Source organism: Pseudomonas sp. Fl5BN2 (assembly GCF_009908205.1).
Lineage (GTDB): Bacteria > Pseudomonadota > Gammaproteobacteria > Pseudomonadales > Pseudomonadaceae > Aquipseudomonas.
On record NZ_JAAARL010000018.1, the window covers coordinates 1 to 57671 of the forward strand.

Annotated in this window: 51 protein-coding genes, 1 tRNA gene and 1 pseudogene (1 of these 53 running past the window's edge); 27 read left to right on the forward strand and 26 right to left on the reverse strand. The window is 59.4% G+C overall.

Going from position 1 to position 57671, the window contains the following annotated elements:
* Positions 1-162: 162 nt before the first annotated feature.
* On the reverse strand, positions 163-1362 hold the full coding sequence (gene tyrS, locus GV819_RS23290) for a tyrosine--tRNA ligase (RefSeq protein ID WP_161758396.1): 1200 nt from the start codon (positions 1360-1362) through the stop codon (positions 163-165).
* Between the two features lie 209 nt (positions 1363-1571).
* Here tyrS and GV819_RS23300 point away from each other — a divergent pair, with 209 nt between their 5' ends.
* Complete coding sequence (locus tag GV819_RS23300; protein ID WP_161758397.1) at positions 1572-2993, forward strand: peptidoglycan DD-metalloendopeptidase family protein; 1422 nt, start codon at positions 1572-1574, stop codon at positions 2991-2993.
* Between the two features lie 3 nt (positions 2994-2996).
* Entirely contained in the window at positions 2997-4088 is a 1092-nt protein-coding gene (locus GV819_RS23305) for an anhydro-N-acetylmuramic acid kinase (protein WP_161758398.1), read from the forward strand.
* A gap of 69 nt (positions 4089-4157) precedes the next feature.
* Here GV819_RS23305 and erpA read toward each other — a convergent pair whose 3' ends face one another.
* On the reverse strand, positions 4158-4508 hold the full coding sequence (erpA, locus tag GV819_RS23310; RefSeq protein WP_161758399.1) for an iron-sulfur cluster insertion protein ErpA: 351 nt from the start codon (positions 4506-4508) through the stop codon (positions 4158-4160).
* Positions 4509-4676: 168 nt separating this feature from the next.
* Entirely contained in the window at positions 4677-5711 is a 1035-nt protein-coding gene (gene argC, locus GV819_RS23315; protein ID WP_161758400.1) for an N-acetyl-gamma-glutamyl-phosphate reductase, read from the reverse strand.
* Positions 5712-5846: 135 nt separating this feature from the next.
* On the opposite strand from argC, the gene hemJ reads away from it, so the two are divergent.
* From hemJ to coq7, 6 genes are all read left to right on the forward strand, one after another.
* A complete protein-coding gene (gene hemJ / locus GV819_RS23320) occupies positions 5847-6278 on the forward strand; it encodes a protoporphyrinogen oxidase HemJ (protein ID WP_161758401.1) in 432 nt (143 codons plus the stop codon).
* Between the two features lie 31 nt (positions 6279-6309).
* Positions 6310-7278 (forward strand): NAD(P)H-dependent flavin oxidoreductase, encoded by a 969-nt coding sequence (locus GV819_RS23325; RefSeq protein ID WP_161758402.1) that lies wholly within the window; start codon positions 6310-6312, stop codon positions 7276-7278.
* Positions 7279-7373: 95 nt separating this feature from the next.
* Entirely contained in the window at positions 7374-8288 is a 915-nt protein-coding gene (locus tag GV819_RS23330; protein ID WP_161758403.1) for a DUF805 domain-containing protein, read from the forward strand.
* A 61-nt stretch (positions 8289-8349) separates the two neighbouring features.
* Complete coding sequence (locus GV819_RS23335; RefSeq protein WP_161758404.1) at positions 8350-9138, forward strand: SDR family NAD(P)-dependent oxidoreductase; 789 nt, start codon at positions 8350-8352, stop codon at positions 9136-9138.
* 105 nt (positions 9139-9243) lie between these two features.
* A complete protein-coding gene (locus GV819_RS23340) occupies positions 9244-9582 on the forward strand; it encodes a histidine triad nucleotide-binding protein (protein ID WP_016963742.1) in 339 nt (112 codons plus the stop codon).
* Positions 9583-9707: 125 nt separating this feature from the next.
* Entirely contained in the window at positions 9708-10355 is a 648-nt protein-coding gene (coq7, locus tag GV819_RS23345) for a 2-polyprenyl-3-methyl-6-methoxy-1,4-benzoquinone monooxygenase (protein ID WP_011063796.1), read from the forward strand.
* A gap of 76 nt (positions 10356-10431) precedes the next feature.
* Here the strand turns inward: coq7 and GV819_RS23350 are convergent, their stop codons facing one another.
* Positions 10432-10854 carry an OsmC family protein gene (locus tag GV819_RS23350; RefSeq protein WP_009045862.1) on the reverse strand — a complete coding sequence of 141 codons (423 nt, stop codon included), beginning with the start codon at positions 10852-10854 and terminating at the stop codon, positions 10432-10434.
* 235 nt (positions 10855-11089) lie between these two features.
* Here GV819_RS23350 and crp point away from each other — a divergent pair, with 235 nt between their 5' ends.
* Positions 11090-11734, forward strand: a complete 645-nt coding sequence (crp, locus tag GV819_RS23355) for a cAMP-activated global transcriptional regulator CRP (RefSeq protein WP_161758405.1) — start codon at positions 11090-11092, stop codon at positions 11732-11734.
* On the opposite strand, the gene GV819_RS23360 is transcribed toward crp, so the two are convergent.
* The 14 genes from GV819_RS23360 to GV819_RS23425 all read right to left on the reverse strand — a co-directional run bounded on the left by GV819_RS23360 (position 11731) and on the right by GV819_RS23425 (position 27229).
* Positions 11731-12432 carry a lipoate--protein ligase family protein gene (locus GV819_RS23360; protein ID WP_161758406.1) on the reverse strand — a complete coding sequence of 234 codons (702 nt, stop codon included), beginning with the start codon at positions 12430-12432 and terminating at the stop codon, positions 11731-11733. The two genes, crp and GV819_RS23360, sit on opposite strands and share 4 nt — an antisense overlap.
* A gap of 69 nt (positions 12433-12501) precedes the next feature.
* Entirely contained in the window at positions 12502-13338 is an 837-nt protein-coding gene (gene trpC / locus GV819_RS23365; RefSeq protein ID WP_161758407.1) for an indole-3-glycerol phosphate synthase TrpC, read from the reverse strand.
* A complete protein-coding gene (gene trpD, locus GV819_RS23370; protein WP_161758408.1) occupies positions 13335-14384 on the reverse strand; it encodes an anthranilate phosphoribosyltransferase in 1050 nt (349 codons plus the stop codon). Before trpD ends, trpC begins: the two co-directional genes overlap by 4 nt.
* A gap of 9 nt (positions 14385-14393) precedes the next feature.
* A complete protein-coding gene (locus GV819_RS23375; protein WP_161758409.1) occupies positions 14394-14987 on the reverse strand; it encodes an aminodeoxychorismate/anthranilate synthase component II in 594 nt (197 codons plus the stop codon).
* Between the two features lie 12 nt (positions 14988-14999).
* Positions 15000-16487, reverse strand: coding sequence for an anthranilate synthase component I (gene trpE, locus GV819_RS23380; RefSeq protein ID WP_161758410.1), 1488 nt, complete (start codon positions 16485-16487; stop codon positions 15000-15002).
* Positions 16488-16558: 71 nt separating this feature from the next.
* Positions 16559-17377, reverse strand: a complete 819-nt coding sequence (locus tag GV819_RS23385) for a phosphoglycolate phosphatase (protein WP_161758411.1) — start codon at positions 17375-17377, stop codon at positions 16559-16561.
* A complete protein-coding gene (gene rpe, locus GV819_RS23390) occupies positions 17374-18048 on the reverse strand; it encodes a ribulose-phosphate 3-epimerase (protein WP_161758412.1) in 675 nt (224 codons plus the stop codon). Before rpe ends, GV819_RS23385 begins: the two co-directional genes overlap by 4 nt.
* Positions 18049-18128: 80 nt before the next feature.
* Positions 18129-19277, reverse strand: coding sequence for an iron-containing alcohol dehydrogenase (locus GV819_RS23395; protein WP_161758413.1), 1149 nt, complete (start codon positions 19275-19277; stop codon positions 18129-18131).
* A 148-nt stretch (positions 19278-19425) separates the two neighbouring features.
* Entirely contained in the window at positions 19426-20250 is an 825-nt protein-coding gene (locus tag GV819_RS23400) for an ABC transporter permease (protein WP_161758414.1), read from the reverse strand.
* A gap of 13 nt (positions 20251-20263) precedes the next feature.
* Positions 20264-21511 carry an ABC transporter permease gene (locus tag GV819_RS23405; protein WP_161758415.1) on the reverse strand — a complete coding sequence of 416 codons (1248 nt, stop codon included), beginning with the start codon at positions 21509-21511 and terminating at the stop codon, positions 20264-20266.
* Between the two features lie 143 nt (positions 21512-21654).
* Positions 21655-22716 carry an ABC transporter substrate-binding protein gene (locus GV819_RS23410; protein WP_161758416.1) on the reverse strand — a complete coding sequence of 354 codons (1062 nt, stop codon included), beginning with the start codon at positions 22714-22716 and terminating at the stop codon, positions 21655-21657.
* A gap of 44 nt (positions 22717-22760) precedes the next feature.
* Positions 22761-23885 carry an ABC transporter ATP-binding protein gene (locus GV819_RS23415; protein ID WP_161758417.1) on the reverse strand — a complete coding sequence of 375 codons (1125 nt, stop codon included), beginning with the start codon at positions 23883-23885 and terminating at the stop codon, positions 22761-22763.
* 301 nt (positions 23886-24186) lie between these two features.
* Positions 24187-24816: a response regulator gene (locus tag GV819_RS23420; RefSeq protein ID WP_161758418.1), complete on the reverse strand. Its 630-nt coding sequence runs from the start codon at positions 24814-24816 to the stop codon at positions 24187-24189.
* A 13-nt stretch (positions 24817-24829) separates the two neighbouring features.
* Positions 24830-27229: a PAS domain-containing sensor histidine kinase gene (locus tag GV819_RS23425; protein ID WP_161758419.1), complete on the reverse strand. Its 2400-nt coding sequence runs from the start codon at positions 27227-27229 to the stop codon at positions 24830-24832.
* A 74-nt stretch (positions 27230-27303) separates the two neighbouring features.
* Between GV819_RS23425 and GV819_RS23430 the strand changes: the two genes are divergently transcribed.
* On the forward strand, positions 27304-28293 hold the full coding sequence (locus GV819_RS23430; protein ID WP_161758420.1) for an alpha/beta hydrolase family protein: 990 nt from the start codon (positions 27304-27306) through the stop codon (positions 28291-28293).
* A 58-nt stretch (positions 28294-28351) separates the two neighbouring features.
* Here GV819_RS23430 and GV819_RS23435 read toward each other — a convergent pair whose 3' ends face one another.
* The 3 genes and pseudogenes from GV819_RS23435 to GV819_RS23445 form a co-directional block, all read right to left on the reverse strand.
* Complete coding sequence (locus GV819_RS23435) at positions 28352-29119, reverse strand: TerB family tellurite resistance protein (RefSeq protein ID WP_161758421.1); 768 nt, start codon at positions 29117-29119, stop codon at positions 28352-28354.
* Position 29120: 1 nt separating this feature from the next.
* On the reverse strand, positions 29121-29795 hold the full coding sequence (murU, locus tag GV819_RS23440; protein WP_161758422.1) for an N-acetylmuramate alpha-1-phosphate uridylyltransferase MurU: 675 nt from the start codon (positions 29793-29795) through the stop codon (positions 29121-29123).
* Positions 29796-30052: 257 nt separating this feature from the next.
* Positions 30053-30817, reverse strand: a pseudogene (locus GV819_RS23445) (aminoglycoside phosphotransferase family protein); the annotation flags it as partial.
* A 131-nt stretch (positions 30818-30948) separates the two neighbouring features.
* Here GV819_RS23445 and GV819_RS23450 point away from each other — a divergent pair.
* The 11 genes from GV819_RS23450 (at position 30949) to GV819_RS23500 (ending at position 45087) form a co-directional block, all read left to right on the forward strand.
* The gene (locus tag GV819_RS23450; RefSeq protein ID WP_161758424.1) at positions 30949-33789 is read left to right on the forward strand and encodes an LPS-assembly protein LptD; all 2841 of its coding nucleotides are present in this window, start codon (positions 30949-30951) and stop codon (positions 33787-33789) included.
* Positions 33770-35086 carry a peptidylprolyl isomerase SurA gene (surA, locus tag GV819_RS23455; RefSeq protein ID WP_161758425.1) on the forward strand — a complete coding sequence of 439 codons (1317 nt, stop codon included), beginning with the start codon at positions 33770-33772 and terminating at the stop codon, positions 35084-35086. Before GV819_RS23450 ends, surA begins: the two co-directional genes overlap by 20 nt.
* Positions 35083-36072 carry a 4-hydroxythreonine-4-phosphate dehydrogenase PdxA gene (pdxA, locus tag GV819_RS23460; protein WP_161758426.1) on the forward strand — a complete coding sequence of 330 codons (990 nt, stop codon included), beginning with the start codon at positions 35083-35085 and terminating at the stop codon, positions 36070-36072. Before surA ends, pdxA begins: the two co-directional genes overlap by 4 nt.
* Positions 36069-36881, forward strand: coding sequence for a 16S rRNA (adenine(1518)-N(6)/adenine(1519)-N(6))-dimethyltransferase RsmA (gene rsmA / locus GV819_RS23465; protein WP_161758427.1), 813 nt, complete (start codon positions 36069-36071; stop codon positions 36879-36881). The genes pdxA and rsmA overlap by 4 nt, the downstream gene beginning before the upstream one ends.
* Before the next feature lie 125 nt (positions 36882-37006).
* The gene (gene apaG, locus GV819_RS23470) at positions 37007-37387 is read left to right on the forward strand and encodes a Co2+/Mg2+ efflux protein ApaG (protein WP_161758428.1); all 381 of its coding nucleotides are present in this window, start codon (positions 37007-37009) and stop codon (positions 37385-37387) included.
* Positions 37387-38256, forward strand: coding sequence for a symmetrical bis(5'-nucleosyl)-tetraphosphatase (locus tag GV819_RS23475; RefSeq protein ID WP_161758429.1), 870 nt, complete (start codon positions 37387-37389; stop codon positions 38254-38256). The genes apaG and GV819_RS23475 overlap by 1 nt, the downstream gene beginning before the upstream one ends.
* A gap of 34 nt (positions 38257-38290) precedes the next feature.
* Complete coding sequence (gene glpE / locus GV819_RS23480) at positions 38291-38620, forward strand: thiosulfate sulfurtransferase GlpE (protein WP_161758430.1); 330 nt, start codon at positions 38291-38293, stop codon at positions 38618-38620.
* Positions 38621-38919: 299 nt separating this feature from the next.
* Positions 38920-40842 carry a PrkA family serine protein kinase gene (locus GV819_RS23485; RefSeq protein WP_161758431.1) on the forward strand — a complete coding sequence of 641 codons (1923 nt, stop codon included), beginning with the start codon at positions 38920-38922 and terminating at the stop codon, positions 40840-40842.
* 115 nt (positions 40843-40957) lie between these two features.
* Complete coding sequence (locus tag GV819_RS23490; RefSeq protein WP_161758432.1) at positions 40958-42232, forward strand: YeaH/YhbH family protein; 1275 nt, start codon at positions 40958-40960, stop codon at positions 42230-42232.
* Positions 42229-43791, forward strand: a complete 1563-nt coding sequence (locus GV819_RS23495) for a SpoVR family protein (protein ID WP_161758433.1) — start codon at positions 42229-42231, stop codon at positions 43789-43791. Before GV819_RS23490 ends, GV819_RS23495 begins: the two co-directional genes overlap by 4 nt.
* Positions 43792-43857: 66 nt before the next feature.
* Positions 43858-45087 carry a multifunctional CCA addition/repair protein gene (locus tag GV819_RS23500; RefSeq protein ID WP_161758434.1) on the forward strand — a complete coding sequence of 410 codons (1230 nt, stop codon included), beginning with the start codon at positions 43858-43860 and terminating at the stop codon, positions 45085-45087.
* 48 nt (positions 45088-45135) lie between these two features.
* Here the strand turns inward: GV819_RS23500 and folK are convergent, their stop codons facing one another.
* Both folK and folB read right to left on the reverse strand, forming a co-directional pair.
* On the reverse strand, positions 45136-45651 hold the full coding sequence (gene folK / locus GV819_RS23505; RefSeq protein ID WP_161758435.1) for a 2-amino-4-hydroxy-6-hydroxymethyldihydropteridine diphosphokinase: 516 nt from the start codon (positions 45649-45651) through the stop codon (positions 45136-45138).
* Positions 45642-45995, reverse strand: coding sequence for a dihydroneopterin aldolase (folB, locus tag GV819_RS23510; protein WP_161758436.1), 354 nt, complete (start codon positions 45993-45995; stop codon positions 45642-45644). Before folB ends, folK begins: the two co-directional genes overlap by 10 nt.
* Positions 45996-46069: 74 nt before the next feature.
* On the opposite strand from folB, the gene plsY reads away from it, so the two are divergent.
* Positions 46070-46639: a glycerol-3-phosphate 1-O-acyltransferase PlsY gene (plsY, locus tag GV819_RS23515; RefSeq protein ID WP_161758437.1), complete on the forward strand. Its 570-nt coding sequence runs from the start codon at positions 46070-46072 to the stop codon at positions 46637-46639.
* A 47-nt stretch (positions 46640-46686) separates the two neighbouring features.
* Here the strand turns inward: plsY and tsaD are convergent, their stop codons facing one another.
* Positions 46687-47712 carry a tRNA (adenosine(37)-N6)-threonylcarbamoyltransferase complex transferase subunit TsaD gene (gene tsaD / locus GV819_RS23520; RefSeq protein WP_161758438.1) on the reverse strand — a complete coding sequence of 342 codons (1026 nt, stop codon included), beginning with the start codon at positions 47710-47712 and terminating at the stop codon, positions 46687-46689.
* A 200-nt stretch (positions 47713-47912) separates the two neighbouring features.
* On the opposite strand from tsaD, the gene rpsU reads away from it, so the two are divergent.
* The 5 genes from rpsU to GV819_RS23545 all read left to right on the forward strand — a co-directional run bounded on the left by rpsU (position 47913) and on the right by GV819_RS23545 (position 56443).
* A complete protein-coding gene (gene rpsU, locus GV819_RS23525; RefSeq protein ID WP_002551877.1) occupies positions 47913-48128 on the forward strand; it encodes a 30S ribosomal protein S21 in 216 nt (71 codons plus the stop codon).
* A gap of 478 nt (positions 48129-48606) precedes the next feature.
* Positions 48607-50580: a DNA primase gene (gene dnaG, locus GV819_RS23530; RefSeq protein ID WP_161758439.1), complete on the forward strand. Its 1974-nt coding sequence runs from the start codon at positions 48607-48609 to the stop codon at positions 50578-50580.
* 67 nt (positions 50581-50647) lie between these two features.
* Positions 50648-52495 carry an RNA polymerase sigma factor RpoD gene (gene rpoD / locus GV819_RS23535; protein ID WP_161758440.1) on the forward strand — a complete coding sequence of 616 codons (1848 nt, stop codon included), beginning with the start codon at positions 50648-50650 and terminating at the stop codon, positions 52493-52495.
* Between the two features lie 112 nt (positions 52496-52607).
* Complete coding sequence (locus tag GV819_RS23540) at positions 52608-56351, forward strand: bifunctional diguanylate cyclase/phosphodiesterase (RefSeq protein ID WP_161758441.1); 3744 nt, start codon at positions 52608-52610, stop codon at positions 56349-56351.
* Positions 56352-56366: 15 nt separating this feature from the next.
* Positions 56367-56443, forward strand: a tRNA-Ile gene (locus GV819_RS23545).
* Between the two features lie 100 nt (positions 56444-56543).
* On the opposite strand, the gene GV819_RS23550 is transcribed toward GV819_RS23545, so the two are convergent.
* Entirely contained in the window at positions 56544-57428 is an 885-nt protein-coding gene (locus GV819_RS23550; protein WP_161758442.1) for an SH3 domain-containing protein, read from the reverse strand.
* Positions 57412-57671, reverse strand: partial view of a phage integrase gene (locus GV819_RS23555; protein ID WP_161758443.1) — the 3' end only. It continues 811 nt past the right edge of the window; the window shows 260 of its 1071 coding nt (coding positions 812-1071); its start codon lies beyond the right edge, outside the window; it ends in the stop codon at positions 57412-57414. Before GV819_RS23555 ends, GV819_RS23550 begins: the two co-directional genes overlap by 17 nt.

Genomic DNA, 57671 nt, shown 5'->3' on the forward strand with positions numbered 1-57671 from the left:
TCACTGCCTTACCAACTCCTTCTGGCTTCGATGAACTGAAGCGTAACCGCTGCCGAAAACTGCGTAACTCGTTGAATCTCAAGGAGTTTTCCGTTTCGACTGCGCCGGAAGTGGGGCGAATTATAGAGAGATATAATTCGCCGTCAATACCTATTTTCAGTTTTATTCGGATTTAAGCGTAATACGTGCAAATGCCTTCTTGCCAGCCTGGCACACATGGGTCGAACCCACTGCATATATATAGGCGCGATCGACAACCTCGCCATCTACCCGAACACCACCCGACCCCAGAAGGTCTCGTGCTACGGCAGCATTCTTCACCAGACCAGCCTTATTAAGGACAGCAGCAATCGGCATGTCTTCAGCAGCAGTCAACTCAATCTCCGGCAGATCATCCGGCAGCTCGCCATCCTTCATACGGTTACCTGATGCACGATGAGCATTTGCAGCAGCCTCGTCACCATGGAACCGCGCAACAATCTCTTCCGCCAGCTTGATCTTGACGTCACGCGGGTTGGCACCCGCCTCCACATCAGCCTTCAATGCATTGATCTCATCCATCGAGCGGAAGCTGAGCAGCTCAAAGTAACGCCACATTAGCGCATCAGGAATGGAGACCAGCTTGCCGTACATCACACCCGGAGCTTCCTGAATCCCTACATAGTTACCCAGGGACTTGGACATCTTCTTGACGCCATCCAACCCCTCAAGCAGCGGCATGGTTAGAATGCACTGCGCCTCCTGCCCATAACTGCGCTGCAGCTCACGCCCCATCAGAAGATTGAATTTTTGATCGGTGCCACCCAACTCGACATCGGCACGCAGAGCCACCGAGTCATACCCCTGCACCAGCGGATACAGAAACTCGTGAATGGCAATCGGCTGATTAGTCGAGTAGCGCTTGTCGAAGTCGTCCCGCTCGAGCATGCGCGCAACGGTGTACTGGGAAGTCAGGCGAATAAAGTCTGCCGGCCCCATCTTGTCCATCCAGGTGGAGTTGAAGGCCACCTCAGTCTTGGCGGGATCAAGAATCTTGAAAACCTGGCTTTTATAGGTCTCCGCATTCTCCAGGACCTGCTCGCGAGTCAATGGCGGACGAGTGACACTCTTGCCACTCGGATCACCGATCATCCCGGTGAAGTCACCAATCAGGAAGATCACCTGGTGACCCAGGTCCTGAAACTGACGCAGCTTATTAATAAGCACGGTATGCCCGAGATGCAGATCGGGGGCCGTCGGATCGAAGCCTGCCTTAATACGCAGCGGCTCGCCGCGCTTGAGCTTCTCGATCAATTCGGACTCGACCAACAACTCTTCCGCACCACGTTTGATCAGCGCTAGCTGCTCTTCAACCGACTTCATAACAGACCCGCAAGGCTCAGATTCAAAAGGGAACCAACCATACAAGATCACGGACTAATTACAAGTTTTGCCCGGCGTACGGGGACATTCATAAAGCAGAGCGCCCGCGCGCTTGCGTCACAGATGATTTGGTTATATTTTATACAGTTATTTCATCTTCATCATGTCATTCATCTTTTCCATTTCATCTTTTCAAAGCCAAATTACCTATGACCTCCGAACCGTCTAAAGCGCCACCGCTTTATCCGAAGAGCCACCTGCTCGCCGCAAGTGGTATCGCAGCCCTTCTAAGCTTGGCTCTACTGGTATTTCCTTCCAGTGATGTAGAAGCAAAAAAGACGACATTGAGCCTTGATCTGGAAAGCCCGGTCGAACAACTCAAGCAAGATCAAGACGCTGCATCGACCGAACAAGCCACAAATGAGTCTGTTGCCTCACCCTTTGCACAGATCGATAACACCACCGAAGACGCCACGGAAACCGCAGAAACCGAGCCCGCACCTGCCGTTGTGCAAGAGCAGAAAGCCCCTGGTCATAGAGAAGTCATAGTCGCCAAGGGCGATACTCTCTCCACGCTGTTCGAAAAGGTTGGCTTGCCAGCGACTTCCGTTCATGAGGTGCTGGCTAGCGACAAGCAAGCCAAACAGTTCTCCCAACTCAAACATGGCCAGAAGCTTGAGTTCGAACTCACCACGGATGGCCAGCTGAACAATCTGCACAGCAAAGTCAGCGACCTTGAAACCATCACTCTAGCCAAAGGCCCCAAAGGCTTTACCTTCAACCGAGTGATCACCAAGCCTGTAGTTCGCTCGGCCTATATTCACGGCGTCATCAATAGCTCGCTTTCACAATCCGCCGCCCGCGCGGGGATGTCCCATAGCCTGACCATGGATATGGCCAACGTTTTCGGTTACGACATCGACTTCGCCCAGGATATTCGCCAGGGTGACGAGTTCGACGTGATTTACGAGCAGAAAGTCGCCAACGGTAAAGTCGTCGGCACCGGCAACATCCTCTCCGCACGCTTCACCAACCGCGGCAAGACCTACACTGCGGTGCGTTATACCAACAAACAAGGTTCCAGCAGCTACTACACCGCTGATGGCAATAGCATGCGCAAGGCCTTCATTCGCACACCGGTGGACTTTGCCCGTATCAGCTCGCGCTTCTCCATGGGCCGCAAACACCCGATCCTGAACAAAATCCGCGCCCATAAGGGCGTCGACTACGCCGCTCCACGAGGTACTCCAATCAAAGCTGCCGGTGATGGCAAGGTCTTGTTGGCGGGCCGCCGCGGTGGTTACGGCAATACCGTGATCATTCAACACGGCAACACCTACCGCACCCTGTACGGCCATATGCAAGGCTTTGCCAAGGGCGTCAAGACCGGCGGCTCGGTCAAACAGGGTCAAGTCATTGGCTACATTGGTACCACTGGTCTTTCCACCGGACCACACCTGCACTATGAGTTCCAGGTCAATGGCGTCCACGTGGACCCATTGGGCCAGAAGCTGCCGATGGCCGATCCGATCGCCAAGGCCGAGCGCCCTCGCTTCCTCCAACAGAGCCAGCCTCTGATGGCCCGTATGGATCAGGAAAAGGCCACCATGCTGGCCTCGAGCAAGCGCTGAACCATGGCGCTCTATATAGGGGTGATGTCCGGTACCAGTCTTGATGGCCTGGACATTGCCCTGATCGAGCAGAGTCCGGCGATCAAGTTGATCGCCACCCACTACACCCCGATGCCTGACTCCCTGCGTGCTGAGCTCCTGAGTTTGTGCGCCAGCGGCCCAGACGAGATCGCACGCTCCGCCATTGCCCAGCAGCACTGGGTAGAACTGGCCGCACAGGGTATCCATAGCCTTCTGCAGCAGCAGCAATTGCCAACTCATGACATTCGCGCCATCGGCAGCCACGGACAAACCGTACGCCATGAGCCGAGCCGTGGGTTCACCGTGCAGATCGGTAACCCAGCGCTGCTGACCGAGCTCACAGGGATCACCGTCGTCAGCGACTTCCGTAGTCGCGACGTGGCCGCAGGTGGACAAGGCGCTCCATTGGTTCCAGCCTTCCACGAAGCCTTGTTCGAACAACGCACCGGCAACCGCGCCGTCCTTAATATTGGCGGTTTCAGCAACCTGAGCCTGATCGAGATCGCCAAACCGGTTTCCGGCTTTGATTGCGGCCCAGGTAACGTGCTACTCGATGCTTGGGTACAGGCACAACGCGGAGAGCGTTTCGACCGCAACGGTCAGTGGGCCGCCAGCGGCCAACCTGACCAAACACTCTTGCAGTCCCTTCTCAGCGACCCATTCTTTGCTACCAAAGGGCCGAAGAGCACCGGGCGCGAAGTATTCAATCTCGAGTGGCTACAGCGACATCTGGCGCAACATGACGCCATCCCTGCCGAGGATGTACAAGCCACGCTGCTGGAACTGACAGCAATGACCATCATCGAGTCGTTACAGTCAGCCCAAAGCGATACCCAGGAGCTTCTGGTATGTGGTGGTGGTGCCCACAACACGACCTTGATGAACCGCCTCGCAGCACTGCTGCCCAGGGCCCAAGTCAACAGTACCGCCGCTTATGGAGTAGACCCGGACTGGATGGAAGCCATGGCATTCGCTTGGTTGGCCCACTGTTGCCTGGAAGGCATCGCCGCCAACCGGCCCAGCGTTACCGGTGCCCGCGGCCTACGCGTACTGGGCGCCATCTATCCGGCCTGATCGCCAGACAGCAAAACGCCGCAGGGCCGTTAGACCCTGCGGCGCTCAACAAAAGATCTTGCTGACGGATCAGATCGAGAACGAAGACCCGCAACCACAGGTGGTGCTGGCATTAGGGTTCTTGATCACGAAGCGCGAGCCTTCCAAGCCTTCCTGATAGTCCACTTCAGCACCTGCCAGGTACTGGAAACTCATAGGATCGACAACCAGGCTCACACCTTCGCGCTCAACGATGGTGTCGTCTTCGGCCACTTCCTCATCGAAAGTAAAACCGTACTGAAACCCTGAACAACCGCCGCCCGTAACAAATACGCGCAGCTTCAAGCGATCATTACCCTCTTCATCGACCAGGCTCTTCACCTTGTGCGCCGCACCTTGAGTGAATTGCAAAGCCGTGGGGGTGAAGGATTCAACGCTCATGCTGACTATCTCCCGGCGTTAAGCCGCCATACTGCGTAATGACGCGCATTATCCGCTTCTCCTAGAAAAGCGGTCAACTATTGTTACGGTATATCAATAGTCGTACAGCTACGTGCATAACGCAGAAAGGCCCGTCTGGCGGGCCTTTCTGTTAACTCGCAAGAAACCTTACGGCAGCATACCTGCGTGAGACAACCCCAAGCGCTCATCCAGCCCAAAGAGGATATTAAGGTTCTGTACCGCCTGGCCTGATGCCCCTTTCACCAAATTGTCGATCACCGAAAGCACCACCACCAAATCACCATCCTGCGGACGGTGCACAGCGATCCGACAGACGTTGGCACCGCGCACGCTACGGGTTTCTGGGTGACTGCCCGCAGGCATGACATCGACAAAGGGCTCGTTGGCATAACGCTTCTCGAACAGCGCCTGCAAATCAACCGACTTATCCACAACAGTCGAGTAGAGCGTCGAGTGGATACCACGAATCATCGGCGTCAGATGCGGTACGAAGGTCAGGCCCACATCCTTGCCCGCGGCCCTGCGCAAGCCCTGGCGAATTTCCGGCAGATGACGATGCCCCTTGACCGCATAGGCCTTCATGCTCTCGGAGGTTTCCGAGTACAACGAGCCCACGCTCGCACCACGGCCGGCACCACTGACGCCAGACTTGCAGTCGGCGATCAGACGCGAGGCATCGGCAAGGCCGGCCTCCAGCAGTGGCAGGAAGCCCAGTTGGGTAGCCGTTGGATAGCAGCCCGGAACAGCAATCAAACGGGCCTTCTTGATCAGTTCACGATTGACTTCAGGCAGGCCATAGACGGCCTCTTCCAACAACTCCGGAGCCCCATGGGGCTGGCCGTACCACTTGGCCCACTCATCGGCATCCTGCAGGCGGAAGTCCGCCGACAAGTCGATAACCTTGGTCCCCGCTGCCAGCAACTCGCCGGCCAGCGCATGAGCAACGCCGTGGGGAGTAGCAAAGAACACTACATCACAGGCACCCAGTGCCTTGATGTCCGGCACGCTGAAAGCCAGGCCGTCATAGTGACCACGCAGGTTCGGGTACATGTCGGCTACGGCCAGGCCCGCCTCGGATCGCGAAGTGATGACCTCTACTCGCGCCTGCGGATGCTGTGCCAACAGACGCAGCAGTTCGACACCGGTGTAACCCGTGCCGCCGACGATACCGACCTTGACCATAAACCTGCCCTCAACGAACCCACTGGAAAGCTGCCGATAATAGGGGCGGCGCGCCCCTGCGACAACCGTCAAGGTGACGTGCGGACGCTCTACCCTCTACTATCTTCGCCACCGTGAATCTGGGAATAACTAAAAATGCTCTATCTATGGCTCAAAGCCTTTCACATCGTCAGCGTGGTCTGCTGGTTTGCCGGCCTCTTCTACCTGCCACGACTGTTCGTCTATCACGCTCAAAGCGAGGACAGCGTCAGCCGCGAGCGCTTCAGCCTCATGGAACGCAAGCTGTATCGCGCCATCATGGGCCCGGCGATGATCGCGACACTGATCTTCGGCATCTGGTTGATCAGCCTCAACCCCAGCGCCTACTTTGGCCAGGGTGGCTGGATGCACGCCAAGCTGACCCTGGTGGTGATCCTGATCGGTTATCACCACATGTGTGGTGCTCAGGTGAAACGCTTCGCCCGTGGCGAGAACACCCGCAGCCATGTCTTTTATCGCTGGTTCAATGAAGTACCGGTTCTGATATTGCTGGCTATTGTAATTTTGGTCGTCGTACGGCCGTTCTAACTCTTACTAGTCGCTTCTTGGGGGTACTCCAATGTCACTGCCCGCTCTGCTCGAACAACGTCTGCGCCTGCCCGTGGTGGCGGCACCGATGTTCCTGATTTCCAATCCCGAACTGGTCCTGGCCTGCTGCCGCAATGGCGTGGTGGGTAGCTTCCCCGCGCTCAACCAGCGTGAAAGCAGCGGTTTCAAGGCGTGGCTTGAAGAGATCGAAGCAGGGCTGGCAACTCTGGAGAATCCTGCCCCCTATGCAGTGAACCTGATCGTGCACAACAGCAACCCACGCCTGCAGGCAGACTTGCAGATCTGCATCGACCACAAGGTGCCGATCATCATTACCAGTCTGGGGGCGGTGAAAGAGGTGGTGGATGCCGTGCACAGCTACGGCGGCCTGGTGTTTCACGACGTGACTACCCGTCGTCACGCGGAAAAGGCGGCAGAAGCGGGTGTCGACGGACTGATCGCCGTTGCTGCAGGAGCTGGCGGTCATGCCGGAACCTGGAGCCCGTTCTCGCTGATCGCGGAGATCCGCCAGTTCTTCGACAAGACCCTACTGCTGGCAGGCTGCCTGAACCACGGCCACGAAATTCTCGCCGCACAGCTGCTTGGCGCCGACCTGGCCTATCTCGGCACCCGTTTTATTGGCACCAGCGAAAGCCATGCGCCACAAGCCTATAAAGAGATGCTGCTGAATTCCCGTGCCGCGGACATCGTGCATACCGCCGCTGTGTCCGGAGTTCCGGCCAGCTTCATGCGCAAGAGCCTGGAAAACGCCGGATTCGATCTGGCAGCTCTGCAGGGCAAAGGTGAGATCAACTTCGGTTCCAAGCTCAAGCCCATCAGCGACGAAGCCAAAGCCTGGAAAACCGTGTGGTCGGCCGGCCAGGGCGTGGGTGAAATCGATGACCTGCCTAGCGTCGATCAACTGATTGGCCGCCTGGACAGCGAATATCGCGCAGCCCAAGAGCTCTCGGCCCAACTCCCCAAACGCTGGCCACGATAACCAGTTCTCATAGTTTCTTGGCCAGCCGAAGGGTGCTGGCCTTAAACTAGGCATCTTTTATGTAAGCCTTCTTTTCAAGTGACAGGGATGCCCCCATGAGCGAGACCCGCTACAAGATTGTTTTCGACGGCACATTGCTCCCCGGTGTTGAAAAATCCACCGCCCAGTTGAACCTGGCTGAACTGTTCAAAAGCGACACCACAGCAGTGGAACGCCTGTTCAGTGGCCAACAAGTAGAGCTCAAGCGCGACTTGACCCAGACGGATGCCCAGCGGTATCTGGAAGCACTGAAAAATGCCGGAATAGATGCTCGTATAGAGACTGAACAGAGCCTTGACCTGCATCTGGATTCGGTAACGACGTCAAGCACTGCCAATAGCAGCAAGTCACCCTACGCGCCTCCACAGGCTACCGTCGGCGAGGCTATTGCCCAATACGCCATACTCAACCCCTTCAGTATCCAGGGCCGCATTGGCCGCCTGCGCTATCTGGCCTGGACCCTGGTGCTAACCGTAGCCATGCTGGCTCTAGTTGGCATCGGCGCCTTCATCGGCCTACTTTCCGCAGCGGTGACAAACTCCACCCTCCTCGTGGGACTGGGTATTTTCGCCGGTGTCATCGTGCTGCTTGGCTCCGTTGTTGTCAGCATCCAGATCAGCGTACAACGCCTGCATGACTTGGGCTGGTCGGGCTGGCTCTGGCTACTGAACTTCGTCCCCTTCATTGGCGGCATCTTCCCGCTGATACTCGTGGTCAGCCCCGGCAGTAACGTGGCTAACCGCTACGGCCCTCCACCGCCGCCCAACACCACTGCGGTCAAGGTTCTATCCTGGATGTGGCTGGTGCTGATCGCGCTGCTTATCGTCGGCCTGGTCGCTGGCGGCCTGAGTTCCCTGGAAGACCGCTACAGCGAAACCAGCTATAGCGAAACCATCGACTCCAACAGCGCTGATGAAGACGCCGAACCAGCCGATATCACCGCACCCGCTGTAGAATCCGAGCAAGAATAAACGCGTCCGCGCCTGCGACTCTTCCTGTCGCAGGCAACCGGCCGTTGCGATGGAGAAATGCATGACCCGTTACGCTCTGATCACCGGTGCTTCCAGCGGTATAGGCCTAGCCTTGGCCGAAGCACTGGCACGACGTGGCCGCAACCTGATTCTGGTGGCCCGCCAACGTGATCAGCTGGAAACTATCGCCCTGGAGCTGACTCAACGCTTCGGTGTCGAGGTGCTATTTCGCGCCTGTGATCTGGGCGAACCCCTGCGTCTGTCGGGCTTCCTGCTGGAACTGGAAGAAGGCGACCGACAGATCGACCTGCTGGTCAACTGCGCCGGCATCGGCACCAGCGGCCCATTCCTGGCCCAGGACTGGATGACCGAGCAGGATCTGATCGAGGTCAACATCCTCGCCCTCACCCGCCTGTGTCATGCCCTGGGCAACAGCATGGCGCTGCTGGGCGGCGGACAGATTCTCAACGTCGCTTCAATGGCGGCCTTCTATCCCGGCCCGTGGATGAGCACCTATTACGCCAGCAAGGCCTATGTCCTGCACTTCTCCGAAGGGCTGCGCGAAGAGTTGAAAAAATGCGCGGTCAAGGTCTCGGTACTCTGCCCCGGCCCGACCCGTACCGGATTTTTTCGCACCGCCCAGATGGACACTGAAAAACTTTATGCCAGCACCTTGCTGATGAGCCCCGAAGAAGTCGCACTGTATGCAGTCCGTGCCCTGGAAAAGAATCGCGCCATCATCATTCCCGGCCGCTTGAACCGCTGGATGGCATTCAGCAGCCGCCTGGGTTCACGCTGGCTGACTCGCAAAATCGTCGGTTACGTCAATCAGGCCTATTGCCCCCGTTAAGGTCTGCTGCCGCTTGATCACAGACCCTATGCACCTTGTCCGGGCTGGGCGCACATCGTCAGCCTGAGTACACTCAGCCCCGACCAACCCAATGGAGAAACAGCTGTGGATACTCTGTTCACCAAGATCATCAACAGGGAAATACCCGCGAAGATCATCTACGAGGACGACCAGGTTCTGGCCTTCCACGATATTGCCCCGCAGGCACCGGTGCACTTCCTGGTTATTCCGAAAAAGCCCATTCGCACCCTCAACGACCTCACCGAGGACGATAAGGCCCTGGCTGGACATATTCTGTTCACCGCCCAGCGCCTGGCCAAGGAGCAAGGCTGCGAAGACGGCTTCCGGGTGGTGATGAACTGCAATGAGTTGGGCGGACAAACCGTCTATCACATTCATATGCATGTACTGGGTCAGCGTCAGATGAACTGGCCTCCGGGCTGATAGCCCCCGATACGCACGTATACAGCGCGCTCGTCCCACCAGAGGCAAGGGTGCGCTGATCCAGCGCAGGTTTCACCCCATCGATTGGAGTAAACTGGCCGCCGTGATTCTTCCCGGAGATAAGCATGACTACCCAACGTCACTACTCGCCGATCGACCGCCTGCTGCTGCAAGCCGACATGGCCATGCGTACGCTGCTGCCTTTCAGCGGCCAACCTTATCGCCCGTCGCCGGCCATCGTGCAGCCGGAAGCGCAGATGAGTGACGAGGACACCCGGCACGTCGCCGGGCTGATGCGCATCAATCACACCGGCGAAGTCTGTGCCCAGGCGCTCTACCAGGGCCAGGCCCTGACCGCAAAGCTGCCCCAGGTGCGCCAGGCCATGGAGCACGCCGCCGAAGAAGAAATCGACCACCTGGCCTGGTGCGAACAGCGTATCCGCCAGTTGGGCAGCCACCCCAGCGTACTCAACCCGTTGTTCTACGGCTTGTCATTCGGCATCGGCGCTGCGGCCGGCCTGATCAGTGACAAGGTCAGCCTGGGTTTCGTCGCCGCCACCGAAGACCAAGTCTGCAAACACCTGAACGAGCACCTGGAACAGCTGCCGGCTGAAGACGAGAAATCCAGGGCCATTCTCGAGCAGATGCGTATCGATGAGGAGCATCACGCTGAAACCGCCCTCGAGGCTGGCGGCTTCCGCTTCCCGGCGCCAGTGAAATTCGGCATGAGCCTGTTGGCCAAGGTCATGACCAAAAGTACTTACCGGATCTGAATCCCGACCAGGATCGGACACAAAAAAGGGCGCTTTCGAGGCGCCCTTTTCCATTGCCGTTGAAATCAGCGTCGATTCAACCCAACTCGACGATTTCGTAATCGTGAGTAATGGCTACGCCGGCGGCCCCGAGCATGATCGAGGCCGAGCAATACTTCTCGGCGGACAGTTCAATGGCTCGCTTGACCTGGGCCTCTTTCAGACCCCGGCCCTTGACCACGAAATGCATATGGATCTTGGTGAAGACCTTTGGATCTTCAGTGGCGCGCTCGGCGTCGAGGAAAGCCTCACAGCTCTCAACGGCCTGACGCGACTTCTTCAGGATGCTGACCACATCGAAATTGCTGCAACCGCCCACACCCAGCAGAAGCATCTCCATGGGGCGAACACCCAGGTTACGGCCACCGGCCTCCGGCGGACCATCCATCACCACCACGTGGCCACTGCCCGACTCACCGAGGAACATGGCTTCGCCAGCCCATTGGATGCGTGCCTTCATCGCCAAGACTCCACTGCTAAAAAAGGGTCGCCAGCTTAGCACAGGGTTTTCTACCGGCAGCGCTTTGACCGTTTGCCCCTCATTACCGGCCACCAACAAGAAAAATCCTAATTCCGCGTAGGACGCGTCTGTTAAGCTGACGCCAAATGGCTGGCGCATAGCCAGCGTTCAACATCCGTGCTTACGCCCCATAAAAAAACCAACTCATACCGTGCAGTCTTCTCGGGATACAACCATGGTTGCTATTGCCCCCACCCCCAAGATCAAAAATCTCGACAAGTTGCTGATGCACTGTCAACGCCGTCGGTATCAGGCCAAGAGCAACATCATCTGCGCCGGTGACGTGTCCGACAGCCTGTACTTCATCATCAAGGGCTCAGTGACCATCCTCATCGAAGACGACGACGGTCGAGAAATGATCATCGCCTACCTCAACGCCGGCGACTTTTTTGGCGAGCTCGGGTTGTTCGAAGAGGCAGGGCACGAGCAGCAACGCAGTGCCTGGGTACGGGCCAAGATGGAGTGCGAAGTTGCCGAAATCAGCTACGCCAAGTTCCGCGAACTGTCGCAGAACGATCCGGACATTCTGTACGTGCTCAGCGGGCAGATTGCCCAGCGCCTGCGCAATACCACGCGCAAGGTCGGCGACCTGGCATTCTTCGACGTGACCGGACGAGTTGCCCGCTGCCTGCTGGAACTGTGCAAGCAACCGGATGCCATGACCCACCCGGACGGCATGCAGATCAAGATCACCCGCCAGGAAATCGGCCGGATCGTCGGGTGCTCACGGGAAATGGTCGGCCGCGTCCTCAAGGACCTTGAGGAGCGCAACCTGGTCAACGTCAAAGGCAAGACCATGGTGGTATTCGGCACCCGCTAGCCAGGCAGAAAGCCCTTGAGCATCTGCCGATACAAACTATCCAGCTGCGCCAGAGCATCGGGCGCCGCAAAGGCTTCATGCAGGGCAATATGGCTTTCGGCCCGACAACGTTGCTCCAGGCCGCACGCCTGATTGAACGTATTGACTGCCCCCACCATGGATTCACGCTCGTTATCCAGCAGCAGCGCTCCGTGCACCAGCCCTACCGGCCGCAGCCCACCCTTGCTCTGACGCCAGCGCTGGGCGGTACCAACCATCTTGCGACCATCAAGGTTGACATTGAAGCGCCCATCACAGAAAGCCCCGTCCACTTCCCCCAATGACGGAGTGCCCCCCAGCTCACTGAGCAGGTCACAGATCGGCTGGCACAGGCGCCGATAAGCCGTCTCGATCCGTCCCTGATCGCCCTCACTGCGCGGTGGTGCGTAGACCAACGCGATATTCACTGTCGCTGCCGACTGCGGTACTGGCTCGCCGCCGGTTTCCCGCAACAGCACCGGCCAGCCGTTGGCCGCCGATGCTTCGCAAGCCAGATCGAATCCAGGCAGGCGACTCAAACGCCGAGGCATCACCAGCGCTCGGTCACTGGGTTGCCAGAACAGCAGGCCAAACTCCTGCTCACCGGTGCACACCAGCGCCAGCAGATCCTGCTCGGCCTGCAGGCCAGCTTCGACAGTCAAGGCAAGGGGTTGGGTCATGGCAGTGAAAATCCTTGGCAATAGATATGAAAAAGCCGGCATCGCCGGCTTGTTCATGGTGTGTGTGTTTCAGTCCAGGGTCGAACCGCTGACCGGTACGCCGCGCTCCGGGAAGAACAGGCGTTGCAATTCGTTGCCCGGGCTTTCGGCGCGCATGAACGCCTCGCCTACCAGGAACGAATAAACATCGCTGATCTCCATCAACTCGACATCGGCGCGGTTGAAAATCCCACTCTCGGTGATCACCAGACGGTCGCGGGGAATACGCGGCAGCAGGTCGAGGGTGGTTTCCAGGTCAACTTCAAAGGTATGCAGGTTGCGGTTGTTGACCCCCACCAGCGGTGTGTCGAGGGTTTTCAGCGCTCGCTCCAGCTCATCACCGTCGTGCACTTCCACCAACACATCCAGGCCGACACCCTTGGCCACCGCCGCCAGCTCCGCCATCCGCACGTCATCCAGTGCAGAGACGATCAGCAACACACAGTCAGCGCCCAAGGCACGGGCCTCGATGATCTGATACGGATCGATCATGAAATCCTTGCGGATCACCGGCAGTTTGCAGGCCGCACGGGCCTGCTGCAGATAGGCGTCGGCACCCTGGAAGTAGTCGATGTCGGTCAGGACCGACAGACAAGTAGCACCACCTTTCTCGTAGCTTTTGGCAATATCCGCCGGAACGAAGTTCTCGCGGATCACACCTTTGCTTGGCGAAGCCTTCTTGATCTCGGCGATGACTGCCGGCTGCTTGAGCTTGACCTGCTCCTGCAGCGCCCTGGCGAAGCCCCGCGGGGCATCAGCTGCCCGCGCCAGGGTTTCCAGCTCGGCCAGAGTGACCCGCGCGCTGCGCTCGGCAACCTCCTCGACTTTACGGGCGAGGATCTTTTCCAGAACTGTCGGCACACTCATCCTTCATTCTCCTGCTTGAACACCGCGGTAAAGGCTCCCAGCTCCTCGAGCTTCTCCCGGGCCAGGCCGGTGTGCAAGGCGTCATGAGCCAGGGCAACGCCCTCTTTCAGGCTGCTGGCATGATCGGCGGCATACAGCGCCGCACCGGCATTGAGCACAATCATCTCGGCAGCCTTCTGGCCATGTTCGGTCTTGCGCCGTCCCAGTGCGTCACGGATCAGTTCCAGGGACGCCGCCGGACTCTCCACCACCAGGCCGAACAGACTCTGGCTCTTTATGCCCAAGTCCTCGGGCTGCACCCAGTACTCGGTGATCTGGTCGTTCTTCAACTCCGCCACATAAGTCGGCGCTGCCAGGCTGAACTCGTCCAGGCCATCCTGGGAGTGCACCACCAATATGTGCTTGCTACCCAGGCGTTGCAAAACCTCGGCCAACGGCCGGCACAATGCCTGATTGAACACGCCCACCACTTGATGTTTCACACCGGCCGGATTCGTAAGCGGGCCGAGCATGTTGAACAGTGTACGCAGGCCGAGGTCGCGCCGCGGGCCGGCGGCGTACTTCATGGCGCCATGATGAGACTGGGCAAACATGAAACCGATGCCGACGTTGTCGATGCAGCGAGCCACTTGGACCGGGGTCAGATTCAGGTAGATCCCCGCCGCCTCCAGCAGATCAGCGCTGCCGCTCTTGCCAGATACCGCGCGGTTGCCATGCTTGGCAACGGTGCAGCCGGCAGCGGCAACTACAAATGAAGAAGCCGTGGAAACGTTGAAGATGTTCGCACCGTCACCGCCGGTGCCTACCACATCCACCACGCCGTCGAGGGTTTTCAGCTCGACCTTGTCCGCCAGCTCGCGCATCACCGACACCGCGCCGACGATCTCGTCGATGCTTTCGCTTTTCATGCGCATGGCCATCATGAAGGCGCCAATCTGCGCATCGGTACATTGACCGGTCATGATCTCGCGCATCACATCGCGCATTTCATCAGTGCTCAGGTCCAGATGGCCGACAATACGGCTCAGGGCAGTCTTGATATCCATGAAAAGTCCTTAGCGCGTGCCGCCGCTCTGTTTGAGAAAATTAGCGAACAGCTCGTGGCCCTGCTCGGTGAGGATAGACTCGGGGTGGAATTGCACACCCTCGATATTCAGCGTCTTGTGGCGCAGCCCCATGATCTCGTCGACGGCGCCGTCTTCCAGCTGGGTCCAGGCAGTGATTTCAAGGCACTCGGGCAAGCTTTCGCGCTTGACCACCAGCGAGTGGTAACGGGTCACGGTCAACGGCATGTTCAGGCCACCGAATACACCCAGGTCACGGTGAAACACCGGACTGGTCTTGCCATGCATCACTTGCCGGGCACGCACCACTTCACCGCCAAAGGCCTGGCCGATGGATTGATGGCCCAGGCACACGCCCAGAATCGGCAGCTTGCCGGCGAAGTACTTGATCGCCTCGATGGAGATGCCGGCCTCAGTCGGCGTACAAGGCCCGGGCGAAACCACGATACGCTCAGGCTTGAGCGCTGCGATCTCGGCCACGGACAGCTCGTCATTGCGCACTACTTTCACTTCGGCACCCAACTCGCCCAGGTACTGCACGACGTTATAGGTGAAGGAGTCGTAGTTATCGATCATCAGCAACATAGTGGAAACTCCTCAAGCCTTGGATGCGGGGGTTTGTTCAGCCAGTGCTACGGCACGGAACATTGCACGACGCTTGTTCAGCGTCTCTTCCCACTCCAGGGTCGGCACCGAGTCGGCGACAATGCCGCCACCGGCCTGTACATGCAGCTCGCCGTTCTTGATCACCGCGGTACGAATGGCAATCGCGGTGTCCATGTTGCCGTTCCACGCAAAATAGCCCACGGCGCCACCGTAAACCCCACGCTTGACCGGTTCCAACTCATCGATGATTTCCATCGCACGGATCTTCGGCGCACCGGACAAGGTGCCAGCCGGCAGAATCGCCCGCAGCGCGTCCATCGCCGTCAGACCGGCTTTCAGTTGGCCGGTGACGTTGGACACGATGTGCATCACGTTGGAGTAACGCTCGATGACCATCTTTTCGGTGAGTTTCACCGTGCCAATCTCTGAGACGCGCCCAGTGTCATTGCGCCCAAGATCGATCAGCATCAAGTGCTCGGCGATTTCCTTGGCGTCCGACAGCAGGTCCTGTTCCAGGGCCTGGTCGGCTTCCTCGGTGGCGCCACGTGGACGTGTACCGGCAATCGGCCGCACGGTAATCAGATTGTCCTCGACCCGCACCAGCACCTCAGGCGAGCTGCCCACCACGTGGAAGTCACCAAAGTTGAAGAAGTACATATAAGGCGTGGGGTTGAAACAGCGCAGCGCCCGGTACAGATCGATGGGCGCCGCCTTGAAGTCGATGGACATGCGCTGGGACGGCACCACCTGCATGCAGTCCCCAGCCAGGATGTATTCCTTGATGGTATCCACGGCCCGCTCGTAATCATCCTGGGTGAAACTGGAGCGGAACACCGGATCGGCCGCCTGCTGCTGGCTGAAATCCAGCCCAGGACGCGGAGTAATCGGCTGACGCAGTTGCCCAAGCAACTCCTGCAAGCGCGCTTGACCCGCCTCGAAAGCGTTGTCCTGGCTCGGATCGGCCAGCACGATCGCGTGCATCTTGCCCGCCAGGTTGTCGAACACCACCACCGCGTCGGACACCATCAGCAGGATATCCGGCACGCCGATCGGGTCCGGGTTCGGGCATGGGCCCAGCCGCGGCTCGACATAACGCACGCAGTCATAACCGAAATACCCTACCAGACCGCCATTGAAACGCGGCAGGCCGGCAATGGTCGGCACGTTGTAGCGGGCTTTGAATTCCTCGACGAAGGCCAATGGATCGGCCACTTCGTGGCGTTCGATCTCTACCCCGTCATGGGTCACGCTGACCTGATACCCATGAACCCGCAACACTGTGCGGCACGGCAGGCCGATAATCGAGTAACGCCCCCACTTCTCGCCGCCCTGCACCGACTCCAGCAAATAGGAGTTGGGCTGATCAGCCAGTTTCAGGTAGATCGACAACGGTGTGTCGAAGTCGGCAAGGGTTTCACAGGCCAGCGGGATACGGTTGTAACCAGCTGCGGCCAAGCGCAGGAATTCTTCGCGAATCATGGGATGCCTCGTGGCTTGAGGGTCTAACAGTCAGGTATGCAAACGTGCCAGCAAGGCCGGCCAGACAAAAATCAGGCGCGCCAACGCCAGCGGGCCAGGGCCTTGATGACTTTCATCCAGAGTTTGCGAGTGACCACCACGATGGAATTTCCAGAAGGGGATGGAACAGCGTCGGGCAACGTTATCTCAGCGGCAGGTTCTAAGCAACCGGGGATCAGTGCCCGCAGGTCGTCGATCACCAGCGCGGGTGATTCCTCGGCAATCGGCCGACCATGGTTATAGCCGTAGCTCAAGGCTACACACTTGACCCCCGCGGCCTTGGCCGCCAACACATCGCTGCGCGAATCGCCGACGAACACTGACTGCGACGCTGGCACGCTGGCCATCTTCATCACGAAGAACAGCGCTGCCGGGTCGGGCTTCTTCTGTGGCAGGGTGTCGCCGCCGATGATCCAGCGAAAGTAGCGGCCGATCTTCATCTGGTCCAGCAACGGTGCAACGAAGCGCTCGGGCTTGTTGGTGATCAGGGCCATTTCCACGCCCTGCTTGTGCAGCCACTTGAGGGTCTCGCGTACACCGGGATAGACCACCGTCAGTTCGTGACTGTCCTCATAGGCCGTGTTGAACAACTCGAGGGCATGCTCGGCTTCGCCGTCGTCGACGCCTTGAGGGTCCAGGCTATTGCCCAGCGCCCGACGCACTAACATGGGGGCACCGTTGCCCACCCACTGCCGTACCGCTTCGATACCCGCGGGCGCACGCCCCAGCTTGAGCAGCATGTGATCCACGGCGGCGGCCAGGTCGGGGACCGAATCGACCAGAGTGCCATCCAGGTCAAACATCACCAGCCGCGGCAAACGCCCCGGGAACAGCTGCTCAAATGCGCTCATGGCCGTGCCAGCGCGAGTTCGGCGCGCATTTTCTCAATGACTTCCTGATAGTTCGGTGCATTGAAGATGGCCGAGCCAGCAACAAAGGTATCGGCGCCTGCAGCGGCGATCTCGCGGATGTTGTTGACGTTCACACCACCGTCGATTTCCAGGCGAATATCCCGGCCGGAAGCATCGATCAGGGCCCGAGCCTCACGCAGCTTGTCGAGGGTGCCGGGAATGAACTTCTGCCCGCCAAAGCCTGGGTTGACGCTCATCAGCAGGATCATGTCGACCTTGTCCATCACATACTTGAGCACGTCCAGCGGAGTCGCCGGATTGAACACCAGGCCGGCCTTGCACCCGCCTTCACGGATCATCTGCAGGGAGCGGTCCACATGCAGCGTGGCTTCCGGATGGAAAGTGATATAGGTGGCGCCAGCCTCGATGAAGTCACCGATGATGCGATCCACCGGGGTCACCATCAGGTGCGCATCGATCGGCGCGGTGATCCCGTACTTACGTAGCGCAGAGCAAACCATCGGGCCGATGGTCAAGTTCGGCACGTAGTGGTTGTCCATGACATCGAAGTGGACGATGTCGGCACCCGCGGCCAGGACATTGTCCACTTCCTCGCCCAGACGGGCGAAGTCGGCGGAGAGAATCGACGGAGCAATAGCGAAGGGCTGCATGACGCACCTTTTTTGAGCAGAATCACGATGGCGCGCATTGTATACCTCATGCTTTGGAGCGCACACCGTCACCGCGATGATCAGTAGGCCGCACGATAGATCTTCTCGATATCGGCGGGGCTCAGTTTGCGCGGATTGTTGCGCATCAAGCGCTCGATGCCCGCGGCTTCCTGGGCCATGGCCGGGATCGCATCTTCGGGCACACCAAAACTGCGCAATCCACTGGGAATTTCAACCGCAGCGCATAAAGCGCTCATCGCATCCACGGCCCGATCAGCCGCCTCACTGGCGCTCAAGCACGCGGTCTGCACGCCCATGGCTTCGGCGATATCCTGCATGCGCTCGACGCAGGCCATCTTGTTCCAGGTCATCACATAGGGCAGCAGCAAAGCATTGCTGACCCCGTGGGGCACATGGAAGCGCCCACCCAATGGATACGCCAGGGCATGCACCGCACCGACTCCGGCATTGCCGAAAGCCATGCCGGCCATCAGGCTGGCGGTGGCCATGTCCTCCCGGGCCTGCAGGTTGGCCGGGTTGGCAAAAGCCTTGGGCAACGCCTTGACGATCAACTTGATGGCACCGATGGCCAGGGAGTCGGTGATCGCAGAAGCATTGAGCGACAGGTAGGACTCGATGGCGTGCACCAGGGCATCGACGCCACTGGCAGCAGTCACGCTACGGGGGCAGGTCAGAGTCATCTGTGGGCTGACCAGTGCTACATCCGGCAGCAGGTAGTCACTGACAATTCCCTTCTTCAACTGTGCGGCCTTGTCCGAAAGGATCGCCACGTTGGTCACTTCAGACCCCGTACCAGCAGTCGTGGGAATCGCGATCAACGGCGGCCCCTTGCGTGGCACCTGGTCGATGCCGAACAGATCTTCCAGGGCGCCGTGGTAACCCGCATAAGCCGCGACACTTTTGGCAATATCAATGGCGCTGCCGCCTCCCAGGCCGATCAGGCCGTCATGCCCGCCTTCGCGGTAGACCTGCATGCAGTCTTCGACGATGGCGATTTCCGGATCGGGCTGTACCCGGTCGAAAATCTCGTAACTACGCCCTCCAAGATGCGCCAGCGCCAACTCCACCGTACCCGACTTGAGTAGCGCGGCATCCGTGACAATCAGCGGGTGGTCAACATCCAGGCGAGTCAGCTCGGCGGCCAATTGCTCGATGGCCGAGCTGCCGGTCAGTAATTTTTGGGCAATCTTGAAAGAGGAAATACTCATGTGCGCAGCCTCTTATATAAGGTGGGAGCTGGCACAAGCGTAGCTGGCGATTATTGGTTGTCGCCTATTCAGCAGACGAATGCGTGGATCGCAATGCCGCAGCCACTCCCGCTGTTTGCGGCAGTGGCTCGGAGTCGGCGCCAAGCCCTCAAACCTGAGCGGTACGCAACTTCTCGCTGCGCCCGCGCAGCCATTCCAGGGTCAGCAGCAGGATCACCGAAAAGGCGATCAACAGCGTCGCCGCGGCAGCGATGGTCGGGCTGAGGTTCTCGCGAATCCCGCTGAACATCTGCCGAGGCAGGGTGGCCTGCTCGGGCCCGGCGAGAAACAGCGTCACCACCACCTCGTCGAACGAGGTAGCGAAGGCGAACAACGCACCACTGATGACCCCGGGAGCGATCAACGGCAGGGTCACCCGGCGAAAGGTGGTCAGCGGCGAGGCACCGAGGCTGGCCGCAGCCCTGACCAGGTTGTAGTTGAAGCCCTGCAGGGTTGCCGACACGGTGATGATCACAAAAGGCACCCCGAGCACCGCATGGACGATGATCAGCGAAAAGAAACTGTTGCCCATGCCCAGCGGTGCAAAGAACAGGTAGCTGGCAACACCGATGATCACCACGGGTACGACCATCGGCGAAATCACCAGTGCCATCACCAGCGCCTTGCCGGGAAAGTCGCCACGGGTCAGGCCGATGGCCGCCAGGGTGCCGAAGACCATGGCCAGCAAGGTCGCGGCCGGGGCGACAATAATGCTGTTCTTCAAAGCACGCATCCATTCGGCGGAAGCGAAGAAATCCTGGTACCAGTGCAGCGAGAAACCCTGCAGCGGGTACACCAGGAAACTCCCCGAGTTGAACGACAGCGGGATGATCACCAGCACCGGCAATACCAGGAACAACAGGATCAGGCCGCAGAGAATCCGCAAGCTGTAGAACCAGACCCGCTCGACGGGCGACATATAGGGGCTCAACATTTCGATTATCTCCTTAGCTCAGGCGCAGGCGACTGGCGCCCACCAGCCAGCTGTAAATCAGATAGAGCACGATGGTCGCCAGCAACAGCAAGCCGCCCAGAGCCGTGGCCATGCCCCAGTTGATACTGGTGTTGGTGTAGAAGGCGACGAAGTAGCTGACCATCTGATCGTTCGGACTGCCCAGCAGCGCCGGGGTGATGTAGTAACCGATGGCCAGGATGAACACCAACAGGCAGCCAGCGCCGACACCCGCGTAAGTCTGCGGGAAGTACACCCGCCAGAAGCTGGCAAACGGATGACAACCCAGGGAGATCGCCGCGCGCATGTAAGTCGGCGAGATGCCCTTCATCACGCTGTAGATTGGCAGGATCATGAACGGCAGCAGGATATGCACCATCGAGATGTAGACCCCGGTGCGGTTGAACACCAACTCCAGGGGTTTATCGATCACCCCCATGGCCAGCAAGGCGCTGTTGATCAGGCCGCCAGACTGCAAGAGCACAATCCACGCTGCCACCCGCACCAGGATCGAGGTCCAGAACGGCAGCAGCACCAGGATCATCAGCAGGTTGCTCTTGCGCGCCGGCAGGTTGGCCAACAGGTACGCAAGGGGATAGGCCAGGGCCAGACAGATGGCAGTGATCACCAGGCCCATCCAGAAGGTCCGGGCGAAGATATCCAGGTAAATCGACTGGTCCGGAGTGGCTGGGGTCAGCTCCCCCAGGTCATCGATGCGATGGTCCACTGCCGCCAGCAGGTAATAAGGCGTAAGGCTGCTGGTGTTGCGACGGATCGCCTGCCAGTAGGCCGGGTCGCCCCAGCGCTCATCCAGGCTCTCCATGGCCTCTTTATAGGATTCGGGCTCGGCCTTGAACGGCAAGGCACGGGCAGTCTTGGTCAGCAGGCTACGATAGCCGGCCAACTCCATGTTCAGGCGCTTGGACAGATCGCCCAGGGTCTGATTCTTGCGGGCATCCGCCAGGTCTTCGCTCAAGGCTTTATAGGCCGCCTCCGCCGGCAGGCCACGACCGTCCCAGGAACTCACGGCCACGACGGTGCGCGGCATGCCCCCGACCACTTCCGGGTTGCCGACGCTCTTGTACAGCAGCGCCACAATCGGTACCAGGAACACCAGCAGCAGAAACAGCACCAGAGGTGCAATCAAGGCCTGGGCCTTCCAGCGGTTGACCCGCTCGGCACGGGCCAGCCGCTGCTTCAAGGTCGGGCCGGTGACCGCGTTCAGGGGAACGGTGATGGTCATGACAAACTCCGCGAATCGATCTTTCGAATACAAACCACCACAGGTAGGAGCCGGCTTGCCCGCGAACCCGGCGTATCAATCAACAACGATGGTGCTGCTGATGACGCCTTCGCGGGCGAGCCCGCTCCTACAACAGAGGCTGGTTACTTGGCTGCCCAGGCGTTGAAGCGCTGTTCCAGTTGCTCACCGTTATCAGCCCAGAAGCTGACGTCGATCTGCACCTGGTTGGCGATGTTTTCCGGGGTGGTCGGCATGTCCTTGAGAACGTCCTTGGCCAACAGCGGCACGGCCTGGGTATTGGCTGGACCGTAGGCGATGTTCTCCGAATAGATTTTCTGTTGTTGCGGTTGCACCGAGTAGGCGATGAATTTCTTCGCGGCCTCGGCGCGGGCCTTGTCCAGGCCTTTGGGAATGGCCCAGGCATCGAAGTCGTAGATGCCGCCGTTCCAAACGATCTTCAGATTGCTTTCCTTCTGCACCGCGGCGATCCGACCGTTGTAGGCCGAGCTCATGACCACGTCGCCGGAAGCCAGGTACTGCGGTGGCTGGGCACCCGCTTCCCACCACTGAATGTAAGGCTTGAGTTCATCGAGTTTCTTGAAGGCTCGGTCCTGGCCATCTTTGCCTGCCAGTACCTTGTACACGTCCTTGGGTGCAACACCGTCGGCCATCAGGGCAAATTCCAGGGTGTACTTGGCGCCCTTGCGCAGGCCGCGCTTACCCGGGAATGTCTTGGTATCCCAGAAATCGGCCCAACTGCCTGGTGGTGCTTTCAGCTTGTCGGCGTTGTAGGCCAACACGGTGGACCAGACGAAAAAGCCCACCCCGCACGGCTGGATGGCACCCTTGACGTAGTCTTCACTCTTGCCGAACAGCGCCGGGTCCAGTTGCTCAAACATGTCCTCGTCACAACCGCGGGACAGCTCAGGGGATTCAACCTCTACCAGGTCCCAGGACACGCTCTTGGTATCGACCATGGCCTTGATCTTGGCCATTTCGCCGTTGTATTCGCCGGCAATGATCTTGCCATTGCCCGCTGCTTCCCAAGGGGCATAGAAGGCTTTGACCTGAGCCGCCTTGTTCGCCCCACCAAAGGACACCACGGTCAGGTCCGAACCCGCCGCCATGGCGTGCGCCGCACCCAGCATGCCCAATGCCACAGCGATAGCGCCAAGCGGGGCGGTAAATTTCAGGGATCTCAACATTTATTGTGTTCTCCACGTGCAGGTTGGTGTTGCAGGGGGGGCGATCAATTCGCCTCTAGAAGCGGATCGAGCGCGCGAACGTGCTCGACTTGCCAGCCAAGCGGAACCACGTCGCCCACCGCCAGCGCAGGATCGAGCTCGGCAATCGGCTGTTTGACGAAAAAGTCGCTCTTGCCACAGACCTCCAAGCGCACTCGGACGTGGTCGCCCAGGTAGATGAATTCCGCCACCCTCCCAGAGAAGCGGTTGCTGCAACGTTCACTGGAGCCATTGAGGCTTACCCGCTCCGGGCGGATGGACAGGGTCACGGGCCCGCCGACTTGGCCGACATTCACCGCCAACGCCTCGACTTTCTCGCCACGCCCCAGTTCCACCACGCAGCGCTCGCCGCTATGGCTGTGGAGACGACCGTTAAGACGATTGTTCTCACCGATGAAGTTGGCCACGAAGGTGTTTTTCGGTTCTTCGTAGAGGGTTCGCGGCGGCGCAATCTGCTGGATCTCGCCCTGATGGAACACCGCCACCCGGTCGGACATGGTCAGGGCTTCGCCCTGGTCGTGGGTCACATAGACCACGGTCAAGCCCAGACGCTGGTGCAGGTGCTTGATCTCCATCTGCATGTGTTCGCGCAGTTGCTTGTCGAGAGCCCCCAGGGGCTCGTCCATCAGCACCAACTGCGGCTCGAACACCAGGGCCCGGGCCAGGGCCACCCGCTGCTGTTGGCCGCCGGACAACTGCGCCGGGTAGCGCTGGGCGAAGGCATCGAGCTGCACCATGCTCAGCACGCGCTTGACCCGCTCGCTGATGTCAGTCTTGCTCAGGCCGCGCACAGACAAGGGAAAGCCGAGGTTCTCGGCCACAGTCATGTGCGGGAACAAGGCGTAGTTCTGGAACACCATGCCGATATCGCGCTTGTGCGGCGGCACATTGTTGATCGAGCGCCCGGCCAACTGGATCTCACCGGCGGTTGGGGTTTCAAACCCGGCCAGCATCATCAGGCTAGTGGTCTTGCCGGAGCCGGACGGTCCCAACAGGGTGAGGAACTCGCCTTTGCGAATTTCCAGGTTGAGGTCTTTGACGATCAGGTTCTCGCCGTCGTAGCTCTTCTGCACTCCGCGAAAGCTGACCAGAACATCGTTGGCCCCAGCGCTTGAATCGACCTCGCTCATACCCACACCTTTTGTTTTAGACGGCTGTGGGACAAGCCTAGTAGAGCCCGCAGCCCCCGAAAATCGGGGGGTAGGAGAGATTCGCCTCAGCCACCTGGAAGGTTGTGTGTAGGGATCGCCCTACAAGGATGGCGGGATTGGATAAGAGCGGCAGCGAGTATCCAGCGGCAAGCTGCAAGAACAGGCAAAAGCCCGAGGGCGGAGATGTCGCAAATGGATATGTACCCTTCCCCTCTGTGGGAAAGGGCACCGGCTGTAACCAGGGGGTTTTCTCACTGGACCGCGAAGTCGCCCCATCGCATCAGAGCAACTTGTGCTCCATCGCGTACTTCACCAACTCGGCCAGGGAGGTGATGTTGAGCTTCTGCATCAACCGCGCCTTGTGGGTACTGATGGTCTTGCTGCTGAGGGCCAGTTGCTGGGCGATGTCGTTGACATTGGCCCCCTGGGCCAGACGCTCGAAGACCGAAAACTCGCGCTCGGAAAGCAGCGAATGCAAGGGCCGGGAGTCGGTCAGGCCGACCTCGAAGACCATCCGGTCCGCGAGGTCCGGATCAATGTAGCGACCGCCGGAAGCGACCTTGCGAATTGCCGTCAGCAACAGCGACGGGTCGCTGTCCTTGGTGGCGTAACCGGCGGCGCCGATCTTCAGTGCCCGGGCCGCCATCTGCGCCTCGTCATGCATCGACAGCACCAGGATCGCCGGTGGATTGTTCAATGCACGTATTCGTGGAATGGCCTCCAGGCCATTTACCCCAGGCATGGAGATGTCCAGCAACACCACCTCACAGGGCACCTGACGCAGGGTTTCCAACAGTTGCTCGCCGTTGCTCGCCTCGCCCACGACCAACAAATCTTTGGCCAGGCCAATCAGTTGCTTGATGCCTTCGCGGACAATGGTGTGGTCTTCAGCTACCAGTACACGGATCACGCGCGTCTCCTCGTTATTGTTTTATGTCCAGAGGCACCCGGACGCTCAGGGTGGTGCCTTCGCCCTGCTCACTGTGCAGCCGCAGGCTACCGCCCATGATCAGCACGCGTTCACGCATGCCCACCAGACCAAATGAGGTCGGGCGTGCAGAAGCGGTGTCAAACCCCAGGCCGTCATCACTGATGCTCATGCACAACTCGCCCTCTTCCAGGGTCAGGCTCAGCTCCACAGTATGCGCCTGGGCATGGCGCATGACGTTGGTCAGGGCCTCCTGGAGAATGCGGAACAGGCCGATGGCCTTGGCATCACTCAGTTGCGGCAGATTATCCGGTACCTGGACCAGGCACGGGATCTGCGTGCGCGCCTCGAAGCGTCTGGCCTGCCATTCGATCGCCGAAGCAATGCCTGCATCGAGGATCGGTGGACGCAGGGCCGTGGCCACGTCCCGCACCAGCTGGAACAATTGGGCGATCAGGCGCTTCATGCTGTTGAGCCGCTCATGCAGACCTGGGTCGAGCTGGGCGTAGGCCAGCTCACACATGGAGGTTTCCAGCTTGAGCACGGTGAGCATCTGCCCCAGTTCGTCGTGGACTTCCCGGGCAATGTGGGCTTTTTCTTCTTCGCGCACGCTTTCCAGGTGCGCCGACAACTCGCGCAGCTGTTCACGAGAACTGGCCAATTCCAGCTCGATGCGCTTGCTTTCGCTGATGTCCCAGACGATGCCGTCCCAAACGAAGGTGCCATCATCCAGGCGCCGGGTAATGGCCTTGATTTCGGCCCAGCGTTGCTGGCCCTGGCGAGTCAGGATGCGGCCCTGCCAGGACCAGTCGCTGTCAGTGTCCAGGGCCTGATCCTGGGTCTGGTGATAGCTAGCCTTGTCATCCGGGTGCACCAGGCTGCGCAGGCCTTTGTCCCTGTGGCCGAGCACCGCCGGCGAATAGCCCACCAGGGTTTCACTGCCTTCACTGATGTAGGCAAAATCGATCTGCCCGGTGACCGGTGCCCGCTCCAGGCGGAACACCAGGCCTGGCACATTGGCCGCGATGCCCTGCAAGCGCGCCTCACTCTCGCGCAGGGCTGCCAGAGCTCGGCGGCGCTCGGTCACGTCGTTGAGGTAGACCACCAGGTATTCACTGTCGCGAAAGCGCAGGAAACTCAAGGACACATCCGTCGGCAGGATGCTGCCGTCTGCCCGCACACATTGGGTCTCAAAACTTTGCACCCCCTCCTCGCTGGCCCGGGCACGCTTCCACAGGTTGAGCCAGCGGTCCATGTGCAAGTTGGGTTCGAAATCGATCAATGGGCGTTCGACCACGCCCCCTGCCGGGTAGCCAAGCATCTCTTCGGCGGCGCGGTTGGCATAGCGCACATGGCTGTCCCAGTTGACCCAGAGAATGCCCACGGTGCTCTGGTCGATGGAGAACTGGGTCAGGCGTAGCGCCTCCTCATTGGCAGCCCGCAGAGCGATGTCCTCCCGCGCCGCCAGCAGCCGCTGTTCCAGGCCGCGTTGCTGACGACGCTGCCAGAAGACGATCGCCAGACTGGCCAACAGCAGGATCACCAGCAATAGGCTGAGGTTCTGCCAGACCCCGGGAGACTCACTCAAACGCGGATATTTGGGCTGCAGCCAACGACTGTGGAGCTGTTCCAGCTCTTTGGCCGGAATCGCGTGCAAGGCCGTCTCGACGATGCTGGCCAGCTCTGGCCAATCGCGCCGCGTCGCCACCCGCAACAGCTGCGGCAGGCCTATATCCCCCACCACCGCCAGCCCGGCAAACTCCGCCTCCCCTGACAAGCGACTGAGTTGCGCCTCATCCACCACCGCATAACGAGCCTGTTGGCTCAGCAGCAACTGCAAGGCCTGACGCTCCAGAGGAACTCCTTGCAGGTTAAGGTTGGGATAGGTCAGGCGCAGATAGTCGGCGACGGTGCTGGGCATGCGCACCGCGACCCGGGCCTGGCTGTCGAGTTTTTCCAGCTCCACGACTCCTGCGCCCTTGCGCTCCCCCACCACCAGTTGTGGCACTCGCATATAGGGGTCGCTGAACAACCACAGGCGCAGGCCGGCTGGGGTCTGCGTCAGGCCTGGAGCCATGTCCACTTCGCCGTCACGCAGGGCTTTCTCCAACTGCGCCTGATCGGGAAAATTACGCCAGCTCAGCTCAATGTTCAGGGCCTTGGCCAGCGCCTGCATCAATTCGACGTTGGCCCCCGACAGGCGCTGCAGGCGCCGATCGTACTGGGCGAACGGTGCCTGCAACACCAGGCCTACGCGCAACTCGGGGTGCTGTTCCAACCACTGGCGTTGCTCGTGACTCAACGGCGCGATCGGCCCATTGGACGCTGGCGCCGCCTCTCCTATCAAGGGAAGGCACAGACAGCCGATAAGCAGAAGGCAGCGAAAAAGCATCATCTGAAGTCTCACACCCTGACAAATACTGACCAACCCATTAGGCTGCCGGAATTACTTCTGGCCTGGAATATCCGATGCCCTTTGTCCACCGCTCGGCACTGCCTGCATTGTGCCTGTCGCTGATCCTGCCTTGGGCCTTTTCTGTGGAAGCCGCCGATCCGGCCCCGGCCCCCAAAAGCACTGAGCAACAGCCGGCGCAACGCCAACCCCTGCCTGAGCGTAGCCAGGAGGAAGCTGCCGCCCTGGAGCGCCAGCTTCCCGCCCAGGAACAACAGCAACTGCAAACCGGCGGCGACAGCTTCCTGGCGCTGTGGAAACCGGCCAACACCAGCGAACCCAAAGGCGTGGTGATCATCATCCCTGGTGCGGGCGAGAGTGCCGACTGGCCGCAAGCTATTGCACCACTGCGCAACAAGTTGCCGGACACTGAATGGGGCAGCCTGAGCCTGAGCCTTCCCGACATGCGCAGCGACGCCGCGCAACCACGGGTTGTCGAAGCTGCACCGGCGCCCACGGACAAGGCCAATACGGCCAAGGACGCCAGCACCGAAGCCAAGCCCATCGAACAAGTGGCCGGCGGTGAATCCGAGGTAGCTGATCGCGTGGTGGCGCAAAGCACGGAAGAACAAGTCAAGGCAGATGCCGAGCGCATCTTTACCCGGATCGACGCGGCCCTGGCCTTCGCCGAACAGCAGAATGCCCGCAGCATCGTACTTCTCGGCCATGGCACCGGCGCTTACTGGGCTGCACGCTACCTGAGCGAGAAACAACCGTCACAGGTGCAAAAACTGGTCATGGTGGCGGCGCAATCACCGGCCAATGGCCAACCGCAACTGGTGGAACTGACCCCGACTTTGAAACTGCCAACCGCCGACTTCTTCTACGTCGACAAGCCCCAGGCGCAGAAAGCCGCCCTGGAAAGGCTGCAAGCCAGCAAGCGCTTGAAGCACTCGAACTTCAGCCAGATTCCCCTCAAGGCTTTGCCAGGCAACCAAAACGCCCAGCAAGAACAACTGTTCCGTCGAGTTCGTGGCTGGCTGAACCCCCAGAACACTGACCGCTGAGAGCAGCAGGCCGCCATTGCCTGACAGGCAGCGGCGGCCCCCCCAACACCCCTCCCCTTCAGCGAAAGTCCCGGCGCTGGCGTATCAACGCATAGGCACTGTGCAGCTCACGGGTCTTTTCCGTGGCGTCACGTACCTGGGCTGCACTGGCGCCGCTACCGGCGATCTTGTCCGGATGATGACGACTGAGCAGCCGACGATAGGCGTGCTTGATTTGCGCCGGCTCACTGGTGGCGGCAACCCCCAACACACTCAATGCTTCCTGATAGGTGATGGTCCCTTCCCCCAGGCTCTTTCTGGCCGGCCCATAATCTTGTGCCAGCGCCTGAATCTGCTCCGTGGTCCAGCCTAGCCATTTACCCCAGAGCTGGATCAGCTCGCGCTCCGCTGGCCCCACCCGGCCATCGGCCCAGACCATACGCCAACAAGCCCGCAGCACACCTTCTGCGGCGTGGGGCTGGGTACCAAGACGCCGCAGGTACCCGCGCAGGCGATCATTGCCCGACTTGCCACGGTTAAAGGCAGCAATGGCCCGGCGCTGCCCGGCATCATTCATCTCCAGCGAACGCATTTCCTGACGCGCCTGCTGAATATGACCATCGACTACCCGGCCATCACTTTTCGCCAGCCGTCCCAACAGTACGAACAGCAGTTCATCGTTGCGCAACGCCGGGCGACCGCCCAGGCGTTCACGTACCTGCGCCCAGCTGCGCAGTTGCAGACGCCGGTCCAGCGCCTGCCCCAACAACGCACCAAGCATGGCCCCCGGAATGCTGGCAATTGCAAAACCCGCTCCGGCTCCGATCAGAGTCCCTGGCCACCACATATCAGCGACTCGCTTGCAGCAAGTGTTCAACCTGCGCCAAGCGCTCGACAGTGCCGACATCAATCCACTGCCCCTGCATATGCTCGCCGCTGACCTGTCCCTGGGCCATGGCTTCGCGAAGCAGCGGCGCCAGTTTGAAGGGGCCGGCGACACAATGCTGGAACAGCCGAGGATGCAGAACGGAGATGCCGCTGAACGTCAGGGCCGCAGCGCCAGGCTGGGCATCGTGCAACAGGCCGTTCTCCAGGCAGAAATCACCGCCGCTGGGATGGTGCGCCGGGTTGTCGACCATCACCAGGTGAGCCAGCCCGGCCAGGGGGCGACGCAGAGAGGCAAAGTCGTAGTCGGTCCAGATGTCGCCGTTGACCACCAGGAACGGCTCTTCGCCCAGCAAGGGCAACGCCTGGAAAATGCCACCGGCAGTTTCCAGAGGTTGGCTTTCCGCCGAGTACTGGATATTCAGGCCCCAACGCTGACCATCGCCCAAGGCATCCTTGATCTGCTGGCCAAGCCAGGCATGGTTGATGACGATATCGCGAAAGCCCGCTGCCGCCAGGGCCCGCAGGTGGTATTCGATCAAGGGCACGCCAGCTACAGGCAGCAGCGGTTTGGGAGTGGTCAAGGTCAAGGGGCGCATGCGTTCACCCTTACCGGCGGCCAGAATCATCGCCTTCATGCATTGGCTCCCACCGGCTGGCGCAGGCTGAGCAGCAACTGCGACAACTCCACCAGTTCGGGGCGGCGAGCCAGCACTGCTTCTATATAGGCAAAGAAGCGCGGGACATCCGCCAGGTAGCGAGGCTTGCCGTCGCGATGGCAGATTCGCGAGAAGATGCCGATTACCTTGAGATGACGCTGAACGCCCATCAGATCACTGGCCCGAAGAAACTCGTCAAAGTCCTCATGGACCGCAATCCCTCGTGCCCGTGCCTGGTTCCAGTAGTCGTTCAACCAGCCCTGAACGCGCGATTCCGGCCAGCTGAGGAAGGCATCCTTGAACAAACAGGTCACGTCGTAGGTCACCGGACCGTAGACCGCGTCCTGAAAGTCCAGTACCCCCGGGTTCGGCTCGCTGAGCATCAGGTTACGTGGCATATAGTCGCGATGCACCAGCACCTTGGGTTGCGCAAGGGCACTGTCGATCAGCAAATCGGTAACCTTTTGCCACTGCTCGCGCTGCTGCTGATTCAAGGTAACGCCCAACTCACGCCCGACGTACCACTCAGGGAACAGTTCCAGTTCGCGGCGCAGCAAGGCGACATCGTAGCTGGGCAATGGCGCATCCATCGGCAGTTGCTGAAAGGCCAGCAACGCTTGCAGCGCATCGTCGAAAAATGCGTCGGCATTGTTCTCGTCGATCACGTCAAGATAGGTCTGGTTGCCCAGGTCATTGAGCAAAAGAAAGCCACGAGGCAAATCTTGTGCATAAATTTTCGGCACGTTAATGCCGGAAGTCGCCAGCAAATGGGCGATATCCACGAAGGGTTTGCAGTTTTCCTGGGGCGGCGGAGCGTCCATGACCACGAAGCTGCGGCCCGCCCCCTGCCAGCGGAAATAACGGCGGAAACTCGCGTCGCTGCTGGCCGCGGTCAACGTTGCCGAGGGCACCTCGCCCCAGCCTTGTGCTGCATAAACAATCGCCAACTGCTCATCGAGCCAAACTTTCAGGTGTTGCAAGCGTACATCTTGGTCAGGCATTACAAGGGTCTCCGACGGCGCTAGCCGTCAAGCGGGTCATGCTTTATTATCCAGCATCTTTTTCAGACCATCGAGAGGCGTGCGGCCCACCACCGCGGGCAGATGGCACGCAGGAAGCCCGGACTAATAAGATGGCATTGAAATCCCCCGCGTTTCGTAAAAAATTTCCGTTGCTGGTTACCGGCAGTTTGCTGGCCCTGCAACCTCTAGCCACTTCCTTCGTGGTCGCCGCGGAACAGTATGACTGCTCGGTCTCTGCTTCGGGTGGCTGGGCCTGTGCGCCGAAAAGCAGCGCAGCCCAACTGCCTCCGCGCCCGGTCCACGACGCCAGCTCGGTCAGTTCCAGCGGTTCCACCGCGGCCGAAAGCGTAGGCTCCGGCGAAGCCAGCGGCGACAAGCCAGCACTGGTGACCCAGGCCAAAGGTCGTGGTCTGAAGTCCCGCAGTACGGACTACAGTCACCTCGACTGGGTGCCGCGTGAAAAACTCACCGCCGCTCAATTGGCTGAAACCGGTCCTTACTGCTCTGGTTCCTATATCGAACCGATTCGTCCTGGCATGAATGACAAGACGAATAAAAGTGACGCGCCGACCTTTATCGGCGCCAAGGCTTCGCGTTATCAGCAGGAAGAACAAGTTGCGACCCTGGCCGGTGACGTGGTCATGCGCCAAGGCAGCATGCAGGTCGAGGCCGATGAAGCAAGCCTGTACCAGGCCGAGAATCGTGGCGAACTGAGCGGTAACGTGCGCGTACGCGACAATGGCGCGCTGCTGGTCGGCGACCACGCCGATGTCCAACTGGACACCGGTGAAGCCAAGGTCGACAACGCCGAGTACGTCCTGCACAAGTCTCGGGTCCGTGGTAACGCGCTGTACGCCAAGCGTGCAGAAAACGCCATCATCCGCCTCAAGGATGGTACGTACACCACGTGCGAGCCGAACAGCAACGCCTGGCAGCTCAAGGGCAACAACATCACCTTGAACCCGGCCACCGGCTTCGGTACTGCGACCAACGTCACCCTTCGGGTCAAAGATATTCCGGTGCTCTACACCCCATATATCTACTTCCCGATCGACGATCGTCGCCAGTCCGGCTTCCTGCCGCCGAGCATCAGTACCGGCAGCGACACCGGCTTCATGCTGGTCACCCCGTACTACTTCAACCTGGCGCCGAACTACGACGCCACGTTGTACCCACGCTACATGGCCAAGCGCGGCCTGTTGATGGAAGGCGAGTTCCGCTACCTGACCAAGAGCAGCGAAGGTCAGTTCGGCGCCGCCTACCTCAACGACGACGATACCGATCGCAGCAAGCAGACCGACTACGAAAAAACCCGCTACATGCTCAACTGGCAGCACAAGGGCGGGCTTGATTCGCGCCTGATGACCGAGGTCGACTACACCAAGATCAGTGATCCTTATTACTTCCAGGATCTGCAAACCGACCAGATCGGCGTAAAGACCACCGACTACGTCAACCAGCAAGGCGCCGTGACCTATCGTGGCGACGACTACACCGCACGTCTCAACGTGCAGGCGTATGAACTGGCGAGCGTGTCCAACATCACCCCGTACAACCGGCTGCCGCAGATCACCTTCAACGGTGCACTGCCGTACCATCCGCAAGGTTTGGATTTCACCTATGAAACCGAGCTGGTGCGGTTTGAGCGGGATCTGTTGAAAGGTAACTACCTGGATAAAAACGGCGGACCTATTGATCCTGAGACCGGCATGGTTGGCACTCCGCGTCTGGACACTAACGTCACTGGCCTTGCGCGAGCCAATGGCGACCGTCTGAATCTCAAGCCAGGTGTAAGCCTGCCGCTGAACTGGAGCTATGGTTATCTGACTCCATCTCTCAAGTACATGTACACCCAGTACAATCTTGATTTGGATGGAACAGGCAAGGACCAGATTGTTGACGCCCGCAACGCAGCTGCTGCCAAAGGCACTCGGTTTATCGACGGCGAATACAGCAGCTCACAAAACCGCGGCGTCCCAATCGCCAGCGTCGACGGCGGCCTGTACTTCGACCGTGACACCCAATGGTTTGGCAAGAACTACCGCCAGACCCTGGAACCACGGGCGTTCTACCTCTATGTACCGGAGGAAGACCAGAAGAACATCCCGGTATTCGATACCGGCGAGTCCACCTTCAGCTACTCCTCGCTGTTCCGTGACAACCGTTTCTCCGGTTCCGACCGTGTCGGCGACGAGAACAAGCTGTCTCTTGGCCTGACCAGCCGCTGGATCGAAGACAACGGCTTCCAGCGCCAACGCGTCAGCGTCGGTCAAGCCGTGTACTTCAAGGACCGCACCGTCCAGTTGCCAGGCATCGATTACCGTACCCGTGCTGACGCCACGTCCAACGTCTCGCCTTATGCGCTTGAGTACGAATACCGCTTCAACCGCGACTGGCGCGCCAACACAGAGTACAACTGGGATCCGGATAGCCACAGCACGCGCTCCGGCAGTGCAATGTTCCACTACCAGCCTGAAGACAACCCGAACAAGGTGGTCAACGCCGGTTATCGCTATCGCAACGACCAGATTCGTTACGACCAGAACAGCGGTACCTGGAAAATGGGTGGCGACTACGGCACCCCGGGCACTCCGGGCTACGTGAAGGACTACTACAAGATCCAGCAGCATGACTTCTCGGTGATCTGGCCGATCGTGCCGCAATGGAACGCCATCAGCCGCTGGCAGTACGACTACAACCGTAACCGCACGCTCGAGGCCTTCGGTGGTTTCGAATACGACAACTGCTGCTGGAAACTGCGCCTGATCAGCCGTTACTGGGTCAAGTATGACGAGTTCAGTCAGAACGCTCCGGAAAACGAGAAAGGCGACCGCGGCATCTTCCTCCAAATTGTTCTGAAGGGACTCGGTGGCGTCATGGGCACCAAGGTAGAGAGCTTCCTCGACAAAGGCATTCAAGGTTATCGTGAACGTGAAGACCAAGCTTTCTGATTGTCTGCGCCCGCTGATGCTGGGCGCGCTGTTCCTGAGCACTGCGGCCAGCGCCGCCGTGCAGTCCATCGACAAGGTCGTGGCCATCGTCGACAACGACGTGGTCATGCAGAGCCAGTTGGACCAGCGGGTTCACGAAGTTCAGCAAACCATCGCCAAGCGTGGCGGTGGCGTGCCGCCGACCAGCGTCCTGGAACAACAGGTTCTGGAGCGTCTGATCGTTGAAAACCTGCAACTGCAGATTGGCGAACGCTCAGGCATCCGTATCACCGACGAAGAACTGAACCAGGCCATTGGCACCATTGCCCAGCGCAACAGCATGAGCATCGAGCAGTTCCGTGCAGCCCTGGCTCACGACGGCTTGTCTTATGACGATGCCCGTGACCAGGTTCGCCGCGAGATGATCATCAGCCGTGTGCGTCAACGCCGTGTGGCTGAGCGCATTCAGGTATCGGAGCAGGAAGTGAAGAACTTCCTCGCCTCGGACCTTGGCAAGATGCAGCTCTCCGAAGAATTGCACCTGGCCAACATCCTGATTCCGACCCCGGAAAGCGCCAACTCCGAGGCCATTCAGAACGCGGCCCGTCAGGCTATGGATGTGTACCAACAGCTCAAGCAAGGTGCGGACTTCGCGCAACTGGCGATTGCCCGTTCCGGCAGTGACAACGCCCTGGAAGGCGGCGACATGGGCTGGCGTAAAGCCGCTCAATTGCCCCCTCCGTTCGATCGTGAACTGAGTGCAATGGCAGTGGGCGAAATCACTCAACCAGCGCGTACCCCAGGCGGCTTCATCATCCTCAAGCTGCTGGACAAGCGTGGCGGCGGCAATCAGGTGCGTGACGAAGTGCATGTACGCCACATCCTGATCAAGCCAAGCGAAATTCGTAGCGAAGAAGAGACCAAGCGCCTGGCGCAGAAGCTCTACGATCGCATCGAAGCCGGCGAAGACTTTGCCGAACTGGCGAAAAGCTACTCGGAAGACCCGGGCTCGGCGCTCAACGGCGGCGACCTTAACTGGATCGACCCGAACGCTCTGGTGCCGGAATTCCGCGAAGTGATGGCCAAGACCCCGCAAGGTCAGCTGTCCAAGCCGTTCAAGAGCCCTTATGGCTGGCATGTCCTGGAAGTCCTCGGCCGTCGTGCCACCGACAGCACCAGCCAAGCCCGCGAGCAGCAAGCCATGACCGTCCTGCGTAACCGTAAATACGACGAAGAGCTGCAGACCTGGCTACGCCAGATCCGTGATGAAGCCTATGTCGAGATCAAACTGCCAGGCGCGGAACAGGCGGCACATTGAAACCCAGACGTTTCGCACTGACACCCGGTGAGCCTGCGGGCATAGGTCCTGACCTTTGCCTGCTGCTCGCCTCGCAACCCCAGCCACATCCCCTGATTGCCATTACCAGCCGTGACCTGCTCCTTGAGCGGGCCACGCAACTGGGTGTGGCGGTCGATCTGCTACCGGTGACCCCGGACCAACTACCGACGGTACCCGCTCCGGCGAACAGCCTGTATGTCTGGGATACATCTCTGGGCAAACCAGTGGTCAGTGGCCAACTGGACAAGGCCAATGCCGCCTTTGTCCTGGAAACCCTGACTCGCGCTGGCCAGGGCTGTCTCGATGGGCATTTCGCCGGCATGATCACCGCCCCCGTACATAAGGGCGTGATCAACGATTCCGGGGTCGCCTTTTCCGGCCATACCGAATTCCTCGCCGACCTGACCCACACCGAACAGGTCGTGATGATGCTCGCCACCCATGGCTTGCGCGTAGCACTGGTGACTACTCACCTGCCCCTGCGGGAGATCGCCGACGCGATTACCGTCGAGCGACTGGAACGAGTCACGCGGATTCTGCACGCCGACCTGCAGCACAAGTTCGGGATCGCCCGGCCGCGCATCCTGGTTTGCGGGCTCAACCCCCATGCCGGCGAAGGCGGGCACCTGGGCCGCGAAGAAATCGACATTATCGAACCCACCCTAGAGCGCCTGCGCAATGAAGGCATGGACCTGCGTGGCCCATTGCCTGCCGACACTCTGTTTACCCCCAAATATCTGGAGCACTGCGACGCAGTGCTGGCGATGTACCACGACCAGGGCTTGCCTGTGCTGAAATACAAAGGTTTCGGCGCGGCTGTCAACGTAACGCTCGGCTTGCCGATCATCCGCACTTCAGTCGACCACGGCACCGCCCTGGATCTGGCCGGCAGCGGCAAGATCGACACCGGCAGCCTGCAGGTCGCCTTGGAAACCGCCTACCAGATGGCCGAGAACCGTTTATGAGCGAGCAATACCAACACCGGGCGCGCAAGCGCTTCGGCCAGAACTTCCTGCACGACGCGGGCGTCATCGACCGTATCCTGCGGGCTATCCATTCCAAGCCCGAAGATCGTCTGCTGGAAATCGGCCCGGGCCAGGGCGCCCTGACCGAAGGCCTGCTGAACAGCGGTGCGCAGCTGGATGTGGTGGAGCTGGACAAGGATCTGATCCCGATTCTCAACCAGCAATTCGCCGACAAGATCAACTTCAACCTGCACCAGGGCGATGCCCTGAAGTTCGACTTCAATACCCTGGGTGCAGCACCCAGAAGCCTACGGGTAGTCGGCAACCTGCCCTACAACATATCTACCCCGCTGATCTTCCACCTGTTGCAGAACGCCGGTCTGATCCGCGACATGCACTTCATGCTGCAAAAGGAAGTGGTCGAGCGCCTGGCTGCCGGCCCTGGCGGTGGTGACTGGGGTCGCCTGTCGATCATGGTTCAGTATCACTGCCGCGTGGAACACCTGTTCAACGTCGGCCCCGGCGCCTTCAATCCCCCACCGAAGGTCGACTCGGCGATCGTACGACTGGTACCGCACGCGGTACTGCCGCACCCGGCCAAGGACCACCGCCTGCTGGAGCGCGTCGTTCGCGAAGCCTTCAATCAGCGTCGCAAGACCCTGCGCAACACCCTCAAGGCCCTCCTCAGCAACGCCGAGATCGAGGCCGCAGGCGTCGACGGCAGCCTGCGCCCCGAGCAGCTCGACCTGGCGGCCTTCGTGCGCTTGGCCGACCAGCTGGCAGACCAGGTCAAGCCCGACGCCAACTGAAACGCCCCGGGCCGATAACGGGTAGGACGCCAGACAGGATGTCTGGTTTACTACCTGATACTTGACCTAGACTGACCTCCATCAGCTTTGTCCCGCGCCCGCTTTGCTTTGAAAGGCCTTTTTGCATGTCCGATCCTCGTTATCAGGTCGACGTCAGCGTCGTCACCCGCTTTCTGGCAGACCAATCGCAACCCGAGCAAAACCGCTTCGCCTTCGCCTACACCATCACGGTCCAGAACAACGGCTTGCTTCCAGCCAAGCTGCTGTCACGGCACTGGGTGATCACCGACGGTGACGGGCATGTCGAAGAGGTCCGCGGCTCTGGGGTGGTTGGCCAGCAACCGCTGATCGCCGCGGGTAAAAGCCACACCTACAGCAGCGGCACGGTGATGACCACCCGGGTTGGCAATATGCAGGGCAGCTATCAGATGGTGGCCGAAGACGGCAAACAGTTCGACGCCATCATCGCGCCCTTCCGCCTCGCAGTACCCGGAGCCTTGCACTGATGGCGACCTACGCTGTCGGCGACCTGCAAGGCTGCCTGGAGCCGCTGCAGTGCCTGCTTGAACAAGTTGCCTTCGATCCAGCCCGGGACCGCCTGTGGCTGGTGGGCGACCTGGTCAATCGCGGCCCGCAGTCGCTGGAAACCCTGCGCTACCTCTATTCAATCCGCGACTCGCTGGTCTGCGTGCTGGGCAATCACGACCTGCACCTGCTGGCTGCCTGGCGCAACATCGAGCGCCTGAAAAAATCCGATACCCTGCGCGAGGTCCTGGAAGCTCCGGATTGCGAAGCGCTGTTGCAGTGGTTGCGCCGGCAAAAGCTGATGCACTACGACGAAGCCCGCAACGCCGCCCTGGTACACGCTGGCATCGCACCACAGTGGTCGTTGAAGAAAGCCCTGAAATGCGCTTCCGAGGTTGAAGAGGCGCTGCGTGACGATAACCTCTTCGAGCCTTTCCTGGACGGCATGTACGGTAACGAACCTGTGAAATGGAATAGCGAGCTCAAAGGCGTGACTCGCCTGCGAGTCATCACCAACTATTTCACCCGCATGCGTTTCTGCACCAGCGAGGGCAAGCTCGACCTCAAGAGCAAGGAAGGACTGGACACCGCACCACCGGGCTACGCCCCCTGGTTCAGTCACAAGGAGCGCAAGACCCGCAACCTGAAGATCATCTTCGGCCATTGGGCGGCCCTGGAAGGCCATTGCAACGAACCCGGCATCTTTGCCCTGGACAGCGGTTGTGTCTGGGGTGGAACCATGACCTTGCTAAATGTCGACACCGGCGTGCGCCTGACCTGCGACTGCGATGCACACGGCCACACAGCACCTCTTTCCCCAGACCCCTTGCCCGTCCCGGCAACGCGCTAAACGCGCGCTGATCATCAGGCTTCAGGAGCCCGCCATGAGCGAATTCAAACGCATCCCCCCAGAACAGGCCCAGGCACTGCGCGAGCAAGGTGCGGTAGTGGTGGACATCCGTGATCCGCAGACCTATGCACTGAACCACATCAGCGGCTCGCACCATCTGGATAACCACTCCATATCCGACTTCATCCGCGGTGCCGACCTTGACGCCCCGCTGGTGGTGGTCTGCTATCACGGCAACTCCAGCCAGAGTGCAGCGGCGTACCTGGTCAGCCAGGGCTTTTCCGACGTTTACAGCCTCGATGGAGGCTTCGAACTCTGGCGCAGCACCTACCCAGCGGAAATCGCCCAAGGCAACGCCGAATAATTTTTTTCTGCAGCTCTAGCCCGCGGATTACACGGGCTGACGCTGCACCAGACGAACGGTAGTCCGCAACTAATTCCCCATCTCTCCTTGACCTCTCGGATTCCGAACTATCCTTAGCCTCAGGCCATCCAAATCAGGGGAGAGCCGGTACACCGGCGAGCGGGTCATCGGTACTAGCTTTCAAGGTCGATAGCTTTGAAAGTGTTCTGGGGGGTAAACAGCAGCTGGAAACTCAGCTGCATGCCAGCACTTGACTGACTGATCCGACGCCGGCTCCACGTATCGAGCGAGGTGACGTCATGAGTATTTTTAGCCACTTCCAACAACGCTTCGAATCCACACGCCAGGAAGAGCTTTCGCTGCAGGAATACCTGGAGCTGTGCAAAAAGGACCGAAGCGCCTATGCCTCGGCCGCCGAGCGCCTGCTATTAGCCATCGGCGAACCCGAACTGCTGGACACCTCGACCAACTCGAGACTGTCGAGAATCTTCTCCAATAAGGTGATCCGGCGTTATCCGGCCTTTGAAGACTTCCATGGCATGGAAGAGTGCATCGACCAGATCGTCTCCTATTTCCGCCACGCCGCTCAGGGCCTGGAAGAGAAGAAACAGATTCTTTACCTGCTGGGCCCGGTGGGCGGTGGCAAGTCGTCCCTGGCCGAAAAGCTCAAGCAACTGATCGAGAAAGTGCCTTTTTACGCCATCAAGGGCTCCCCCGTCTTTGAGTCGCCACTGGGCCTGTTCAACGCCACGGAAGATGGTGCGATTCTAGAAGAGGACTTCGGCATCCCCCGGCGCTACCTCAACACCATCATGTCGCCTTGGGCCACCAAGCGCCTATCAGAGTTCGGCGGCGACATCAGTCAGTTCCGAGTGGTGAAACTGTATCCATCGATTCTCAACCAGATCGCCGTGGCCAAGACCGAGCCGGGGGATGAGAACAACCAGGACATCTCGGCCCTGGTGGGCAAGGTGGATATCCGCAAGCTGGAAGAGTTCCCGCAGAACGATGCTGACGCCTACAGCTACTCCGGGGCACTGTGCCGGGCCAACCAGGGCCTGATGGAATTCGTCGAGATGTTCAAGGCGCCGATCAAGGTGCTGCACCCCTTGCTGACCGCGACCCAGGAAGGCAACTACAACAGCACCGAAGGCCTGGGCGCAATCCCGTTCACCGGCATTCTGCTGGCCCACTCCAACGAATCGGAGTGGCATACCTTCCGCAACAACAAGAACAACGAAGCGTTCATCGACCGGATCTATATCGTCAAGGTGCCGTACTGCCTGCGGGTCACTGATGAGGTGAAGATCTACGACAAGCTGCTGTTCAACAGCTCCCTGGCCAAGGCCCATTGCGCGCCCGACACCCTGAAGATGCTCGCGCAGTTCACCGTGCTCTCGCGCCTCAAGGAGCCAGAAAACTCCAATATCTACTCGAAGATGCGGGTCTATGACGGCGAAAACCTGAAAGACACCGACCCCAAGGCCAAGTCGATTCAGGAATACCGCGACAGCGCCGGTGTAGATGAAGGGATGAACGGCCTATCAACCCGCTTTGCCTTCAAAATCCTGTCGAAAGTCTTCAACTTCGACCCCCATGAGATAGCCGCCAACCCGGTGCACCTGCTGTATGTACTGGAACAACAGATCGAACAGGAGCAGTTCCAGGCGGAAACCCGCGAGCGTTATCTGCGCTTCCTCAAGGAATACCTGGCACCACGCTACATCGAGTTCATCGGCAAGGAGATCCAGACCGCCTATCTCGAGTCCTACAGCGAGTACGGCCAGAACATCTTCGACCGTTATGTGCTGTACGCAGATTTCTGGATTCAGGATCAGGAGTACCGCGACCCTGAAACCGGCGAGATTCTCAACCGCGTAGCCCTCAACGAGGAACTGGAAAAGATCGAGAAGCCGGCGGGCATCAGCAACCCGAAAGATTTCCGCAACGAGATCGTCAATTTCGTCCTGCGCGCCCGAGCCAACAACAATGGCAAGAACCCTACCTGGCTCAGCTACGAGAAGCTGCGGGTGGTTATCGAGAAGAAGATGTTCTCCAACACCGAGGACCTGTTGCCGGTCATCAGCTTCAACGCCAAGGCCAGCAAGGAGGATCAGCAGAAACACAACGACTTCGTCACGCGGATGGTCGAGCGCGGCTACACCGACAAACAGGTACGTCTGCTATCCGAATGGTATCTGCGGGTCAGAAAATCGCAGTAAGGCAGTGAAGCAGCAGCCAGCAGCAAGCTGAAAGCACCAAGTACGTCCATCGTGATTGCGCTTGCGCTTGCTGCCTGGAGCTGCTGGGAACTTGAAGCTGCCCGGAGGGCTCCCCATGAGCTATGTGATCGACCGACGACTCAATGGCAAGAACAAGAGCACGGTTAACCGCCAGCGCTTTCTGCGGCGCTACCGTGACCACATCAAGAAGGCCGTCGAAGAGGCCGTCAGCCGCCGTTCCATCACCGATATGGAACATGGCGAACAAATCAGTATTCCCGGGCGGGATATCGACGAACCGGTGCTTCACCATGGGCGTGGCGGCAAACAGACCGTCGTTCACCCTGGCAACAAGGAGTTCACTGCAGGCGAGCATATAGCCAGACCCCAAGGGGGCGGCGGCGGAGGCGCAGGCCGTGGCAAGGCCGGTAATTCTGGCGAGGGCATGGACGAATTCGTGTTCCAGATCACCCAGGAGGAATTCCTCGAATTCATGTTCGAGGACCTTGAACTACCCAACCTGGTCAAACGCAACCTGACCGGCACCGACACCTTCAAGACCGTACGCGCCGGCATCAGCAATGAAGGCAACCCGGCACGCATCAACATCATCCGCACCCTGCGTTCAGCCCACGCCCGAAGGATTGCCCTCTCTGGCAGCAGCCGGGCGAAACTGCGGGAAGCCAAGGAAGAGCTGGCGCGGCTAAAACGTGAAGAACCGGACAATTTCGGCGATATTCAGGAAGTCGAGGCGGAAATCGAACGTCTTAGCGCCCGAATTCACCGCATTCCATTCCTCGACACCTTCGACCTGAAGTACAACCTGCTGATCAAACAGCCCAACCCCAGTTCCAAGGCCGTGATGTTCTGCCTGATGGACGTGTCGGGCTCCATGACCCAGGCCACCAAAGACATCGCCAAGCGCTTCTTCATCCTGCTTTATCTGTTCCTGAAACGTAATTACGACAAGATCGACGTGGTCTTCATTCGCCACCACACCAGCGCCCGCGAGGTGGATGAGGAAGAGTTTTTCTACTCCCGGGAAACCGGCGGCACCATTGTCTCCAGTGCCTTGAAGCTGATGCAGGAGATCATGGCCGAGCGTTATCCGAGCAACGAGTGGAACATCTACGCCGCCCAGGCTTCCGATGGCGACAACTGGAACGACGACTCACCCATCTGCCGCGATATCCTGATCAATCAGATCATGCCGTTCGTGCAGTACTACACCTATGTGGAAATCACCCCACGGGAACACCAGGCCCTGTGGTTCGAATACGAGCGAATTGCCGAGGCCTTTGCCGACACCTTCGCCCAGCAACAACTGGTATCGGCCGGGGATATCTATCCGGTCTTCCGTGAACTCTTCCAGCGCAGGTTAGTGACATGACCGCCAGAGAGCAGAAGCGCCAACCCATCTCCACCGGCTCGGAATGGACCTTCGAGCTGATCCGGGCCTACGACCGCGAAATCAGCCGTATCGCGGCACGCTATGCCCTGGATACCTACCCCAACCAGATCGAAGTGATCACTGCCGAGCAGATGATGGATGCCTATGCCTCGGTGGGCATGCCACTGGGTTACCACCATTGGTCCTATGGCAAACACTTCCTGAGCACTGAAAAGTCCTACACCCGCGGCCAGATGGGCCTGGCCTACGAAATCGTCATCAACTCAGACCCCTGCATTGCCTACCTGATGGAGGAAAACACCATCTGCATGCAGGCCCTGGTAGTGGCCCATGCCTGCTACGGGCACAACAGCTTCTTCAAGGGCAACTATCTGTTCCGCACCTGGACCGATGCCAGCTCGATCATCGACTACCTGGTGTTCGCCAAGCAGTACATCATGCAATGCGAGGAACGCCACGGGATCGATGCCGTGGAGGACCTGCTGGACTCCTGCCACGCCCTGATGAACTACGGAGTCGATCGCTACAAGCGCCCTTACCCGATTTCCGCCGAAGAAGAGCGGCGGCGACAGAAGGACCGGGAGGAACACCTGCAGAAACAGATCAACGACCTGTGGCGTACGATCCCCAAAGGCGCAGACAAGTACAGCGATAAGGACAATGCGCGGTTCCCCAGCGAACCCCAGGAAAACATCCTGTATTTCATCGAAAAACACGCGCCGCTACTGGAGCCCTGGCAGCGGGAAATAGTGCGCATCGTGCGCAAGATCGCCCAGTACTTCTATCCGCAGCGCCAGACCCAGGTGATGAACGAAGGCTGGGCGACCTTTTGGCACTACACCCTGATGAATGACTTGTACGACGAGGGCCTGGTGACCGACGGCTTCATGATGGAGTTCCTCACCTCCCACACCAGCGTGGTGTTTCAACCCGGCTTCGACAGTCCTTACTACAACGGCATCAACCCCTATGCCCTCGGGTTTGCCATGTACCGCGATATCCGGCGCATCTGCGAAGACCCCACCGAAGAGGACCATCGCTGGTTCCCGGAACTGGCAGGTACCGACTGGCTGTCGAGCATCAAGTTCGCCATGAGCAGCTTCAAGGACGAAAGCTTCATCCTGCAGTACCTCTCGCCCAAAGTAATCCGTGACCTCAAGCTGTTCAGCATCATGGATGACGACCAGAAGGACGACCTGCTGGTGCCCGCCATCCACGACGAGAGCGGCTACCGGATCATCCGTGAAACCCTGGCTGCGCAATACAACCTGGGCAACCGCGAACCCAACGTGCAGATCTGGAGCATCGATCGGCGTGGAGACCGCTCGTTGACCCTGCGGCACCAGCAACATGATCGCAAACCTCTGGGAGACTCCACCGACGAAGTGCTCAAGCACCTGCACCGTCTCTGGGGCTTCGATATCCATCTGGAGACCCTACAGGGCGATCAGATAATGAAAACCCTCCACGTGCCGCCAAAGAGCGATCACAACGAAAATGACTATGGTCGGCTGGACCTGGCTGTAATCCACCTCTAAGCCCGACAACAAGCCTCCGAAAGCGCGACACAAGGGTTATCCTTGTCGCGCTAACGGAGGTTTTTTATGCAGATTTACAAAGTCGGCGGTGCCGTACGAGATCGCCTGCTGGGCAGGCCGGTCACTGACATCGACTGGGTGGTGGTCGGTGCCAGCGCGGAAGAAATGGTCGCCAAGGGTTTTCGCCCAGTGGGCGCCGACTTCCCAGTGTTCCTGCACCCAAAAAGTGGCGAGGAATACGCCCTGGCCCGAACCGAGCGCAAAAGCGGACGCGGTTATGGCGGTTTCACTTTTCATGCCAGCCCGGAAGTCACCCTGGAAGAGGACCTGATTCGCCGCGACCTGACGATCAACGCCATGGCCGAGGATGCTCAAGGTGTGCTTACCGATCCTTACAACGGCCAGAAGGATCTCGAAGATCGGTTGTTACGCCACGTTTCCCCGGCATTCGCCGAAGATCCCTTGCGTGTACTGCGGGTTGCACGGTTCGCTGCTCGCTACGCCAGCCTCGGTTTCAGCGTGGCACCAGACACCCTTGAGCTGATGCGCCAACTCAGCCAGTCAGGCGAGCTTCAAGCCCTGACAGCCGAGCGCAGCTGGAAAGAGATATCCCGCGCATTGATGGAAGATCAGCCACAGATTTTCATCCAGGTACTGCGCGACTGCGGTGCCCTGGCTGTGCTGATGCCGGAGGTCGACGCCCTGTTCGGGGTTCCCCAGCCACCGGCCCACCACCCGGAAATAGACACAGGCCTGCACACCCTTAGCGTTTTGCAACAAGCGGCATTGCACCGGCAGCCACTCAATGTCCGCTGGGCCTGCCTGCTGCACGACCTCGGTAAAGGCTTGACCCCTCAAGAGGAGTGGCCACGACACATCGGCCATGAATACACGGGCATGGAGCCGATCAAGGAGGTCAATGAGCGCTTCAAGACTCCAAGGGAATGCCAGGAACTGTCACTGCTGGTAGGCCAATATCACACCCATGGCCACAAGGCGCTGGAGCTCAAGGCCTCGACATTGCTCGAGCTGCTGCAGAGCTTCGACGTATTCCGGCGCCCGCAGCGCTTTGAAGAGTTCATTGCCGCCTGTGAAATGGATGCCCGCGGCCGACTCGGGCTCGAATCGCGCCCTTACCCCCAAGCCGATTACCTGCGCGGCGCGGCGACCACTGCTCGCGCGGTTGCAGTTCAACCCTTGTTGGAGAAGGGCTTCAAGGGTCCGGAGTTGGGTGAAGCGCTGAGACTGGAGCGACTGAGAGCACTCAAGGCCTACAAGGAGCAGCACGCGCCATGATAGACGCGGGCAAGGCCCAAGCCTTGTCCGCGCTCTAACTGAGCACCGCTACAACTCAGAAGGCGTCAGCTGCTGGTCCCGCCACTCGAAGGCCACGGGCGCCAGTACCTGATCAATCTGCGCCTCATCCCAAAGCACTCCCAGGCTCTTGCCTGCCAGCGGATGTACGCGTTCGGGAGCCATCAGCGACAACGGCCAAAGTACAAAGGCGTTCTTCAGAATCTCGGCACGGGGCAATACCAGCCCATCGAAATTGCCGGTCAGATCACCGTACAGCAACACGTCGATGTCCAACGGCAGGCCTTTACGATCAGGAGCATAACGACCGTTGTCCGCCTCGATGAGTTTCAATCGGCGGTCGAGTTCAGTCAGTGACAGATCGGTAAAAGCCGACACCACCAGATTGAAGAACGGACCGCTCTTGATCCCGACCGGCTGGCTTTCGAACACCGCCGAGCAGCGCATGTCCACCAGGAAACCGGCCAAGGCATCGAGTCCGGCCCGCAAGTGAACTTCACGCTCGATATTGCTACCGAGCCCCAGATAAACCTGAGTCAGCGACATCCGCGCTCGATCTCCACGCCCACACCCGTGGCAGCCGGAACGGCACCTGGCTTGGTCAGCTTCAAGCGCAACCAAGGGATGTGAAATTCGCTCATCAAGACTTCAGCCAGACGCTCGGCAAAGGTTTCCACCAACTGGTATTGGGCATGCTCGGCGAACGCCTGAACCCGGGTAGAGACACTGGCATAGTCCAACGCCAGCGTCAGATCATCTCCCGCAGCGGCAGGGCGATTGTCCCAGGCAAAGCTCAGATCAAGACGCAGACACTGTCGGATGCCACGCTCCCAGTCGTAGGCACCAATCACAGTGTCCACTTCCAGTCCTTCGATAAACACTCTGTCCAAGCACTCTTCTCCGCTGCACGACAAGGGCGCAATGCGCCGTTAGAATCAGGGCATCCTCGCCCGGAATAGTTAGCATGTTTTGGTTACTGGCGATTTTCGCCTACCTGCTTGGCTCTCTGTCCTTCGCCATTTTGCTCAGCCGCATTACGGGCAATCCCGACCCCCGAATGAGTGGCTCGGGCAATGCCGGCGCCACCAACATGTTGCGCCTGGCCGGCAAAAAACTCGCGATCCTGACCCTGCTGGGGGATCTGTGCAAAGGCCTAGTACCTGTACTGATCGCTCACCTAGCCGGGCTCTCACTGCAGCAACAGGCCTGGGTCGGGCTCTATGCCGTACTCGGTCACCTGTTCCCACTGTACTTCCGCTTCCGGGGCGGCAAAGGTGTCGCCACCGCCGCCGGCATGCTGCTGGGGCTCTACCCCCCGGCCGCCTTGCTGGCCATCGCCGCCTGGGCGCTGACCTTCTACCTCACTCGCACCAGCTCGCTGGCCGCCTTGATCGCTACGCCGCTGACCCTGCCGCTACTGGCCTGGCAGGAACCTGAGGCACTGCTGCCGATGAGCGTGCTTACGCTGCTGATCGTCTGGCGCCATCGCGGCAATTTACGCGACCTGTTTGCCGGGCGCGAACGGCATTTTTGAATCCTGCCGATGAAAAGGCTTCAGCTTGGCAGTTGCCTGCGCCCCCGTCAGAGGGCTGACAACTGCTCCATCGGCCAACGGGCCTGCACAGTGATCGCCAGGTTTTCCTGTTGTCCGGCCTGCAAACGCTGACAGCCGGCAAAGGCAATCATCGCGCCGTTGTCGGTGCAGAACTCGGGACGGGCATAGAACACATTGCCTTTCATTTCAGCGAGCATTTTTTCCAGCGAGGCCCGCAAGGCCTGGTTTGCGCTTACGCCCCCGGCAATCACCAGACGCTTGAGACCGGTCTGCTTCAAGGCGCGCTTGCATTTGATGGTCAAAGTTTCCACCACCGCCTGCTGGAACGCGAGAGAGATGTCGCAACGAGTTTGCTCACCGTCGTCTCCAGCGCTGACACACTGCTGCCAGGTGTTCAAGGCGAAGGTTTTCAAGCCGCTGAAGCTGAAGTCCAGCCCAGGGCGATCGGTCATCGGTCGCGGGAAGACAAAACGCCCCAACACCCCCTGGGTCGCCAGACGGGCGATTTCAGGACCACCGGGATAATTCAGACCGAGCATCTTCGCTGTCTTGTCGAATGCCTCGCCCGCCGCATCATCCAGAGTCTCGCCCAACAGCTCGTATTGGCCGATACCATCAACCCGCACCAGCTGTGTATGACCGCCTGATACCAACAAAGCGACGAACGGGAATTCCGGCGGTCGTTCTTCCAGCATCGGCGCTAGCAGATGCCCTTCCATGTGATGCACCCCCAGGGCCGGAATGCCCCAGGCAAAGGCCAGAGCCTGGGCACAGGAAGCACCCACCAACAAGGCGCCAACCAGGCCGGGACCCGCAGTGTAGGCGATGGCATCAATCTCGGTGGGCACGCAGTCAGCCTCCGCCAACACTTGGCGAATCAGCGGCAGCATGCGCTTGACGTGATCACGGGAGGCCAGTTCCGGCACCACGCCACCATAGGCGCGATGCAGGTCGATCTGACTGAACAGCGCGTCGGCCAACAGGCCCCGCTCACTGTCGTAAAGCGCGACGCCGGTTTCGTCGCAGGAGGTTTCTAATCCCAGTACTAGCATGGGTTTGCGCCTTGTAGAGGCTGAATTCGAAGGCGCGCATAATAGTCGCCACTCCCGCGCCCGACCAGCGGTTTTCGATCAGAGGCTTTGCATTCCGAGCGTTGAGGGGTTAACATCCGCAACCCTTAAAAACCGACGACCTCAGCCGCGATTTTTGCGACGAGAACGTTGACCCCGGTAATGAATGAAGGTAGCTCTGGATGCCAGCCGTCAAAGTTAAAGAGAACGAACCCTTCGACGTAGCTCTGCGTCGTTTCAAGCGCTCCTGCGAAAAAGCCGGTGTTCTGGCTGAAGTTCGTAGCCGCGAATTTTACGAGAAGCCGACTTCTGAGCGTAAGCGCAAAGCAGCAGCAGCTGTTAAGCGTCACGCCAAGAAAGTTCAGCGCGAACAGCGCCGCGCCGTACGTCTGTACTAATACACAGACGTTCGCTGCAAGCTTCTGCCAAGCCCGGCCCTCAGCCGGGCTAATGGCATTTGCGGATTACGCTTGATGCTTCACCGTCAAAGCCGCACATGCGACCCAGACGAACCTGCTTCACCACGTCAGACCTGGCTCCTGCCAGCGGTGCACGTCTTTTCTGACGAGCCTTCCAAGGCTACTGACGAGCACACCCTTACTGATTCCTGCAGACGATCAGCCCAAGGCGCCCTTCTCCAGCGCCCGCTTAATGAGCTATCCGAGGCCTTCCAATGGCCACTGTCGGACTCAGCGCAACACCTTCAAGTCGAATACTGATTGAAACTAACGTCAGTGGACGTTCGGCAGATACACTTCCCGACTGCGATCACGCCGAAAACCAGGGTCAAGCCGCGCAAGGTCAAAGCCTCGCTGCACCTGATCTTTCGATAGCGTCGCCAGGGCTATTTTTCCGCGCAGTGATGACGAGAACGCCATGGCCGGGCTCATTCCCCAGAGCTTTATTGACGACCTTCTGAACCGCACCGACATCGTCGATGTTGTCAGCTCGCGCCTGCAGATCAAAAAAGCCGGCAAGAACTACACCGCCTGCTGCCCATTCCACAAAGAAAAGACCCCCTCCTTCAGCGTCAGCCCCGACAAGCAGTTCTACTACTGTTTTGGCTGTGGCGCGGGCGGCAATGCCCTCGGTTTCATCATGGACCACGACAACCTGGACTTCCCCCAGGCCGTCGAGGAACTGGCGAAAGCCGCAGGCATGGAGATCCCTCGAGAGGAAAGCAGCCGCGGCGATAGAAAACCCCGGCAACCTACCGATTCGCCGCTGTACCCGCTGCTCACAGCAGCCGCTGATTACTATCGCCAGGCACTGAAAAGCCACCCGGCACGCAGGGCGGCGGTCGACTACCTCAAAGGGCGCGGCCTCACCGGCGAAATCGCCCGGGACTTCGGCCTGGGCTTTGCTCCGCCCGGCTGGGACAACCTGTTCAAGCATTTGAGCAGCGACACCCTGCAGCAAAAGGCCATGATCGATGCCGGCCTGTTGATCGAAAACGCCGAGACCGGCAAGCGCTACGACCGCTTTCGCGACCGGGTAATGTTCCCGATCCGCGACTCTCGCGGCCGGATCATCGCCTTCGGCGGCCGAGTTTTAGGGGACGACAAACCCAAATACCTGAACTCGCCGGAAACACCGGTATTCCATAAGGGCCAAGAGCTCTATGGCCTATTCGAGGCCCGCAAGAACAATCGCAATCTCGACGAGATCATCGTCGTCGAAGGCTACATGGACGTGATCGCCCTGGCCCAACAGGGCTTGCGCAATGCCGTCGCAACCCTGGGCACCGCCACCAGCGAAGAGCACCTCAAGCGCCTTTTTCGCATAGTGCCCAACGTCCTGTTCTGCTTTGACGGCGACCAAGCCGGGCGCAAGGCCGCATGGCGCGCTCTGGAAGCAACCCTGACCTGCCTGCAGGATGGACGCCGCGCGCGCTTCCTGTTCCTCCCGGAAGGCGAAGATCCGGACACCCTGGTTCGCTCCGAGGGCACTGACGCCTTCCGCGCCCGGATCAATCAGCATGCACAACCGCTGGCCGATTACTTTTTCCAGCAGCTGATCGATGAAGCAGACCCGCGCTCACTGGAAGGCAAGGCTCATCTTGCAACCCTAGCCGCACCGCTGATCGAAAAAATCCCCGGAGCCAACCTGCGGACCCTGATGCGCCAGCGCCTCAGTGAAATCACCGGCCTGACCCATGAAACGGTCAACCAGTTGGTCCACAGCGCCCCACCAGAGGCGCCGCCGGCCTATGACGCAGGCATCAATTACGACGCCATGCCGGATTACGCCGACTACCATGAGCCTCACCAGGAAGCCTATGCCCCTCAACAGGAGTGGACACCGAAGAAAAGCGGTGGCGGCAAGAAATGGGAAAACAAGCCCTGGGACAAGAACGGCAAGGGCAAGCGTCAAGAAGATCGCGACCAACCTAGAGGCCCGCGCGTACCGGCGGCAGTAGAGCCTCCGACGCTGTCAGCCCTGCGAACCTTGCTACATCACCCGCAATTGGCAGAAAAAGTTGAAGATGCCGGATATTTTGCCGATGACGACAACACCAACACTCAGTTGCTGGTGGCCCTGATCGAAGCCGTGCAGAAAAATCCTAAGCTACGCTCTATTCATCAGCTGATGGCGCGTTGGCACGGCACCCAGCAAGGGCATCTGCTTACTGCACTGGCGGAAAAAGAATGGCTGATCGACGGAGATAACCTTGAACAACAGTTTTTCGACACCATTAATAGTTTGTCCGCTCGCCAACGTGAGCGTGTTTTAGAGCAACTTCTCAGGAAATCGCGTCAAAGCGAGCTCAGCGGCGAAGAGAAAAAACAGCTGGTTGAGCTTCTAAAACGCAATGTTCCCGCATCAAACCCGACCTCAACTGGCGCGTGAGGTCATAGCTCGGGTATAATCCTCGGCTTGTTTTTTGCCCGCCAAGACCTTCAGTGGATAGGGTGTTATGTCCGGAAAAGCGCAACAGCAGTCTCGCCTCAAAGAGTTGATCAGCCGTGGACGTGAGCAGGGTTACCTGACTTACGCGGAGGTCAACGACCACCTGCCGGAGGATATTTCAGATCCGGAACAGGTGGAAGACATCATCCGCATGATCAACGACATGGGGATCAACGTATTCGAGAGTGCTCCGGATGCGGATGCCCTTTTGTTGGCCGAAGCCGACACCGACGAAGCAGCAGCTGAAGAAGCCGCCGCAGCGTTGGCGGCTGTGGAAACCGACATTGGTCGCACTACCGACCCAGTGCGCATGTATATGCGCGAAATGGGTACGGTAGAGCTGCTCACACGTGAAGGCGAAATCGAAATCGCCAAGCGTATCGAAGAGGGCATCCGTGAAGTGATGGGCGCAATCGCGCACTTCCCTGGCACGGTTGATCACATCCTCTCCGAATACACTCGCGTCACCACCGAAGGTGGACGCCTGTCTGACGTTCTCAGCGGGTACATCGACCCGGATGACGGCATTACGCCGCCTGCCGCCGAAGTGCCTCCTCCTGTCGACCCCAAAACCGCGAAAGCGGACGACGACAGCGAAGAAGAAGAAGCTGAAGCGACCGAAGAAGAGGAAGAAACCGAAAGCGGTCCGGATCCGGTCATCGCCGCACAGCGCTTTGGCGCCGTCTCCGATCAGATGGAGATCACCCGCAAGGTACTGAAGAAGCACGGTCGTGATAGCAAGCAAGCTATCGCCGAAATGCTGGCCCTGGCCGAGCTGTTCATGCCGATCAAACTGGTACCGAAGCAATTCGAAGGCCTGGTTGAACGTGTACGCAGCGCGCTGGATCGTCTGCGTCAGCAAGAACGCGCCATCATGCAGCTCTGTGTACGTGATGCTCGTATGCCGCGTGCTGACTTCCTGCGCCAGTTCCCGGGCAACGAAGTCGATGAAAGCTGGACCGACGCCCTGGCCAAAGGCAAGAGCAAATACGCCGAAGCCATTGCTCGCCTGCAGCCGGACATCATCCGTTGCCAGCAGAAGCTGACCGCTCTTGAAGCTGAAACTGGCTTGAAGATCGCTGAGATCAAGGACATCAACCGTCGCATGTCGATCGGTGAGGCCAAGGCCCGCCGCGCGAAGAAAGAGATGGTTGAAGCCAACCTGCGTCTGGTGATCTCGATCGCCAAGAAGTACACCAACCGTGGCCTGCAGTTCCTCGACCTGATCCAGGAAGGCAACATCGGCTTGATGAAGGCGGTGGACAAGTTCGAATACCGTCGCGGCTACAAATTCTCGACTTATGCCACCTGGTGGATCCGTCAGGCGATCACTCGCTCGATCGCCGACCAGGCCCGCACCATTCGTATTCCGGTGCACATGATCGAGACGATCAACAAGCTCAACCGTATTTCCCGGCAGATGTTGCAGGAAATGGGTCGCGAACCGACCCCGGAAGAGCTGGGCGAACGCATGGAAATGCCTGAGGACAAGATCCGCAAGGTATTGAAGATCGCTAAAGAGCCGATCTCCATGGAAACCCCGATCGGTGATGACGAAGACTCCCACCTGGGCGACTTCATCGAAGACTCGACCATGCAGTCGCCAATCGATGTGGCCACCGTTGAGAGCCTGAAAGAAGCGACTCGCGAAGTACTCTCCGGCCTCACAGCCCGTGAAGCCAAGGTACTGCGCATGCGTTTCGGCATCGACATGAATACCGACCACACCCTTGAGGAAGTCGGTAAGCAGTTCGACGTGACCCGTGAACGGATTCGTCAGATCGAAGCCAAGGCGTTGCGCAAGCTGCGCCATCCGACGAGAAGCGAGCATTTGCGCTCCTTCCTCGACGAGTAAGCCCAAGACCCCCAGCCCTGCTGGGGGTTTTGCCTTTTGCAGCTCCTCCCTCTCCCCCCGCCGCATAGCCCGTCTACACTCGAAACATTCCCCGTGCCATAACGAGACGGTTATGCCCAGACTGTCGGCCATGCTCCTGCTGGCGCTGCTTACCTGGACCGCAACGGCTGGCGCACTGACTCTCACCGACGAAGAACGTAGCTGGCTCAAGACTCACCCGGAACTGCGCCTGGGTGTTGATGCTTCGTGGCCACCTTTCGAGTATCGGGACGAGGAAGGCCGCTATCAGGGCTTGGCAGCGGACTACATCCATCTGATCCAGGAACGCCTGTCAATCACCCTCAAGCCCGTCGAGCCCGCCAGTTGGACCGCCGTGCTCGAGGACGCCAAGCAAGGCAAACTGGACCTGCTGCCGGGAATCATGTCGACCCCGGAGCGCCAGAGCTACATGGCCTTCACTCGTCCCTATCTGGACTTTCCCATCGTGATTCTCGCTCACGAGGGCGGTGCGCAACCCCATAACCTCCAGGACTTGTACGGCCTGAAAGTGGCCGTGGTGGAAAACTACGCCCCCCACGAGCTACTACGGACCCATCACCCGGACCTGAACCTGGTGGCCCTGCCCAATGTCAGCTCGGCACTGCAAGCCCTGGCCACCGACGAGGTGGACGCCGTGGTCGGCGACCTGGCTTCCAGTGTCTGGAGCCTGCGCCAGCTCAAGCTCGATGGCCTCTACGTCAGCGGCGAAACCCCCTATCGCTACCAACTGGCGATGGGCGTGCCCCAGGCCAACAAGATTCTGGTAAGTATTCTCGACAAGGTCCTTGCGGACCTCAGCCCTGATGAAATCAGCGCGATTCAGCAGCATTGGGTAGGCAGCGTGCTCGACCATCGAACCTTCTGGTCCGATGTACTGCTTTACGGTCTGCCGGGCTTGCTGCTGCTGGTCACCGTGCTGGCGGTGGTGATCCGTATCAACCGCCGCCTGAGCTCGGAAATTTCCCGCAGAGTCGCGCTGGAGCAAGAACTGCGTAGCAGCGAATACCATTACCGCGGCCTGGTAGAAAGCCTCTCTGCCATCGCCTGGGAAGCCTGTATCAGCGATTTCACCTACAGCTATGTCTCGCCCCACGCCGAAGCCCTGCTGGGCTATCCCTTGTCCCATTGGCTGATCCCCGGGTTCTGGCGCAACATCATTCACCCCGCCGACCTGACCCGCGCCCAGGCGCTCTGTGACCACGAAGTGCAAGCCGGGCGTGATCACAGCCTCGACTATCGGGTGATCACCGCCGACGGGCGTTGCCTCTGGGTGCGTGACATCGTCAGCCTGATCGAACACGGCCACGAGCCGGTGATGCGTGGCCTGATGATCGACATCAGCGAGGCCAAGCACACCGAAGAAGCGCTGCGCCTGTCCGAGCAGAAGTTCGCTTCAGTGTTCCGGCAATGCCCGGACATCCTGGTCATTGCACGCTTGTCCGACGGCTGCCTGCTGGAGGTCAACAAGGCCTTCGAGGAGCAGATCGGCCTGAGCGCCAAGACAGTGATAGGCCAGACCGCCACCGAGTTGAACATCTGGGGCATCCACGGTGTCGGCCCGAGTCTCTTGCAGCGTTTGCAGGCCGGCAGCATCCGCAACCTGGAAATGCCATTCCGCCGTCACAACGGCCAGCTCTTCACCGGCCTGATCTCCGCCGAACCCTTCGACCTCGACACCACCCCGGCGCTGGTGGTGGTGGTGCGCGACATCAGCCAACTCAAGGAAACCCAGCAGCAGTTGCAGACCTCCGAGGAGAAGTTCGCCAAGGCATTCCATGCCTCACCGGACGGCCTGTTGCTGACCCGGCAGCGGGATGGACTGCTGATCGAGGTCAACGATGGCTTCAGCCGTATCACCGGTTTCAACAGCGCCATGTCACTGGATCGCTCAACCCTTGACCTGGGAATCTGGGTCAATCTCAACGAACGCAAACAGATGCTCGACCTGTTGCTGCGCGATGGTTTCGTCCGTGACTTCAGCTGCCATATCCGCCGTAACGATGGTCAGATCCGCCTTTGCGAACTGTCCAGCCGGCCGCTACCCATTGGCGACGATGACTGCATGCTGACCATTGCCCGGGACATCACTGACCGTCACCTGATGCAGGAAAAACTGCAGCAGGCCGCCACGGTGTTTGAAAGCACCGCCGAGGGCGTGATGATCACCGATACCCAGCAGCGCATCAGCGCGGTCAATCGCGCCTTCAGCGAAATCACCGGCTACAGCGAAAGTGAAAGCCTTGGTCACACCCCGCGCCTGCTAGCCTCCGGCCTGCATGACAGCGCCTTCTACGCGGCGATGTGGCACCAGTTGACCCTTGAAGGCCACTGGCAGGGTGAAATCACCAACCGCCGCAAGACCGGCGAGCTCTACCCCAACTGGCTGACCATCAATGCGGTGCGCAACAAGGATCGGGGGATCACCCATTTCGTCGCGGTATTTGCCGACATTTCCAGCCTCAAGCACGCCCAGGCCCGACTCGATTACCAGGCTCACCACGATCCACTGACCGGCCTGCCCAATCGCACGCTGTTCGAAAGCCGCTTGCTGACAGCGCTCAACAGCCAACAGGACAGCGGCGGCCAAGGTGCCGTGCTGTTCCTCGACCTGGATCGTTTCAAGCACATCAACGATAGCCTCGGCCACCCGGTGGGCGACCTACTGCTCAAAGGCATTGCCGTGCGCCTCAAGGAGCAACTGCGGGATATCGATACCGTGGCTCGCCTGGGTGGGGACGAGTTCATCATCCTGCTCCCGGGCCTGCACCAGGCCAGCGACGCGGACGCTATCGCCAGCAAGCTGCTGAACTGCTTTAGCGCACCATTCCAGGCGGGCGAACATGAGTTCTTCATCAGCGCCAGTATCGGCACCAGCCTGTACCCCGAGGACGGTGGCGACGTCGCCACCCTGATCAAGAATGCCGACGCCGCCATGTACCGCTCCAAGGCCAAGGGACGCAACCGGGTCGAGCACTACACCCGCGACCTCACGGCCCAGGCCAGCGAGCGAGTGGCCCTGGAGCATGAGTTACGACGAGCCATCGAACGCAATGAACTGTTCCTGTATTTCCAACCCAAGATCAGTCTCAGCACCCATGAACTGGTAGGCGCCGAGGCCCTGATCCGCTGGCGTCACCCCAACTTCGGCGATGTACCTCCAGAGCACTTCATTCCCCTGGCCGAAGAGAACGGCATGATCCTGCTGATCGGTGACTGGGTGCTGGAGCAGGCCTGCCAGCAACTCAGCGCCTGGCGCCAGGACTACGAAAGCTTCGGCCCACTGTCGGTGAACCTCGCCGGTGCGCAGTTGCGCCAACCCAATCTGCTGGGACGCATCGAACAACTGCTGCGTAACTATGAGTTGCCGCCTGGAATGCTGCAGTTGGAAATCACCGAGAACTTCATCATGAGCCAAGCCGAAGAAGCCCTGGAGGTGCTGCATCAACTCAAGCATCTGGGAGTGCAACTGGCCATCGATGACTTCGGCACCGGGTATTCATCCTTGAGCTATCTCAAGCGCCTGCCACTGGACTTTCTCAAGATCGACCAATCGTTTGTCCGCGGCCTGCCGGACGACCCCCACGACGTGGCAATTGTCCGCGCCATCATCGCCCTGGGGCGCAGCATGCAATTCACGGTCATTGCCGAAGGCGTGGAAAACCAGGACCAGCAGACCTTCCTCGCTATGGAAGGCTGCGAACAGATCCAGGGCTACCTTGTCAGCCTGCCCCTGGATGCCGAGGAGTTCTGTGCGACGTTCCTGCAGATCCGGGTTTCCGATTTTTCGGATAGCACAGCCGAGAAACCATCGTTATAATCCGCCGCCTACTGAGGGCCTATAGCTCAGTTGGTTAGAGCAGAGGACTCATAATCCTTTGGTCCACGGTTCAAGTCCGTGTGGGCCCACCACCTTCAAAGCCGCGCACTGCGCGGCTTTGTGCTGTTCGCAACACTAAAAGCCTGGTCTAAACTTTCTCTCTACGTCCACATTACGTCCACACAGGCTTAGTCAGCGGTGTATCGGATGGGTGTATTTCCTAGATATCCATCCTTCCACCCCCTCCTCACCGATTACCGCAACAAACAACCAATCACGGTTGCTGCTATCCAGAACTTCCAATAGAGCACGGTCAGGAAGCACCACCTGGACCAATGAAGCGTTCATCTTTGGGGCACTTCTCAGACGAACCCCCACCCCTTTCACAGATCGATACGCACTGAACTGTTCAATAGGCGAATCACACAAAGCAGCCCGAACACTCTTCCCTATCTGGTTTGACGTCATTGACGGCAGCAATTTGGGCTGTAAAAAGCAAAGCTCTTCGCGAACTCCGTTTTGGGTAGCAAGGTAAGCGCAGATCACCAATAGAATATTGAGCATCGCATGCAGATAGTTCTTTTGCGTGTCAGACAGTGTGGCGGCGTCTTCGCCTCCCACCAAATGACTAACAATCTGCTGTTCAAGCTCGAGCTGGCCGTGACTGAGAATCCTCGCATCCCCAGTGACCTTGAGCGATAAAGTTGCCTCCCCTGCTCCCTCGACAAACTTTCCGAGTTCCGGCGCATGATCTGACAGCAAATACGCAACGAGTGGAGATTTCAGGATCCGCTCTACTTCTTTACCAACTGTCAAAGCGGTACGGACGCCTTGGAGCACCTCAGGAGACGTTAGCACTGTTCCGATTTGATGAAGCACCGATTGTATTGAAGCAATCACCTCCGGCCTCATCACTTGATTAACAACTGCACCTACCTGTTGAACTGCTGAACCGATTTCAAGAAGTACTTGTGGGCCCAGCAATTGGCCGATCAGCTCGCGCTGCAACTCCCCACTCTCCCAAGCGGCCTTCCTCTGCTCAAGTACTGTCGACGTAGAGTTATCCCTTTGCTCCATTTGATTCTCCCTGCTTCACTTCACAATGCGTAGAAAGCGGATTGAGGTTCACCACGTCTGCCAGATGACCTGGGCTGAAATGGGCATACTTCTGGGTCATGACCAAAGTGGCGTGTCCAAGGACTCGCTGCAAAGTCAGAATATCGCCTCCCACCCTCATGTAATGCGTCGCGAATGTATGTCGCAGTACGTGTGTCAACTGCCCCTCAGGCAGCTCCAAACCAAGCTGACGCACCACCTTAC

Bases quoted from the DNA above. Each gene is read 5' to 3' on its own strand.
- dnaG (WP_161758439.1), top strand. From the start codon at position 48,607: ATGGCCGGGCTCATTCCCCAGAGCTTTATTGACGACCTTCTGAACCGC.
- GV819_RS23410 (WP_161758416.1), bottom strand. From the start codon at position 22,716: ATGTTGAGATCCCTGAAATTTACCGCCCCGCTTGGCGCTATCGCTGTG.
- GV819_RS23395 (WP_161758413.1), bottom strand. From the start codon at position 19,277: ATGAGTATTTCCTCTTTCAAGATTGCCCAAAAATTACTGACCGGCAGC.
- GV819_RS23425 (WP_161758419.1), bottom strand. From the start codon at position 27,229: ATGATGCTTTTTCGCTGCCTTCTGCTTATCGGCTGTCTGTGCCTTCCC.
- GV819_RS23485 (WP_161758431.1), top strand. From the start codon at position 38,920: ATGAGTATTTTTAGCCACTTCCAACAACGCTTCGAATCCACACGCCAG.
- tsaD (WP_161758438.1), bottom strand. From the start codon at position 47,712: ATGCTAGTACTGGGATTAGAAACCTCCTGCGACGAAACCGGCGTCGCG.
- apaG (WP_161758428.1), top strand. From the start codon at position 37,007: ATGTCCGATCCTCGTTATCAGGTCGACGTCAGCGTCGTCACCCGCTTT.
- trpC (WP_161758407.1), bottom strand. From the start codon at position 13,338: ATGAGTGTGCCGACAGTTCTGGAAAAGATCCTCGCCCGTAAAGTCGAG.
- GV819_RS23540 (WP_161758441.1), top strand. From the start codon at position 52,608: ATGCCCAGACTGTCGGCCATGCTCCTGCTGGCGCTGCTTACCTGGACC.
- GV819_RS23375 (WP_161758409.1), bottom strand. From the start codon at position 14,987: ATGTTGCTGATGATCGATAACTACGACTCCTTCACCTATAACGTCGTG.
- GV819_RS23405 (WP_161758415.1), bottom strand. From the start codon at position 21,511: ATGACCATCACCGTTCCCCTGAACGCGGTCACCGGCCCGACCTTGAAG.
- GV819_RS23500 (WP_161758434.1), top strand. From the start codon at position 43,858: ATGCAGATTTACAAAGTCGGCGGTGCCGTACGAGATCGCCTGCTGGGC.
- folK (WP_161758435.1), bottom strand. From the start codon at position 45,651: ATGTCGCTGACTCAGGTTTATCTGGGGCTCGGTAGCAATATCGAGCGT.
- crp (WP_161758405.1), top strand. From the start codon at position 11,090: ATGGTTGCTATTGCCCCCACCCCCAAGATCAAAAATCTCGACAAGTTG.
- GV819_RS23435 (WP_161758421.1), bottom strand. From the start codon at position 29,119: ATGTGGTGGCCAGGGACTCTGATCGGAGCCGGAGCGGGTTTTGCAATT.
- rpoD (WP_161758440.1), top strand. From the start codon at position 50,648: ATGTCCGGAAAAGCGCAACAGCAGTCTCGCCTCAAAGAGTTGATCAGC.
- glpE (WP_161758430.1), top strand. From the start codon at position 38,291: ATGAGCGAATTCAAACGCATCCCCCCAGAACAGGCCCAGGCACTGCGC.
- GV819_RS23415 (WP_161758417.1), bottom strand. From the start codon at position 23,885: ATGAGCGAGGTCGATTCAAGCGCTGGGGCCAACGATGTTCTGGTCAGC.
- plsY (WP_161758437.1), top strand. From the start codon at position 46,070: ATGTTTTGGTTACTGGCGATTTTCGCCTACCTGCTTGGCTCTCTGTCC.
- coq7 (WP_011063796.1), top strand. From the start codon at position 9,708: ATGACTACCCAACGTCACTACTCGCCGATCGACCGCCTGCTGCTGCAA.
- GV819_RS23385 (WP_161758411.1), bottom strand. From the start codon at position 17,377: ATGAGCGCATTTGAGCAGCTGTTCCCGGGGCGTTTGCCGCGGCTGGTG.
- murU (WP_161758422.1), bottom strand. From the start codon at position 29,795: ATGAAGGCGATGATTCTGGCCGCCGGTAAGGGTGAACGCATGCGCCCC.
- trpD (WP_161758408.1), bottom strand. From the start codon at position 14,384: ATGGATATCAAGACTGCCCTGAGCCGTATTGTCGGCCATCTGGACCTG.
- GV819_RS23325 (WP_161758402.1), top strand. From the start codon at position 6,310: ATGTCACTGCCCGCTCTGCTCGAACAACGTCTGCGCCTGCCCGTGGTG.
- rpsU (WP_002551877.1), top strand. From the start codon at position 47,913: ATGCCAGCCGTCAAAGTTAAAGAGAACGAACCCTTCGACGTAGCTCTG.
- trpE (WP_161758410.1), bottom strand. From the start codon at position 16,487: ATGATTCGCGAAGAATTCCTGCGCTTGGCCGCAGCTGGTTACAACCGT.
- erpA (WP_161758399.1), bottom strand. From the start codon at position 4,508: ATGAGCGTTGAATCCTTCACCCCCACGGCTTTGCAATTCACTCAAGGT.
- rpe (WP_161758412.1), bottom strand. From the start codon at position 18,048: ATGCAGCCCTTCGCTATTGCTCCGTCGATTCTCTCCGCCGACTTCGCC.
- GV819_RS23300 (WP_161758397.1), top strand. From the start codon at position 1,572: ATGACCTCCGAACCGTCTAAAGCGCCACCGCTTTATCCGAAGAGCCAC.
- GV819_RS23550 (WP_161758442.1), bottom strand. From the start codon at position 57,428: ATGGAGCAAAGGGATAACTCTACGTCGACAGTACTTGAGCAGAGGAAG.
- rsmA (WP_161758427.1), top strand. From the start codon at position 36,069: ATGAGCGAGCAATACCAACACCGGGCGCGCAAGCGCTTCGGCCAGAAC.
- GV819_RS23495 (WP_161758433.1), top strand. From the start codon at position 42,229: ATGACCGCCAGAGAGCAGAAGCGCCAACCCATCTCCACCGGCTCGGAA.
- GV819_RS23475 (WP_161758429.1), top strand. From the start codon at position 37,387: ATGGCGACCTACGCTGTCGGCGACCTGCAAGGCTGCCTGGAGCCGCTG.
- argC (WP_161758400.1), bottom strand. From the start codon at position 5,711: ATGGTCAAGGTCGGTATCGTCGGCGGCACGGGTTACACCGGTGTCGAA.
- GV819_RS23350 (WP_009045862.1), bottom strand. From the start codon at position 10,854: ATGAAGGCACGCATCCAATGGGCTGGCGAAGCCATGTTCCTCGGTGAG.
- tyrS (WP_161758396.1), bottom strand. From the start codon at position 1,362: ATGAAGTCGGTTGAAGAGCAGCTAGCGCTGATCAAACGTGGTGCGGAA.
- GV819_RS23335 (WP_161758404.1), top strand. From the start codon at position 8,350: ATGACCCGTTACGCTCTGATCACCGGTGCTTCCAGCGGTATAGGCCTA.
- GV819_RS23305 (WP_161758398.1), top strand. From the start codon at position 2,997: ATGGCGCTCTATATAGGGGTGATGTCCGGTACCAGTCTTGATGGCCTG.
- hemJ (WP_161758401.1), top strand. From the start codon at position 5,847: ATGCTCTATCTATGGCTCAAAGCCTTTCACATCGTCAGCGTGGTCTGC.
- GV819_RS23450 (WP_161758424.1), top strand. From the start codon at position 30,949: ATGGCATTGAAATCCCCCGCGTTTCGTAAAAAATTTCCGTTGCTGGTT.
- GV819_RS23400 (WP_161758414.1), bottom strand. From the start codon at position 20,250: ATGTTGAGCCCCTATATGTCGCCCGTCGAGCGGGTCTGGTTCTACAGC.
- GV819_RS23430 (WP_161758420.1), top strand. From the start codon at position 27,304: ATGCCCTTTGTCCACCGCTCGGCACTGCCTGCATTGTGCCTGTCGCTG.
- GV819_RS23360 (WP_161758406.1), bottom strand. From the start codon at position 12,432: ATGACCCAACCCCTTGCCTTGACTGTCGAAGCTGGCCTGCAGGCCGAG.
- GV819_RS23330 (WP_161758403.1), top strand. From the start codon at position 7,374: ATGAGCGAGACCCGCTACAAGATTGTTTTCGACGGCACATTGCTCCCC.
- GV819_RS23490 (WP_161758432.1), top strand. From the start codon at position 40,958: ATGAGCTATGTGATCGACCGACGACTCAATGGCAAGAACAAGAGCACG.